Genomic DNA, 57671 nt, shown 5'->3' on the forward strand with positions numbered 1-57671 from the left:
TCTTAATCAAATCCGTCCACACGGCCTAGTTTCTCCAACGCAGCCATGAAAAATGGGGGACGAAGTGCTAGTGCCTTGAGCTACCTTCCAATATTCGGTCAGCGATCTTGCTCTGATTGATTTGCAAGTTTCTGCGTATGACGACCCAAGAGGCGGTATCCTGGCCTTTCAGGGAGGGTATCAGTGCTCAGCGGAAACAGCACCGAAAATTCAAAATGACAGCGGTTTGTGCCAGTCGCATGGAGCCAATCCCGCAAAGTAGCTTTAATCGTTGTATCCACCGTCGGTCTAGTGAAAAGTCAACTTGTCTGCAGTAAGCGATGTCCGGCCTTAAAGTAACTCCATTAGGTCAATAGCCTTTGCCACAACACGGGTAAAGAAACACTTCATTGTGGATATCTGGTGTGACGCAGGTTCAACCTGTCGGATCCTCATTTATAGGCTCGATGATAATTGTGTTTGGCCTTCCACTTATCAATGGGTTTTTAGAGAGTATGGCTTTATGCAGGCTCTATTTAAACCACATCATAGATGGTTTTAGTTCCCACTAAATGTTCATCCTTGGGATAGCCCGTGCCACTGTAAATACAAAACTGGCGTTGTTTCGCCTGGAAAAAAAGCGAGTTTATGGCTAGATTGTATCTTACGCGTTGCAACCGGATAGCGGGGCGACTGGCCCCGCTCAATGTTTGGGAACGACGAGGCCTGTCATAGTCGTATCATTTGCCTGCGGCCTGCTGCGCAAACACATAACTGTCGTAGGTATATTCAGCGACACGGAACCACTCAAAACCTTCGTCACGGAATTTCTTCCAGCTTGGATAAATCTTAGCCCATGACGGATTTTTCTCGTTGTATTCCGCATAAAGATCAAACGTAACTTTGTATGCAGCGTCGAGCACATCACGTGGTAGCGGCTGAAGTTTCACTCCCTTTGATACCAATGAACGGATCGCTGTCGTATTCTTTACGTCATAGAGCGAGATCATGTTCTGAGTTGCTGCTTCAGCAGCTGTATTGAGCGCAACCTTGTAAGGTTCCGGCAGGCTTTCATATTGCTCCTTGTTGATGAAAAAGTGGACCGAGGCACCACCCTCCCAGAATGCGGGATAATAATAATAAGGCGCAATTTGATAGAAACCTAGTTTCTCGTCGTCATAAGGGCCGACCCATTCTGCAGCATCAATGGTTCCGCGCTCGAGCGATGGGTAGATGTCGCCGCCAGGAAGCTGCTGCGGTACCACACCCAGACGTGACATGACTTCACCGGCAACACCAGCGATGCGCATCTTCAGCCCTTTGAGATCTGCTAGGCTTTTGATCTCCTTTCTATACCACCCCCCCATCTGCGCGGCTGTGTTGCCACCGACAATCCCCACGACGCCATAATCCGATAGAAACTCGTTATAGAGTTCGTTGCCTCCACCGTGATAGAGCCATGCATTCTGTAGGCGTGTATTCATGCCGAATGGTATCGCGGTACCAATGGCAAAAGCCGGATTTTTGCCGGTAAAATAATAGCCGCACGTATGTGCCATTTCGACCGTATTCGCTTGCACAGCGTCGATCGCCTGTGGGCCAGGTACGATTTCGCCTGCCTGGAACACTTGGATCTGAAATTTGCCTTCCGTCATCTTCGAAACGGCGTTGGCCATATAGACAGCGCCGCCATAGATAGTATCAAGATTGTTGGGGAACCCTGAAGTCAAACGCCATCGTAGTGTAGGTAGTTCCTGAGCGATGGCAGGTGTGGCAAGCGCCGTCCCGCTCGCTGCAGCGGCTGCGCCAATGGCGGCGCCCTTTGTTAAAAATGTTCGACGGTTTAAATCCTGTTTCATGTCTTTCCTCCTCGAAGACTTTTAATTGTCTGTAATGACCGGAGCGCTTTCAGTTCAGTCGCGATCGTTGGAACCGCCATAACTGCATCTTTATAAGTTTTTGTTTCACGCAAAATCGTTCCATACTTTTGGTTCCAAGTTTAGTTTAGCGTCATTGTCCCGGCCTTTCCGATTGGCGGGTACCTTGTCCGAATGAAGGCGGGGAGGGTGTGCCAAATGATGGTGCAGGCAATGGTTCATTAGAAGGGGAAAACGCGGGTGCACCAAAAGGTGCTGGTGCATTACCGAACGGGTTTCCTCCATCCGCATCTGGCATAGGCACATTGATCTGGATGGTGGAGGGATCCAGCTGTTCATGGTTGCCCTTGTAGTGAGTGACTATACCGGGAAAACCTATGATAATCCCGACCATAACGAGCTGAATTATCAGAAACGGTATGGACCCAACATAAATCTGTCCGGATGTAACAGGTTGGATTGTCGCCCCCGTCACCTTGTCCCTGTATGGTCGGGACGGCGCGACGGAACGCAAATAGAACAATGAAAATCCGAATGGTGGATGCATGAAAGATGTTTGCATGTTAACCGCCAGCATCACGCCGAACCAGACAAGGTCAATGCCCAGACTGTCCGCGACAGGTGCCAAAAGTGGAATTATGATGAAGGCCAGCTCGAAATAATCGAGAAAGAATGCCAGTAGAAACACCAGGAGATTGGCAACGATAAGGAAGCCAACCTCGCCGCCAGGGATTGACATCATCAAGTGTTCAACCCAGACATGGCCGTTGACACCATAGAATGTGAGCGAGAACACGCGTGCACCCAACAAGATGAAAATGACGAACGACGACAGTTTTGCGGTCGCGTATAGAGCTGAAGTCAGCATTGTCAGATTGAGACGGCGATTGATGATAGCTAGAAGTAGCGCTCCCACGGCTCCCATGGCACCACCTTCTGTAGGCGTTGCCAGGCCGATAAAGATGGTTCCAAGGACAAGAAAGATCAATACAAGCGGCGGTACTAATGAGAACACCACACGCTGAACGAGCTTCCAGCCCTTCAACGTACGCGCGTGAACCGGTAACGCGGGAACAGTCGCGGGTCGCAAGATCGACATACCTATGATAAAGGCGCAGTAAAAGCCGACAAGCATCAATCCGGGTACAAGTGCACCCTTATACATATCGCCAACTGAGCGCCCAAGCTGATCAGCGAGCACAATGAGGACAAGGCTGGGAGGAATGATCTGTGCCAGGGTACCGGAGGCGGCAATTGTTCCGGCCGCGACCTTACGGTCATAACCATAGCGGAGCATGATGGGCAGGGAAATAAGTCCCATGGAAATGACAGAGGCTGCAACCACGCCAGTCGTTGCAGCCAGCAACGCCCCAACGATTATCACTGCAAATGCCAGCCCCCCACGTACCGGTCCGAAAAGCTGCCCGATCGTATCGAGTAGATCTTCCGCCATGCCGCTTCGTTCCAGAATTAGCCCCATAAAAGTGAAAAATGGAATGGCAAGCAATGTCTCGTTCGACATCTGCCCAAAAATGCGATCAGGAATTGCACCGAACAGGTTGACGGGCAACAGGCTCAATTCGATGCCAATAAAGCCGAAAACGAAGCCGACAAAGGCTAGGGCGAATGCGACCGGATAGCCCAGCAGTAGTACGACCACAAGCGAAAGAAACATGAGGGGAGCGAGATTTTCTGCGAAAAAAGCGATCATATCCATTCCTCTCAAAGCGCCTGCGCTTCGGCATCTTCAACGGCGACCTTATCGGGGATCTGCCCTTGAAGAATGGCGATACGTTTGATGAGCTCAGATATGCCCTGAAGTGCCAGCAAACCGAAACCGACAGGAATTAGCAACCAAACCGGCCACAGTATCAATCCGCCCGTATTATTGGAGGTTTCGCCGCTGGTGAGCTTTACTTCAACGATCGGCCATGAGAGGAAAATCGTGACGAGGCAGAATGGCAGAAGGAAGAAAATGGTGCCGAATATCTCAACCAGTAACTGGGTTCGCCGTGAGTAGCGACTATAGAGTAGATCGACCTTGACGTGCTCGTTGTTAAGCAATGTGTAGCCCGCGGCAAGTAGAAACACAGCGGAGAACAGATACCATTGTGCTTCAAGCCAAGCATTGGAGCTGACGTTGAAAAGTTTGCGGGAAATAGCATTAATGGCACTGATAAGAACCGCCACAAGTATCAGCCAGGATACCGACTTTCCGATGAAATTATTGGCCGCGTCGATAGCGCGCGAAAACGCCAGCAAGACTGACATCGCTCCTCCCCTTCTTTCCCGCCTCCTCAAGCGGTTTTGGAAGATACTATGAGCGACGATTCGTTGCGGCAAGACGACGATAGACTAAAGCAACAAAGCTCTACCCATTAGTGGGTAACAACGGTGATCGTCGGGGAAATTAATGCGATGGAAGGTTCAGTCCGTTTTCGATGACATAACGTGTGAGACCCGCAGTACTGGCTATGCCGAGCTTCTTCTTGATGTTCTTGCGATGTGTTTCAACCGTTGCTTCTGAAATACTCAGTCTGATAGCAATCTCACGGTTGCTGCCACCTTCAGCAACCAATACCAGTACATCAGTTTCGCGTGCAGACAGCCCTTCGGATTTCTTTCCTCCTCGTTCCAAAAGCGCTTCAGAACCGCCTGAGGAGAAATAGGTGCCGCCAGACGCAACAGCATGAATCGCCGTTACGATTTCCGTGGTTGAAACATCCTTCAAGACATAACCTGATGCACCACGCATGATCGAAGTGGAGATGTATTCGCGGCTGTCATGCATGGATAACATGAGGATACGGATGCCGGGTAGCTGCTTCTTGAAAAGTTCGATCGCTTCTATACCGTTGAGAAGTGGCATATTAATATCCATCAATACAACTTCGGGACCTACCACCGATGCGAGCTCAAGGGCGGTGCGAGCATTTGCGGCAGCGCCCACTATTTGAATATCTTCATAGGTTTCAAGAACGGCACGCAACCCGTCCAGTACCAGCGGATGATTGTCGACCAGCAATACGCGAATTTTACACTCGTTCGTCATGCTACTCCTGCTTCTGGCTTTTTCTCCGTGGTCGATTTCGGCAACCGGGCAGTGAGTTGCGTACCATTTACGCTCGTTTCAACCAAGAGTATACCGCCAAAATGTGCCATGCGTTCTTGCATGTTGCGTAACCCCAATCCCGACAACTCATCTTCCAGGTTGCGAGCAGTAAAACCGTTGCCGTTATCAGCAACGGTCATTGTTATTTTACCCTTCAGGCCACGAAGCCGGATATCAACCCGGCTGGCACCTGAATGCCGCTCTATATTGGTAAGGGCTTCCTGCACCACCCGGTACAAAGCTGTACTCGGTTCGGGTTTTATCGTTTCGTTCAAGCCGTTCGCTTCAAAAAGTGTATCAATACCCGTACGTTCTGAAAAATGCTCGCAAAGAGCCTTTAAAGCGACTGTCAAACCCAGATCATCCAGGATGCGCGGACGCAAATCATGTGATAGGCGCCGCACTTCTTTGATCGCTCCATTAAGGGCGTCTGATGCCTTTTCGATTGCCATTGGCGCGCCGCTGCTTGCTGTTCCTACCTGGCGGCTTGCTAGATCAATGGCATAACGAACCCCGACGAGATTCTGCGATATACTGTCATGAAGCTCGCGGGCCAGTCGTGCTCGTTCTTCTTCCTGTGTATCGATGATGCGCTGTGCAAGTTCCTTGAGTTTGGTGTCGGCCATTCGGCGTTCCCGCAAGTTGAGGAGCATGCAGGTAGCGAAGACGAGCATCACTGCTGGAACGGCAATCAAACTAACGATGAGGAATGTTGTGCGGATATTGGCTCGGAAATCCGCATTTGCTGCAGCGGTTTGTGCGTAGACATCATCAAGATAGACGCCCGTTCCGAGCATCCATTTCCATTTGTCCAACCCCACTGCGAAGGATAACTTATCGGCCATTTCCGCACTGGAGGGTTTTTCCCATTTGTATTGATGCAAACCACCTCCTTCCTTTGCTTTCCCAATCAGATTGGCAATGACACGATCTCCATCAGGATCAACAAGATTAAGCCAATTGTGCCCCGGCCTAAACAACTGGCGTGGATGAACGATGTTGTTGCCGTCATAATCATAGACGAAGAAATAGCCATCACGGCCATAATCGAGCGACGTCAGAATCGCTCGCACTTTCTCCATAGCTTTTGCATCGCTGGGTCCGGCTTCTTCATAAATTTTCTGAATGGATGACAGTGCGAGATTGGTGAGGTTCAACAGCTCCGTTTCCTTGGCCTTCAGCATATTTTGCTCAAAAGTGGCAATACTGCTTTGCACAAGGTTTGCCGACTGCCATGTGATGAAGGCGGTCACTGTGAGAATGGCCACGATAAGCGGCACGATTGCCAATGCGACGATCTGATAACGTAGCGTCAAGTCCGAGCCTCCGAATTCATCGCAGATGACTTTAACTCTAGATTGTAGTCACTTTGAGGAAGAGGTCTAGCTGTGAAAAAACAGGATCGGATTACATTGAGGAATTCTCAACGGGAAGTCCTGACGTGTTGGGGAATGAGACAACTCCGCCCTCTAACCGCGAACTTAGCACTGTTGTTGGTAAAGCTGACAAATTATGCCAGATAATGTTGAGGCTTGAACAGGTGGACCGGAATGACTGGTAGGTGCAGTCCTGTTCAACGATGGCCACGCGGCCTTTTCGATGGCCCGGTGGGTTCACATTGATGTTTCTTTCGATGCATGTATTCGTTTCAGATCGGATAAACATGTTAGCAGTCTGTATTACGTAGCCAATCGGCGAGCGAGCGACGGCTACCGGAACGGCCGCGCATGGCTTTAGCGGCGCACATCGAGTTGAGCACAGCCTCCTGTGTGGCTTCAGCCGCAGCCCGGAAAAGAATATCGATGCGGTTTTCATTAAGTGCTGCGAAACTGACGATATCACCCGACTCATCATGGTCGAATGATACAGCAGTTGAAAACCCGATAGCTATGTCCCCACTACCATGTCCCCAGAAAGCCCCAAGTCGGGCCAAGCCCGCACCGCAGCGGCGCGTGACGCGTTTTAATTGGCGATGTTCCATTGGAACATCGGTCGCAAGAACGAGAATGACAGAGCCTTTTTCAGTTTGAGAAGGGACTCTGGGGGAGGGCATGCGTCCGTCGGGCAATACCAGATCACCTGCGCGCCCGAAATTTGTAAGCGCCAAAATGCCCAAATGATACTTTTGGCTGTCAAGTTCGAACTGACGTGAAGATGTACCAATGCCTCCCTTGAAACCAAAACAGGTCATACCTGTTCCCGCACCAACATTGCCCTGTGCAACGTCGGAACTTGCATTTCGCAAGGCCAGACGCGCATGCTCTTCTGTAACCGCCATTGCCTGAATGTCACTGAGCGGCCCATCATTGCATTCAAGTACAACCGGATTGACGGTTGCTGTTGTGCGGCCAATATCAGGATTTTTGGCAACCGCGTAACGGATCAATGCGTTGGTACAGGTCCCCACACCAAATGTATTTGTAAGAAGAATTGGAGTTTCAAGCGTTCCCAATTCCTCGATCTGCAACAGACCGGTGCTCTTGCCAAAGCCATTGATAATATCGCATGCAGCAAGTACCTTGCGACGATACGTGTTCCCATCATGCGGAATGATAGCAGTTACACCCGTATTGATGTCACCGTTGCGTAGCGTATGATGACCGACACGTACACCTGGCACATCGGTAATGGTATTATTTGCACCCGTCGGCATAATGCCACAGACGATGCCCAGATCGCGCGCCGTATCGGTCATTTTTATCCCCGGTCCTTGTTTTTTTAAAGGCGTCCAGCTTCTATAATGCGTTTGAGGAATGCCTGCGTCCGTTCACCCTGCGGATTGCCGAAAATCTGCGAAGGTGGACCTTCCTCATAGACTTTACCGTTTTGCAGGAAGCAGACCTTGTCTGCAACCTCACGGGCAAAGCCCATCTCATGGGTGGCAAGCACCATTGTCATGCCTTTTTTGGCCAGATCGCGCACGATATCAAGCACTTCTGAGACAAGCTCGGGATCAAGTGCCGACGTAATCTCGTCTAAAAGCAGAAGTGTTGGGTCCATCAGAAGGGCACGCACAATGGCCACACGCTGCTGCTGGCCGCCCGAGAGACGGTCAGGATATTCCTTCGCTTTGTGATCGAGTCCAATGCGGGCGAGCAGCGCCATTCCCTTTTCTTCGGCTTCTTTGAGAGGCATACCCAGAACTTTGGTCGGAGCTAGCGTCACATTTTCCATTACGCTCATGTGAGGGAACAAGTTATATCCCTGAAAAACAATCCCAATCTCGCGACGTAACAAGTCAAGATCAACGCCTGGGCCCGTGACCCGGTCGCCATGGAGACGAATTTCACCCTCATCGATCGCTTCCAATCTATTGATGCACCGCAACAGTGTAGACTTTCCGCACCCAGAAGGACCAATCAGGCAAACGACCTGATGTTCCTCAATGTTGAGAGAAATACCGGAAAGCACTTCCAATGCGCCATAACGTTTATAGGCCTTATCGATTTCAATCAGTGCCATGTGTTTGGTCCTTCCTCACAAGCTCGAGCGTGTTTTTCGGCGATCGCGTTCGATCAAACGATCTACGAAACGCGCCTGCGGGATGGTGATCAAGATGAAAAGAATGGCCACCGTGGTGACAGCTGAGAGATTGAAATAATTGCTGGCGATGATCTTGGACTGATTAAAGGCGTCAATAGTGCCAATGATGGCCACCAATGCGGTATCTTTTTGCAAGCTGATGCAGTTGTTCATAAGCGGAGGGATAATTCCGCGTACGGCCAGTGGAATAATGACATAGCGCATCGTGCGCGTATAAGAGAGACCAAGCGAGCGCGCTGCTGCAATTTGGCTTGGGTGCACGCTTTCAATGCCTGCCCGGTAGACTTCTGACGTATAGGCACCGTAAGTCAGAGTCAGTGCGATTATCGCATAGGAGATAGACGAGAGGTCCTTGAGAATCGGCAAGCCTGTAAGGGGAAGGCCGAACCCAATGAGATAGATGGTTATGATAGCTGGCAAGCCCCGAAACAGATCGCAGTAGAAGGTTGCAAGCACACGGATAGGTCTGCCTGCCTTCCCTGGCAGTGTTCGTGCAATCGCTATGACCAATGCCCAAACAAGAATCAAAAAGGCTGCAACCAGGAAGATTATTATATTGGTGACAAATGCCTTAAGCACCGTGCCAGCGGATTTCACGATAAGACTGATATCGAAGAACGTGCGACTGACGGCTGCATTATTGACGATCAGAAACCACGCGCCCGCGCTGATGATTAGAAGTGCGACAGCATAGGAAATAGCCTGCCACGATATATCCGATGCCTGTGCGCCGGACTCACGTCCCTGATAAATATCGGTATTGTTTCCGGCCCTGCTCGATAGCTGTACTGCGCGCCAAGCAAACCAAAGAACGCCCAGCGGAGCAATAAGGACGGCTATGCTAATCGTAGTGACCGGTGTTGAAGGCCAACCTTGACTGATTGTGTAACTGGCAACGCTATAGGCGGTCTGTGCCATTGCCAGAAAGGTGAGAAGCGAAAAAGCGAGCGCAAACAGGGATCGCCCATTATGGGTGCGGACTTTGTTGCGGTCGCGCCATTGCTGGGCGCGCTGCGCGCTGGCATCTGGTGCGAGATGGGACATGACTTTACTCTCGATGGAACAGGCCAGAACCTCGCTTTGTCCACCACCCGACATACATCCCGAAAATAAAATCGGTGTTCCGAAAAGATGTATCTCTAACAAACAGTCGGAGCAGGATCTCTTTCTTTAAGATAATCGTGCTCTGGACGCGGTGTACGCTGCAAAAGCCTTCACATGGCCAGGGTCTTAGTGGAATATTGGCTGGGTTGCGTTAACGGCGCCTGATCGCAGCCCAGAACGCCTTTGGATTACGGCTTCCAAAGTGGAATGTTATCGGGAGACGTGCCCCATGACGGCAGCAAATAGGCCTCTTCAAGCTTCTTAAGCGTACCATCCTTGTGCATGTCTTCGATCAATTGATCGATGATCTTTCCATTTGGTGAACCTTTTGGATAAATGCCTGCTGTCTCGCCACTGGATCTATATTTACCCACCACTGCGAGTCTGCCATTGGAATTATGCGCCTGACCGAGTGTGATCGATAGATCAGTCATAACGGCATCGACCTTGCCTGCGGCAAGTGCTGTAAACATCGATGCGGTATCATCAAAAACGTCCAGACTTGCGACCTTGAGGGTATCTTGGGCGAAAGGAACGAGTGTCGTTCCTGCCTGAGTACCGACTCTGACTGTTTTGATTTCGGCTTCATTGACAGGTTTGTCAGCACGTGCGGCAACGCCATAGCCCGAATTCATATAAGGCGCAGAAAAGTCGACAACTTTCTTGCGTGGTTCAGTAACGGAGATCAGCGCCAGCGCGATGTCATAATCCTTGTTTTGCCCTGCCACGATTGAGTCAAAGGAAGCATTGACGAGCTTTACCTTTTCGAGGCCCAGGCGATGGGCAAGATTAACCGCCATGCAAAACTCATAGCCATCCTTGATCGTGTCCGGCGTGTCGCCATTGAACTGACCAACCGCAGGCAAATTGATGATTACAGTGAACTGGTCTTCTGCTGCAGGATCGATCTTGGCTGTACCCTTTTCGCCGATCAACGGACAGTCGCCATAACCCTCAGTGGCTGCCGATGCTGTGTGGGCATGAGACATGACGGCGGCACTTGCAAAAAGTGCTCCGTAAGCGGCTTGTTTGAAGATTGTCTTTATTATCATGTTCCCCTCTTTTTCCTTTTAAGTTGATGGTTTAAGGCTAAAAAACTGGCTCGCTCCCCGCGCGTGCGAGATCCAGGTAGACTTCCTGCAGGCGACGTGTGACTGTCCCTGGTTTTCCGTCTCCGATCGTATGATCTTCGATACCGATAATCGGCGTTACGAAACTCGAAGCGCTTGTCAGAAATGCTTCTTTTGCACCCTTTGCTTCATCGACAGTGAAAAGACGCTCATCGATGATGAGGTTCTGCTCTTTGGCGATCTGCAAAACTGCTCGGCGGGTGCATCCCGGCAAAATTGCGGGCGAATTTGGACGAGTAACCAGGACATTATCCTTGGTGATAATGAAGGCTGTCGATGAGCCTCCTTCGGTAATGAAGCCATCCTCGACGAGCCAGACCTCATGGTAGCCCTTGGCTTTGGCCTGTTTCTTGGCCAACACCTGAGCCAAAAGCATTACTGTTTTGATATCGCGGCGTGCCCAGCGGGTATCAGTGGCAACGCCAACACGAACGCCATTGAGCACCGATGGAGAGTTGGCGAGGTTTTTGGCTTGAGTGAGCATAACGAAATTAGGCTTCATGTCGTCAGCGTAAATGAAGTCACGCTCGGCTTCGCCGCGTGTGACCTGCATATAAACGACACCTTCGAGCAAAGCATTACGGCGGATTAGCTCTTCCTGAGCTTTGCGAATACCGCTGAGCGATACAGGAAGCGGGATGCCGATTTCCTTCAAGGACCGTTCAAGACGTGCGAGGTGCAGATCATTATCCACCAGACGTCCATCGAGTACGGCGCTTACTTCATAAATGCCGTCACCAAACAGAAAGCCGCGATCAAAAACCGAAACTTTCGCTTCGCCCTCCTCTACGAAGACCCCATTCAAATAAATTACCCTAGCCAAAACACGCCCTCGGACATTTCATCTTTGTTGAGGAGGACCGTAGGTAAAAAGAATTTGTCGGGCCAATGCTATGTTTTGCAATCACTATGCAAAAATTGCATAACAGGCTTAAAATACTTGGAGCAAAAGTGGGAACCGCTTTTGCGTATGGAAATGCGCACAAATAAGCTGTTAATGCAGTTCCAACCACTCAAACTAACTGGAACCGTTCTCGCAGTGGCTTAACGCTGTGAGGCTTTTCCGTCGAATTGCCGTAAAGCAGAAATTAAATTTGCCGGATGGGTCGCAAATGGAACTAAAGTGGCTTGAAGACTTTATTGCGCTGGCAAATACGTCAAGCTTTTCGCGCGCCGCTGATACACGTCATGTGACGCAATCCGCATTTTCACGGCGTATTAAGCAACTCGAACTCTGGCTGGGGGTGACGCTTGTTAATCGGGCAGTTTTTCCCGCAGAGCTTACAAAAGAAGGCGCGACCTTTCTACCTGTTGCACAGGACACGGTGCGGCAGTTTTATAAAACTCGCAAGGCACTCCAGCCAAATCGTGAAGTCAAAAATCCGTTTATCACTTTTTCAGCTCTACACACATTAACGGTTACTTTTTTTCCGCAATGGCTCAGGCAGGTGAATGGAGAAGTTGGTGCCATACGCTCGCGGCTTAGTCCGGATAGAGGAGGGTTTGAAGATAACATCGCAACGCTCACGGAAGGTGAGGTCGACTTCTTCCTTACCTACGCGCATTCGTCTGTGCCGATACTCATAGATCCTCATCAATTCCCCTCTATTGTGTTGGGTACAGACAGATTGATACCTGTTTCATGTCCTTCTGAGACCGGTCCGGTGCTGGATCATGCGATCGCGAGCGGTGAGGTGTTGCCTTATTTGAGTTACGGTGATTTTTCTTTCTTCGGCGCGGCACTCTCGCAAAAATTCTTCTCCGGACCCGATTTTAAAAGACGGGTAATGCACGAGAACACAATCTCCATTGGGCTGAAGGCAATGGCGTTGGCGGGGTGGGGCATGGCGTGGCTGCCTGAAAGCCTGATTCATGACGAGATGCAACGTGGGGAACTTGTGCGCGCTTCCACTGATAACTACTGGGATCTCACAGTAGAAATCCGCATCTATCGTCACGACACGCCCCTTCAAAATCACGTTGAACTGTTCTGGGAATATCTATGCACAAAACCTGCGCGTATCTCGAAGTAGGGATTTTGATAAGCGTTACCCAGATACTAAGCCAAAGCGGTCAAGGACTTGGGCGGCTACCGAAGATAAAGCCGAAGCGTTGCAGAATTATGGTCCAAACCAGCTTTACTCCCGGATCCAAGCTGAATTCGGCAATGATATCATTGCCTCGAACACCTACGCATTGACCTTTTATAGCGTTGTCATCTAAGCAACGCTGCGTTCCTCCGGGGATGGCTGGTGCTGGAGCGCAAACTGATCATACTTGCCCGAAAGCGCGTATGAAGAAACCACAAGGAGAGCCGCGTGAAGGGGAATAACGTTTTTGCTATGCGACATATCTGGTTGCATGCATTTGTGCTGCTAATCATTTCTATTTCAGAACTGATAGGTATCCAAAAATTATCCATCGGTATTGGTGCTGTCATCTTTTTGCCTATGCTTTACGCATTTGCTTTAGGTGTCGTATTTAATCCCAACATTCTTAAGGTAACTGGCAAAGTCCTCAAGTCAGATTCAGTTAAGCTTTCCGGGACCATGATCACTATTGCCATTATGCCGTTTATTGCCAAGTTTGGTACGACGGTTGGCCCGCAGATTGAGAATATCATTGCTGCCGGTCCCGCTCTGGTTCTACAGGAAATTGGCAACTTAGGCACCATTGCAGTGGCCTTCCCGATTGCAGTTTTTGTCCTGCGTATGGGACGCGAAACTGTGGGTGCGACCTATTCCATCGACCGTGAGCCGAATCTGGCTTTGATCGCCGATAAATACGGCCTTGACAGTCCTGAAGGCGCCGGTGTGATGGGCGTGTATGCGACCGGTACTTTAATTGGCACATTCGTTTTCGCGCTGCTGCCACCAATCGTTCACAGCTTCGGGCTGTTTGATTTTCGCGCGCTTGCCATGTCATGCGGAGTCGGCTCAGGCAGCATGCTCGCCGCCTGTACAGGCGGGTTGGTCAACGTTATTCCCGAACAGAAGGATCTGATCCTGGCTTTGGCTGCAGCCAGCAATATTCTCACTTATGCGACGGGCCTTTATGTCGGTTTGTTTGTGGCGCTGCCCTTGACGGAATGGCTCTATAAGAAGTGCCGTCCTGAAGAATATCGCGATGCTGCGTAAGGGGATGATGAGATGACTTCCAATTCAATGAAGAATAAAATCGACACTCTTACCCTGTCTGTCGAGACGACTGATGAGCGTAAGATCGATATAGTCGAAAATGCATTGCTGCTTATAATCGCCTGTTTTCTCGGGTTGGTTGCCAACTGGATCGGCAGCGGCATTACGCCGGTGCAAGCTCTGCCTGGCATGGCAATCCTTTATGCAGCTTCCATATTTGGTTTGATACTGGCCCGCTTCATGCCGTTTTATTTGCCAAGCGTTGCCTGGGTTTCGCTCATCGCCATCATCATAACGATTCCGGGCGTACCGGGAGCTGATTACGTTGTGGCCAAAGTCGCAGACCTGAACTTTCTGGCACTGGCGACGCCGGCACTTGCCTATGGTGGTTTGGCACTGACTCGTAATGAGTTTCAGATTGCTCGGCGCTCAGGCTGGAAGATCGTTATCGTCGCTATTTGCGTGATGATCGGAACTTATCTCGGTTCGGTTATTGTCGCTGATCTGACATTGCGTATAACAGGTTAAATGGTTTCCGGGGCAGGTGAACAAACCTGCCCCGGTGCATTGCCTCACATAGGGAATATTCATATGGTTGGTTTTCTGACAGAAGCCGATATCGTGGAAGCGCTTACATGGCGGCATGATTTGCACCGCCATCCTGAACTGAGCTTCGAGGAAAACCGAACAGCCAGATTCATTGCCGATAAGCTCTTGCTGTGGGGCTTTGCTGTCAGGACGGGCTATGCACGAACAGGCGTTATTGGTAGCTTGACGCGCGGAACATCCAAGCGCGCCATTGGTATCCGTGCTGATATGGATGCATTGCCAATTGTTGAGAAAAGTGGCGTGGCTCACTCCTCGCAGACGACAGGAAAGATGCACGCCTGTGGACATGATGGGCATGTAACGATGGCTCTCGCCGCAGCCAAGGCAATCAGTGGGCTCGAATTTGACGGCACAGTGCATTTCATCTTTCAGCCAGCAGAAGAAAACGAAGGCGGTGGCCGCGAGATGGTTCGCGAGGGGCTGTTCACAGATTTTCCCGTTGACGCCATTTATGGTTTGCATAACTGGCCAGCGCTTGATGTCGGTACATGTGTAGCGCGTGACGATGCCATGATGGCGGCGTTTGGTACGTTTGAGATCGAAGTCATTGGCAAGGGTGCGCACGGAGCAATGCCGCATGAAGGTGCTGACCCAGTGGTTGCGTCAGCTCAGATCGTCACTGCGTTGCAAACCATTGCCAGTCGTAACGTATCACCGCTTGAATCTGCTGTGGTTTCGGTGACGCAGATACATGGTGGTGATGCGTGGAACGTCATCCCCGAGAGCATGATCATCCGTGGAACTACACGCTGGTTTTCCTCTGAAGTTGGGGGCACGATTTCTCGTCGTATGCAAACACTGGCAGCGTCGATTGCAGAGGGTTTCGGATGTATGGCGCGTCTCACATATGAAGAACGCTATCCATCAACAATCAATACGGCTGAGAATGCTCACAAGATACGTGAACTGGCCGCTTCGCGTGATCTCGGACTTAAGGTGCTGGATGTGGCGCCAAGTATGGCTGCAGAAGATTTCGCGTTCATGCTTCAGGAAAGGCCGGGTTGTTATTTCTGGCTTGGCAGCCGCCGCGATGGAGATAATCCGGGCCTGCATTCGCCATATTACGATTTCAACGATGCGCTTTTGCCGATAGGGGCTAATTTCTGGATCAAGCTGGTCGCAACTGAACTGTCTCCGGAGTAATGATCGTGTTGACCAACGGTGGCTGCTGAGCAACATACCGGTATGCAAACGCTCGACGCTAAAGAATTACGTATGTTCATAGCGGTGGTTCGGATCGGTTCGATCCGGGGTGCTGCCGAACACATGAACGTCGCGCCTTCGGTGGTGAGCCGCCAGATTGCGGATACAGAACGCAATATCGGCTTGCCGTTGTTTGAACGCAACGCGCGTGGCATGGCTTTGACCGAAGCGGGTGAACTGGTTCTTGAGCATAGCAGGCGGGTTCTTGAAGAAAGCAGTCTTTTGACGGAGCAATTAGGCCTCCTCAAAGGTGTGCAACAGCGGCGTGTCCGCATCCTGTGCGGAGAGGGGTTTCTGGCCGATGTACTTGAGTATGGACTTGGCTCTTTTGTAAAAGTTTACCCCGACGTTCAGTATGATCTGCAACTTGGAAGTACCGAAAGCGTTCTCGACGGTATCGCCAATAGCGATGCTGATATTGGGATTGCTTATAATCCGCTGATGGATACGCGGGTTCGTTCGCTGGCTATTTCACGGCAGCCGCTGTGTGTGGTGACACCGCCTGAGCACCCATTGCTGAAAAAAGACCGATTGCATCTTGCTGACTGTGCAGGCTTGCCCAATGCGCTTTTGCGTCCGGGACACGGCATCACCCAATTGGTAACGCGGGTTGCTGCTGATAGTGGTTTTGCTGTTGCTCCAATGGTGGAAACAACATCAATCGATGTCCTTCGACGGTTTGTCATTGCCGGCCTTGGCATATCTTTTCTGCCTCGCTTCGCAGTTTCTACTGAACTTGCGCGCGGAGCGGTTGGGGTACGCGAATTGTCGGACCCCCCATTGGCTGAGGCGAGTGCGCATTTGATGGTGCGCGCGCGTCGTCGCCTGCCGCTTTCGGTTGAACGTCTTAGCGGTTTCCTCGCTGGCAGCATGGCCGCATTTAGGTAAATAGTTTTTCCACTGTTGCTTGCCGCGGGACGCTGCGTTGTCCGCAATCCGTCTATGCGCTGTCCCGCATAGGTGCGAGCCTTCTTCCATCGAATTTTGACTGGCTCCGGCTGGTTTGGTGAAAGATGGAGGTACGGAATGTCGCTACAAGAAAAATCGGTGATTGGCGTTGTGGGCCTCGGCAGTATGGGGCTGGGCATGGCGCAGACGCTAGCGGCGAAAGGGTTTGCGACGCTGGGTTTTGATTTGTCTGCCGAACGTAAGGCACTGGCGGAAAAGGCGGGTGTAACGCCGTCTGACACGCTGGGCCTCCTGTTTGAGAAGTCGAACTTTCTTGTTTTCTCCCTACCGACGGCACGCGATGTTGAAAACGTCGTCAATGCGCATAGCCATTTGTTGCGCGGTGCTGATCGCGGTCGGGTGATCATCATAGACACTTCCACATCCGAACCCGATGTAAGCCGCGCGCTTGCGGCCAAGCTTGATGCCATGGAACATGGGTTCCTTGATGCGCCCGTCAGCGGTGGACCGGCTGGTGCGGCCTCAGGTAAATTGACCATGATGATTGGTGGCAGCGATGCCAATCTGGCGCTCGCTCAGCCCGTGATCGAAACCATGGCTGCCAAAGCACTGCATGTCGGCCCAAGCGGTGCAGGTAATGTCGCAAAGCTCGTCAATAATCTGTTGGCGGCCGCGCATATGGTGACCACCAGCGAGGGGCTGAAACTGGCGCTTGCTGCCGGGATAAGTCCGGAATCCGCATTGCGCGTGCTGAATGCTGCATCAGGGAAGTCTATGATAAGCGAGGTTCATTTCCCGACCTGGGTAATGAACGAAAGGTTCGACAGCGGCTTTTCGATGGGGCTGATGCGTAAGGATGTTCGTCTTGCACAGGAAATGGCTGCGCGAACTGGTGCGGGAAACCCGCTGACTTCAGTGGTGGCCAAGCTTTGGGCCGATGCTGATCACCTAAAAGACAGTGACGACTTCACCCGCATGGGTTCGTTTCAGCCTGAAACCTCCAAATAAAGAGCAGCATAATGACCCATCCAATTGATCCACAGGCACAGGCCGCACGCATCTCAGAGATTTTCAGAAGCTTCTTTCCGGCAGGGGAAATCGGCAGTTTTGTAAATGGCGAGATCGTCAAAGGCACTGGTGCTGAGCAGAATTTAACCGATCCCGCGACCGGTAAGATTTTTGCTTCGTTTAATGATGCAGACCAATCAACCATCAATGCCGCGATGGACGGTGCTGCCCGCGCTCAGAAAGAGTGGATGTCGCTGACGGCGTCAGCACGAGGTCGTGTGATGAATGAAATCGCCCGACGTATTCGTGAACATGCCCCTTTGATTGCGGAATTAGAAAGCCGTTCGGCTGGTCGTCCAATCCGCGACATCCGTGGCGAGGCTGTGCGCGTTGCTGAAATGTTTGAATATTATGCCGGTTGGTGCGACAAGCTTTACGGCGATGTCATTCCTGTACCGAGCAGCCATCTCAATTATACGCGTCACGAGCCAATCGGTATTGTTACGCAGATTACTCCATGGAACGCACCACTCTTCACCGGCGGTTGGCAGATCGCGCCCGCCATTTGTGCCGGCAACGGCGTCGTAATCAAACCTTCTGAACTAACACCTCTTTCGACGCTCATTCTTGGTTTAATGTGCGAGGAGGGCGGAACGCCGCGCGGACTAGTCAACGTTATTGCTGGTGGGGGACCAACCGCGGGGCAGGCTGCAGTTTCGCATCCGCGCACAGGCCTCGTGGTTTTTGTTGGTTCGGCACAGGCAGGTTCTGCCATTGCAGCAACGGCAGCCAAAAATGTGGTCCCTTGCATTCTCGAACTCGGTGGAAAATCGGGCAATATTGTATTTCCGGATGCGAATATCGAGCGCGCAATTATTGGCGCTCAGTCAGCAATCTTTAGTGGGGCTGGGCAGAGCTGCGTTTCGGGCTCTCGTTTGCTGGTGCATCGCTCCATCCATGAGCAGTTTGTGGAACGCTATGCTGATGCCGCTAACCGCATTGTTGTCGGAGATCCCTATGACGACAACTCGCATATAGGCCCGATCAACAACGAACGCCAATGGACTAAGATTGATCAGATGGTGCGTGAGGGCGTAGCAGACGGCGCTGTTCTTGCGTCCGGTGGCAAAAAACCCGAACAGCTGGAGGAAACAGGCGGTTATTATTACGCCCCGACGATCCTCGATCAGGTACATCCAGCAATGGCGATCGCGCGAGAAGAAGTGTTCGGTCCAGTAGTTGCCGTGATGCCTTTCGATGACGAAGCAGAAGCGATTGCTCTTGCCAATGACAACCCATATGGACTGGCTGGTGCTGTGTGGACAGAAAATGTAGCTCGGGCGCATCGTGTCGCAGCAAATGTGCGGGCAGGCACCTTCTGGATCAATGGCTATAAAACCATTTCGGTCATGTCCCCGTTTGGCGGCTTCGGCCGCAGTGGTTACGGGCGCTCAAGTGGAAAGGATGCGCTCATGGCCTACACACAAGCCAAAAGCATCTGGGTTGAAACGGCAGAATACCCTGCCGTGACTTTTGGATATTCGCCGGAAACTTAAACGCACGCACCAATATTCATCTATCGGTAAAGGTAATGATAAAGCGTATCTGGCCAACACAGAACGCTTTATCATCATCCCGAATTTTGATTTGGATCGTGTTATAAACTCCCTATTTTGCGCCAGTTGAGTAAATCTTGCAAACAACCGGTCGCATAATCAGGTCATTTACTTTCCACTGAATACGACGACATGTTGGATTGGGATGGAACGGGTTGCCATCAGATCAGGTGCGTGTTCAGCTCGTGGCAATTGATGTGCAAGCTGCGAGGGCAGCTTTTTACCGGCTTGTGATTAATTCAGCTGCTTTCTCTGCAATCATGATCACTGGTGAATTGGTGTTGCCGGACACGATTTTTGGCATGATCGATGCATCGACAATACGCAATCCATCTATTCCGCGGACCCGGAGTTCATTATCCACAACTGAACGCTCATCGTTTCCCATCTTACAGGTTCCCACCAGATGGAAAATTGTGGTCGCTATGTCTCCAGCACGTTGAACCAACTCGTCATCACTTTGATACTGATTACCTGGAAGCACTTCGAACGGCTGATATTTGGCAAGCGTTTTTGTTACCATCAGATTGCGCGCGTGACGAATGGATCGAGCTGCGATCAGTTGATCTCCAATGGTAGAGAGATAATTGGGTTTGATATCAGGGGAAAGTTCCATGTCCGGCCCTGCAATATGAACTGAGCCTCGGCTTTCAGGGCGCAAATTGCAAACAGAGACCGTCACAGCCGGGTAACGATGCAATGGCTCACCCAGACGGTCTGTGCTTAGTGGCTGAATGTGATATTCAAGATCCGGAGTTTGAAGCGAGGCATCACTTTTTGCAAAAATCCCGAGCTGGCTTGGTACCATTGAAAGCGGACCAGAACGGTGAAAAGCATATTGCAGCCCCATACCTGCCCGCTTGAAAAGATTATGATAAAGCTGGTTCAGTGTTTTCGCACCTTCGATACGAAATACAGTACGGATTTGGAGATGATCCTACAAATTCTCACCAACACCGAATAGGGCATGTTTGGGCCGAATGCCCAGTTTGTTAAGAATTTCGGGGTTGCCTATGCCTGATAGCTCAAGGATTTTGGGTGAGTTAATTGCTCCGGCAGACAGAATAATTTCCCTTTTCGTCGTCGCAACACATGAATTTCCATTTTTGCGGAAGCGAATACCCGTCGCGCGTTTGTCTTTGAGTTCAAGCTGCTCAACTTCGGCTTCGGTAATCACCCGTAGATTAGATCTTTTCATTGCAGGGCGAAGAAAGGCTTTCGTCGTATTCCAGCGGACGCCCCCCCTTTTGATTGACTTCAAAATAGCCCGAGCCTTCATTGTCGCCACTATTGAAATCATCAGTTTTTGGAAGTCCTATTTCTTCTGCGGCATCGCGAAATGCATCCAAAATAGGCCACGAAACTCGTTGCTTCTCTACGCGCCATTCACCACCAGCACGATGCAAGGGCGTATTCCCGCGATAATTGTCTTCTGATTTGAGAAAATATGGCAATACATCGTCCCAGCCCCATCCCTTATTACCAGCCTGTTTCCAGCCATCATAATCGGCAGCCTGTCCGCGCATATAAATCATGCCGTTGATCGATGAGCAGCCTCCGAGCACTTTGCCACGCGGGTATGCAAGTGAGCGACCATTGAGGCCAGCCTCGACTTGTGTTCTCATCATCCAATCTGTGCGAGGATTACCCATACAGTAAAGATACCCTATCGGGACATGTACCCAATGATAGCGATCATTTTTGCCTGCCTCGAGCAATAGGACACGATTCTGGGGGGTAGCCGATAATCGATTGGCCAGAACACAGCCCGCAGTCCCCGCACCAACAATGATGAAATCGTAAGTGCCTTCATCTTTCAGAGATTGATCGACACTGCTTTTCACGCCGCTTCCTCCGTCGCCATTGGATCTATTGCGGCCATGCGCTTCCATATTGGCGCCATTGCATCAGCAATATCGCAGTAAAATTGATAGCGGCGGGCATAATGTGCCGTGCGCAACTCATCGGGCTGATAGTTGCGCTCGCTACGAACCATTGCATTGGCACCGGCTTCAAAATCTGCAAAGATTCCAACCGATGTCCCGGCAGCGATGGCCACACCTAGTGCTCCCGTTTGGTGAGAATGAGCTACCGTGACAGGCACGCCCAACACGTCGGCAAATATTTGTGGCCAGAGCAAGCTGCGCGAACCGCCACCGGAAATCACGGCTTCACTAAAATCCACACCAGCAAGACGCAATGTTTCAATATGCTGACGATGACCAAAAGCCACACCTTCTAAGATCGCTCGGATCAGATGACCTTTTGTATGCCATCCGGCAACGCCGTAAAATCCAGCCCGCGCATTTCCGTTTTGCTGCGCACCATATAGAAACGGATGGTAGATCGGATCACTGGCAGCAGGCTCAATGGCCCCAGCCAGCTCGCAACAGATATCAAACGGGGAGCGATGATCAGAGTGCTCGTCGTGAAAAAACTCGCGAACCAGCCATTCCAGATTAGCTGCCGATGTCGCACTGGACTCAATTGCCATAAATCGCTCGCGGTCAAAAGTCGATGACATGAAGACCGGGTTTTTGAGAACTGGTTTGTCAGTAACGACCTGATTAATGCTCCACGTGCCGACAATGATAGATGCCGCATTGGTTCGGGTTACGCCTGAACCAATGGCTGAAGCAACGACATCAAAAAGTCCGCCAATAACCGGCGTACCAACTGCAAGGCCGGTTTGCTCTGCGGCGCTTTCGGAGATCGTTCCGGCGATATCCGCACTTTCAATCAGAGGTGGCAGCAAGTCCAGGCAATCACCAAGACCGTACGCACACATTAAGTCGTGATCATATTGTCGTTTGGCAACGTTGAGTAAGCCGCTGCCGGCCATATCGGACATCTCGCTAACCCGCTGTCCGGTCAGCCTATTGACGATGAAATCCTTGCAGAAAAAAACTGTCCCGATTTTAGCAAAGAGTTCCGGGCGATTATGCTTGATCCATGCAAGCAGTGTTGGGGTCTGCGAAGCCCAAGGGCGCTGGAGCGAAATCGGATAGGTGCGATCACCCACGTTTGCGGATTGCCATTCATCAACAAGATCTGCGGCGCGCGTATCCAGCGATTGGATGGCCAGCAACGGCTCGCCTTCACGATCGAGTGTATAAAGTCCGTTTCCATGTCCGGCACATCCTATAGCGGAAATTTGCGTTGGGCATATGCCAGCATCAATGACTGCCTGTTTAATCACCGCACGGGCATTCGCCCATAGCTCTGTCAGCCCGCGCTCCACATGGCCCGGATGCGGCATACGGCTATGACCTTCCTGCGCAACGGATGCAATTTCATTGCCCTTTAAGTCGAAGATTACAGCCTTGATGACGGTGTTACCGGCATCTAGTCCTAAAAGATACTCTCCCAAACTGAACCCCTCCCAAGGTCGTGTTCTAATTTTGACCTTGCTGGTAAAGAGCGTAAGCATCTTCACCATTTGCATCGTCGTGGATGATTGCCATCAGCCCGCGCACTACAGCGGCAGGATTGGCATGCTGGTAAATGTTGCGTCCATAAACCATACCGACTGCACCCTGCTGCATCAGAGCTGCGGACTTTTCAAACACCGCACGCAAATCTTCCTTGCCACCGCCACGTACCAGAACGGGACAACGTGCGGCTTCTACTACTCGGTGAAAATCTTCCGCATTGGTTGTCGGATCGGCTTTGATGATATCTGCACCCATTTCGCGGGCAAGTCTTGTCAGCGTGACGATTTTATCGGCATCACCGTCAACCATATATCCGCCGCGCTCCGTCACGGGTTGCATCACCAATGGTTCAATCATCAACGGCATACCATATTTATCGCAATCAGCGCGTACACGCGCAATATTTTGCACGCATTGACGGAAAAGGTCGGGCTCATCGGGCACCATAAACAAATTGACCACCACGCACGCGGCATCCATTTTGATGGCACCGATCAGTGGTTCAGCATCATTCTGCAATACTGCCCACATGGCGCGGTGGCGGATATGATTATATGGGTTACCCATATCTATCCGCATTACCAAGGCCGGTTTATCCTTTCCCTGCACATCTTGCAGTAGATCAGCCTGACCGTAGTTCATCTGAATGGCATCCGGTGCTGCTCTGATCAGAGCTTTCACGATCGCTTCCATATTTTCAAGCCCATCTAAAAAAGATGGCTCGTTGCAAACACCGTGGTCGATGGCCACATCGAGGCAGCGCCCGCCGTCAAAAAGGCGGTTCATTCGTACTTTAGAATTACTAGGCATGATCTAATTCCTGTTTGTTTCTGTCGATAAGGATGTCGAGGCCAACATTATGACGCTCGTTGAGAAGAGTGAAAAACCGGCTGCGCTCAGCAGCGTTCTGTGTCGGCGACCAGTGCTTATCTTGTGCCAGCAGACCAAGCGTGGCATCTGCCATGTTAAGGGATAGTTGCCCGCTGATCGCCAATGTGGTGCGGCGCAATAAAAGATCATCAAGATGTTCAACTGCTTCATGTCTGATCAGATAGCGCAATTCGCGGACGGAATATTCCCGACATGGAAGTGGCTGATCTGGCTCCTGCGCTATGAACTCCGCTATTATACAAGCGTCGGTCCCATAGCGTTGGAAAAGCTCTTCTATTCGCGCTTGCGGCAAACCCGTTTTTGAGGCCAATTCTATAGCCCACGCTTCTGGCTTTGTTGGATAATGCCGCCCACCGCCAATAGCGCGATCGGTTGTTTCCACACGGCGCGGCTTTTTGAGGCGCTGCAAAATTAAATCGGCTGCTAATTCTCCAAAAGAACGAAATGTTGTCCATTTTCCACCGATCATGCATAGGACAGGTGGGTTACCCTCTGTGGATTCAATAAACGTGCAGTAATGCTCGCGTGGTACGCGGCCCGTGAAATTGTCTTTACTGGCGGGCAGAGGTCTCACACCGGAAAACTGAAACACAATGTCATGCGGCTTGATTTTGATATCGGGCAGCACAAACGCTAGTGATTGAAGGATATAATCTCTCTCATCAGGAGCGCATATAGCTTCTTCTGGATTATCGATACGGATATCAGTCGAGCCGACAAGCACCTTGCCCAGATATGGAAACAGGATGCAAATGCGCCCGTCTTCATTCTCATAGTAAAGCATGTGATTGCCAAGTGCTTGTAGCAGTTTGGCATTGTCAATAATCAGATGGGATCCTTTTGTGCCACCCATCAGCGGAGAGACATGTGACGTTTCAGGTAAAAGGCTTTTATTGGCTATGTCGATCCAGCCACCTGTAGCGTTGATAATCACGGTTGGCTCTATGGTTATCAATCCCGCGTTGATGTGATCCCGAATGACAAAACCGCTGGTGCCATTGTTCTGCAATTCAGCGTAATTGAGCGCCCGGGCATGTGAGCCCGCCGACAAGCCGTCCTTCAAAAGTTCGAGACCAATACGTTCAGGCTGTTTGACCCAAGCATCATAATAGGTGGCAGAGCTTTTGGTGGAAGGATTTAGTGCTGGCCATTTATCAAGCGTCGCTCGTCTGCCGCGAAAACTGTGCTTGGGCATAAGCGCTCGTTTACGCGTCAGAAAATCGTAAATACTCAAACCCGCTTTAACGACAATCGCCCCTCTTCGGCTTGGTTTGCGGCTCAAACCAAGAAAACGCACAATACTATTTGCCAACCCCGAAAAGATACCAAACACAGGTACAGTTGTTGGAAGTGGATGAACCAGATGTGGCGCGTTGCGCAACAGCCGATCACGCTCGGCGAGGGACTCTTTTACGAGACCAAACTCGCCATTTTCGAGATATCGCAGGCCGCCATGCACCATGCGTGAGAGAGCCGCACTGGCACCTGAGCAGTAATCGTGCTTCTCAACAAGCACCACGGATAGGCCTTGAAGCGCCAGCTCGCGGAACACACTGATCCCATTAATGCCACCACCAACAACGCACACGTCTACCTTCGGACTTTCATGAAGTCCGTTCATTATTTCTTCACGGGTCATGATCGTTCCGTTATTGGTCCAGTTTAATCAGCTTTGCTGCAATAGCGGTGTCGATGGTATCAAGATCGTGCCGATCGAGCCTGATTGTGCCTGCCTTTGCATTCTCCAGTGCTTGCACAGGATTGCGCGCTCCGCATAGGGCAAATGTCACTCCCGGCTGTGCCAGTGTCCAGGCGATCACGATCTGTGCAATACTCGCATGATGCTTATTAGCAACCACATGGATGTCTTCTGCAAATGTTCGGATTTTCAAACGGTTGTCTTTGGAAAACCGTGGGTTATCTTTGCGCTGATCATCCCCTGAGAAAATTCGCTCAGCATGCATGGTTCCTGCAAGCAGACCAAGTGCCAAAGAGGAATAGCTCAAGATTGAAACATTATTTGCCTTCGTCAATGGCAAAAGCTCCGCTTCAATATCCCTGTCTATCATACTGAACTTCTCTTGAACTGCATCAAGATATCCGGTTGTAATATAGGCGCTCAACTCATCTGCATTGACATTACTGGCACCAATTGCGCGAATTTTTCCGGAAGTACGCAAATCTTCAAGCGCACGCACGGTTTCATCGATAGGCGTGGTGGGGTCTTGCCAATGGGTAATATAGAGGTCAATATAGTCTGTACCGAGCCGTCGCAGGCTGTCCTCGACCTCCTGCATAATTGCATCTCGTCCGAGATAGCGATGTACAGGCTGAGAGCCTTGATCAAAAAAATACTGACCTTTTTGTGTATGCCAGACGAGACCACATTTGGTGGCGATTACCGCTTTATCACGCCGCCCTTTGAGAGCTTTGCCAACAATCTCTTCAGAGCGGCCAAGCCCATAGGCTGGGGCTGTATCAATCAGCGTCACTCCAGCATCAAGCGAGGCCTGAATGGCAGCAACGGACTCCCGCTCATCGGTGCCGCCCCACATCCAGCCGCCAATGGCCCATGTTCCAAGCCCGACAGCAGAGGCCTCAACACCTGATTTTCCGATTGCGCGTGTTAATTGTGTATGGCTCATCCCCGTGCCCCCTCTGCGCCTGCTATGTCCAAAATACGTTGTCCGGTGGCCTCATCCGTAATCAGCACATCCAGATGATTGCCGCGTAAAATGCTTAAAATCGGCCATGCTTTATTGGGTCCGCTTGCCAATCCGATTTTTGTTGGTATCGATTTGAACTCGTCGAGTTTGAGCGATACCAATGAACCATTCAGGCTATAGCTGCATACACGGCCATGATCGTCTAGCAGATGTGCAAGCAGTTCACTGCGGGCGCCGGAGCGTTCAATTGCATCTCGATCCATACTGGAAGACGGATGCAGATCGTAATAGCTGGAATCGTCAGTCAAAATGGAACCAATGCCGACAACGGCAATGTTTGCCTCTTTGGCGCGGTTAAACACATCAGCCACGGAACGCATATTCATCAGCATCGCACATTCAACCGGACTGTCTGCAAACAGCGGCGCGTGAATTTGGTATGCGCGACCACCAAGTTTATCGGCCATAAGGGTCGCGACATGGTTTACATCGGTATAGTGCTTGCCTTGTACGCATCCGGTCAATGGGATTACGTCAACATCAAAGCTACGGGGTGTCTGTAAGCCGGCAACGACTGCACTCACCCCTTTGCCGCCCGTAATGCAAATCGTATCGCCATCGGTGATTACTTCGACCAACAGACGTGCGGCTGCTTCCCCTACAGCCTGAAGTGCCGTTTGCGGATTGTCAGAAACAGTCGGCACAACAATAGCCCGCCGAATTCCACCTAATGCCAACAAGCGCTCTTCCATATCGACCAGTGGCTCAATGGGCGAAGTGATCTTAATCTCCACTAAACCCAATTGGCGTCCGCGTTTGATCAATCGATTGACTGTTGGTTGCGAAATGCCTAGTCGTTCTGCGATCTGTCCTTGTGTCAATCCTTCTATAAAATGCAGGACTAGAGCCTGATGCATCTGGCGTGCAATTACAATTTCTTCGCGCGGGGCGGTGACAGTTTTGGGCTTCATCCGGACAACACTCATAATCAAGCCGCCTTTCGCTTATGGAGAAAATGGTCGATTGAAACGGCAGCGAGAAGAATGCAGCCTTTTATCATGTCCTGCCAATAGACAGACACATCCAGCAATACCAGCGAGCTTGTAACTAAAGAAAGCAATGCAATACCTAGGATCGCTCCAAGAATGGTTCCTGAACCACCATTCAAAGATGCGCCACCAATCACTGCCGCAGCGATAATATTCAGTTCCATGCCAACACCAAATGTAGGGGTGGCAGCGCCGAAACGCGACATGTAGATAACACCGGCGACACCGGCAAGCGTTGAGCAAAGCACAGTGACCCAGAATTTAACCTGATTGGTTTTAATGCCGGAATACAACGCGGCTTTCTCATTGCTGCCCGTGTAAAACACTTTGCGAAAAGCAGTTGCACGGCGCAGCAGAAAATCAAACAACATCACGATCATCACAAAAATGACGATGACATAAGGTACCCCATAAAAGTTGCCCTGTCCGATCATTTTGAAGCTTGGGGGCAATGTGAATAGTGAAAGCGGTGTGCCTTTGGTAATAATCAAGCACAGGCCACGCACAATCACCATTGCGGCGAGTGATGTGATGAAATGATTGAGCCCCACAACGGTCACAAAAAATCCCATTACACAGCCGATCAACCCGCTGGCAAAAATACCTATGAGAGATGCGGTCCATGGGTCCAAACCCGCAAGAAACAATGAGCCTGATAGCACCATTGCGAAGCAGACGACCGATCCGACCGAAAGATCAATGCCGCCAACAATCAGCAGAATTGTCATGCCTACAACGACAATGCCTTCGACTGAGAAACTCATCAGCATGGCGCGAAAATTGCCAAAGGTGAGGAAATGAGGAGATACGAAACTCATGGCAATACATAGAACGAGAATGATCGCTATCAAGCCCGCCTCGCGCATTGTGGCAAGGCGTTTCCACGGTAATCTGCGATGATTGTTTGCCGGCATCGTATCTACAGTCATTTGAGTGTTCCCTATTGTCTCTTTATGCAGCATGTTCTTTTGCATGCAGTGGTTGCTCAACTCGCAGACCCGATGCGAGCCGAATAATGGCTTCTTCCGTCATTTCATCTGCACTCAGTTCGCCAGCCACTGTTCCCTCGCGAATAACCAGGACGCGATCACAAAGACCCAACAGCTCTGGGAGTTCAGATGAAATGACAATAATTCCGATGCCAGAGTTCGCCAGTTCACGAAGCAACAAATGGATTTCCGACTTTGCGCCGACATCAATGCCTCGCGTGGGCTCATCCATCAAAATTATTTTGGGACGAACTGCGAGTTGCTTTGCTATCGCAACTTTTTGTTGGTTGCCGCCGCTTAAAGCAGAGACAGGCATATCCACGTTGCTCATTCTCACATTAAGGCGTTTTGAGAAATCACTCGCCAGCTGTTTTTCACTCTTTGCATCAATCAGACCAAACCGAGTGCTCAATGCCGCAAGGTTTAAAACTGAGATATTCTGCGCAATTGAGAGATCAAGAAAGATGCCGGAACCTTTCCGGTCTTCGGATAAATATACAATTCCAGCTTTCACTGCATCGGCATATTGTCTTATTGTCTGCTGTTGATCATTCAGGCGGATTTCCCCTTGGGTAATGGCTCGCAACCCACAAATACCTTCAGCGATTTCCGTTCTTCCCGAGCCGATCAAACCACCAATACCGAGGATTTCTCCGGGCATGAGGTCAAAGCTTACATTGGTAAATCGCTCGTCATCTCTAATATTCCGTATTGTTAACAATGGCTTGGTTGATCGCTCATCAGGATTTTGCTTTGATGGGTAAAGCTGAGTAATTTCACGCCCCACCATAAGTCGCACAATATCATCGGCAGTGACGTCCGCTATGTCTTCGGTTGAAACAAAGCAACCGTCGCGCAGAACTGTTACCCGATCACAGAGGCTAAAGATTTCAGCCATACGATGGCTGATATAGATGATGGAAATTCCTTGTGCTTTCAACTCGCGGATAATGTCGAATAGGATCTGCGTCTCTGCTTCAGTTAATGCCGCTGTAGGCTCATCAAAGATCAGAACTCGGCAATCCAGTGTTAGCGCCTTAGCGATTTCTACCAGTTGCTGACTAGAAATCGTGAGACTGCTAACTTTCTGTTGAACATCAATCGGGGCAAGCTGGTTCATGATCTTTTGTGCTTCTTGCTCCAATCTGCGATAGTTCATTAATACCGAACGACGGCGATTTGTCGTTGCCATGAAAATGTTTTCGGCAACGCTTGCATCAGGGCACAGCGCGATTTCCTGATGCACGAGGCCAATGCCAAGCGACTGCGCCACAGTTGGTGAGGGGATTTTAACTGGCACTCCGTCGATCAGAATTTCGCCGTCGTCGGGCTTCAAAATACCAGCAATGATATTCATCAGAGTTGATTTTCCAGCACCATTCTCGCCGCATACTGCATGAATTTCGCCTTTTTCCAAGGCAAAGTTCATGTTCGTCAGCGCCTTTACGGGACCAAACCGTTTGGTGACAGAACGGATTTTTAAGACTGACTTCAGCGTCAAGGTGCATCACTCCACGGATAGGTTTTTGGTTCTGGGGCACGATTTAGAGTGATTTTTCTATCCACTCTAAATCATTGTCCCTTACATTCGCAGAACACTAAACGCGTGTGACTTACTCTTCGATGCCTTTTGTACCGCGGCGTTTGAGATACTTATCCCAATAAAAATCATCTGCATTCGTAGCTGTAACGATGGACAATCCATTATCCACGAATGGAATACTCATCGGATTGGAACCAGCGCGTTTTGCATCATTCATGGGGTCGATCAGCTCAGGGTGCTTCGCAAACCAGAGCATCAGAAAGCCCATATAACCCTGCAAGCCCTGATTAGGATTGATCGAACCAAAAACTTCACCAGCCTTGATCATATCCAGAATATTGGCATTCACATCGGCACACATTACAAGAACTTTGCCACCGCTTTCCTTATTGGCTTGCGCAGCACCAATGGCCGAATTTGCTTCTGGCATAAATACGGCATTAAGATTGGGATTAGCCTGGATAATACTCATCAGCGCCTGATAAGCTTTGGTTGGGTCTTGATTGGATGCGGCCCTACCAACCAGTTTCATGTTCGGCCATTTTTCCTTCATCCGTGCGGTAAATGCTGCCACGCGCTTATCATGATTATCCTGACCGGGATTCTCAAGCACCGCATATTCGCCTTTGCCGCCCAATTTTTCAGCAATAGCATCAGCGGCATAAGTGCCTTCGCGCGTATTGTCTGATGTGATGAAGGAAACCCGCTTGGAAAGTGGTGAATCTGCTGCAAAAGTAACCACTGCTGTTCCCTGATCAACCGCACGATTGATAGGTTCAATGAATGGATCTGAATTCATTGGGTGAACAAGGATGCCTGCTGGATTTTGGGCCAAGGCTTGGTCAAAACTAGCAATTTGCTTGTTAACATCATATTCCGGGGTGCCCGTGTAGGCAGTTTCGCAGCCAAACTGCTGACCGGCCTGTTTGAACATTTCATAGACTGGGAACCAATATTCAACCCCGGAAACCATTACGTTCATGACGTATTTTTCGCCCGGTTTGCAACGAAACGGATTCTCCGTTTCCGCATTTGCAGCGAATGTAAAAAGTGTAGATGCAAGAAATGTTAGTGCAGTCGTGCTTAGAAATTTGCGCAAAATTCCCCCTTTAGGGCCTTAAGCCCCTCCGTTGATGCGCGCCTTATATGGCGCCGCTATTCTTTATGAAGACCAGCACTCCTCCTCGAATGCTGATAGGGATAACTAAGCGCAAGATCCAAACGCTGTCAATATAATTCATATATTGAATAATAATTCATGGATTCAAGGTTATCACAAGGCATGGGGCATTCGCAGCGGCCAGCTACGCATCACCATATGGTTTGTATAAAAGCCTGGTAGTTGGGAAGAGTTCCCACTCAAACCGATTTCAACGAAACACGCTTTTCGAGTTTGGCCGCTTCTTCCTTGCGCTCGCTATAACGGTCTGTGAGATGATCCGAGATGCCACGCGTCAGAAGTGTAAACTTCATCAGTTCTTCCATTACGTCCACTACGCGATCATAGAAGGATGAGGATTTCATCCGTCCAGCGTCGTCAAATTCCTGCCATGCCTTTGCGACGGATGACTGGTTTGGAATGGTGATCATTCGCATCCAACGCCCAAGAATGCGCATCTGATTGACAGCGTTGAAGCTCTGCGATCCGCCTGATACTTGCATTAATGCAAGCGTTCTGCCCTGCGTCGGACGAATTGCTCCACCCGGCAATGGAATCCAGTCGATCTGCGATTTCATGACAGCGCTCATGGCTCCATGACGTTCTGGACTGGTCCAGACTTGCCCTTCTGACCAAAGCATTGCCTCACGCAATTCTTGAACCTTTGGATGCTCTGCTGAACCGTCGTCTGGCAAAGGAAGGCCATTGGCATGAAAGATACGCGTTTCAGCGCCCATCGCATCGAGAAGACGCTGCGCTTCCAGCGTCAGAAGCCGACTATAGGAACGATCACGAAGTGAGCCATAGAGCAAAAGGATACGAGGCTTATGCTTTGGAAAGTCGGCGCGTAGTGCACCCACGTTGGGCAATGCGAAGGAATTCTGATCGAGGTTCGGCAGGTCCATGTCAGGGGGACTTTCTTTCATAGGTGATGACTTCTCCGTCCTCTTTGGTGAATGACGACACCGGGTTTTCCAGAATGTCGAGAACCAGTTCTGACGGACGGCACAGTTTGGTGCCAATTGGCGTTTCCACGATTGGACGATTGATCATGATAGGATGCGCCATCATGAAGTTGACCAGTTCATCATCGGTCAAGTTGAGATCGGACAATCCCAACTCGGCATATGGTGTGCCTTTCTCGCGAAGGAGTTGGCGAGGCGTCATCTGCATTGCTTGAAGCAATTCGACCAGTCGTTCTCGCGAAGGCGGATTTTGCACATATTCGATGACGACAGGCTCTTCGCCGCTGGCACGGATCAAGGCCAATGTGTTGCGAGACGTGCCACAGTTCGGATTGTGATAGATCGTAACTGACATCAGAGTTTTCCTGTTTCGGTGACTGGCTTTTGATTGGCACCGCGTTCGTACCAGCCCTTGGAGCGGTTCACGATCCAGACGACCGAGAGCATGACGGGCACTTCAACAAGAACGCCAACCACTGTTGCGAGCGCCGCACCAGATGAGAAGCCGAAAAGGCTGATAGCGGCTGCTACTGCCAGTTCGAAGAAGTTTGAAGCACCAATCAAAGCCGAGGGACCGGCGACGCAATGTTGCTCGCCTGAAATTCGATTCAACAGATAAGCGAGGCTAGAGTTGAAATAGACCTGGATAAGGATCGGGACAGCCAGCATCACAATGATCATGGGCTGTGCGATGATCTGCTCTCCTTGAAATCCGAATAGCAGAACAAGTGTCGCCAAAAGCGCAATCAGGGACAGCGGCTGTAGCATTCTGAGCATTGCTTCGAAAGCTCGTTCTCCACCGCTGGCGAGAATGCTTCTGCGCAGGATTTGCGCGATAATCACCGGAATGACGATATAGAGGACAACCGACAAAACGAGCGTATCCCACGGGACAGTAATTGCCGACAATCCGAGCAGTAGCCCGACGATAGGAGCAAATGCCACAACCATGATCGCATCGTTCAGTGCGACCTGCGACAGCGTGAAATGCGGCTCGCCCTTGGTCAGGTTGGACCAGACGAACACCATTGCCGTGCAAGGGGCGGCCGCCAGAATAATCAGCCCAGCAATGTAGGAGTCGATCTGGTCTGCAGGCAGATAAGGGCGAAATAACCAGCCAATGAACAACCAGCCAAGAAGTGCCATAGAGAATGGTTTGACGGCCCAATTGATAAAGAGCGTGACGCCGATGCCACGCCAGTGCTCAGTGACCTGTTTCAATGCGCTGAAATCGATCTTCAGCAACATGGGGATGATCATGAGCCAGATAAGAATGGCGACTGGAATGTTGACCCTGGCGACTTCAGCAGATCCGATTGCATGGAATACTGTCGGAAAGAAATGACCAAGAGCTACGCCAGAGACAATGCAAAGAGCCACCCAGACAGTCAGATAACGTTCGAATGTGGACATCAGTTATTCTCCACATTTGTCTGTGTGCTACCTTCCATGGTGCCTATTTCTTTCAGATGATTTTGAAGCGCCATGCGGTCTATCGTGGCGTGGGGAAGGCTCAGAAATGCTGATATCCGGTTCTTCAGAAAACGGGCCGCCTGCGCAAAGGCGCGCTGTTTTTCTGCGTCATTTCCTTCGGCAGCGGCAGGGTCCTCAACGCCCCAATGGGCTGTCATGGGATGGCCAATCCAGACAGGGCAGGCTTCTCCGGCAGCGTTATCACAGACCGTAAAAATGAAATCCATCTGAGGGGCGTCGGTACCTGAAAACACGTCCCAGCTCTTTGAGCTCAGGTTCTCGGTAGAATAGCCGAGAGCGTCCAGTTCCTTGATTGCGAGAGGATGAATGTCGCCTTTTGGCTGACTTCCAGCCGAATAGGCGTGAAATCGTCCTTCGCCATCCTTGTTCAGAATTGCCTCGCCCAAAATTGAGCGCGCGGAATTGCCCGTGCACAAGAAGAGCACGTTATAAACATGATCAGTCATTTGATTAGTCCGTTAGATGAGGGCCAAAATCATCGAGAATAGCTCATTGTGTTGCTGCTTTTGGTTCGCAGCAGGGTGTCAGGCTTTCAATTAAAGGCGCACAAAGTTTCGCATTGCCACCACAACAGTCGTTGATCATGAACAGGGTGAGGTCGCGGAACCGGTTGAGGTCCGCGCGATAGATGATCGATCGACTTTGTCGCTCACCCTTTACGAGACCAGAACGGGATAATGTCGCCAGATGTGCAGACATCGTGTTCTGCGGAACATCCAGAATGCGTGCAAGTTCACCTGCCGCAACGCCGTCAGGTTCATGCTTCACCAGCAGGCGGAATGTGTCGAGCCGTGTTGACTGAGCGAGGGCAGCCAGCGCTGCAATTGCATCTTCGTTTTCCATATATCCAGAATAGAGGATACATGGATTTAGTCAATCCATCTTGATGATCCTTTTTTGTAAATCTAGAATCTGGTCTGCCGCCTGAAAAGTGATCCTTTTCGAAGTATCGCATATGAGCCGAAGAAGGACATTGAAATGGCAGAGATTGAAGCTGTATAAGTAATTGATCCAGTGAAACGATTACCCAGCGGAACACACAAGGCGGAAGAGATCGTCACGAAGCTTCGTCAGGTTGACGTGCTGAATGCGCAGGGAAAATCGATGGCTGAGGCGATCCGATCGATAGGCGTAACGGAAGTCACATATTACCGCTGGCGCGCTGAATACGGTGGACTGAAGGGCGACCAGGTGAAGCGCCTGAAGGAATTGGAGACCGAGAACGCTCGCCTTCGCCGGGCAGTTTCCGATATGACGTTGGACAAGATGATCCTGACGGAGGCTGCTAGGGGCAACTTCTAAGTCCCGCCCGCCGCCGTGCTTGTGTTGATCATGTCATCGCAGAGCTGGGCGTGTACGAACGGCGGGCCTGCCTGGTTCTCGGCCAGCATCGTTCTACGCAACGTAAGGTCGCAAAGACACGAGATGACGAAGCGGCGTTGGTCGCCGAGATCACAACGCTCTCCCTCCAATATGGCCGATATGGATATCGCCGCATCAGGCGGGCTGGATCGTGAACGTCAAACGGGTCGAGCGGATATGGCGACGGGAAGGGCTGAAGGTTCCCTACAAGCAACCAAAGCGCGGTTGGCTCTGGCTGAACGGCAGCTCTTGCATTAGGCTTCGGCCGAAACGCCCCAACCATGTCTGGTCCTACCATTTTGTCGAGGACCGGACCATAATGGCTGGAAAATCCGCATGTTAAACGTGATTGACGAATTCACGCGAGAATGTATCGCCATCAGGGTCGAGAGAAGGCTGAAGGCTGTCAACGTTATCGATGTGCTCTCCGATCTCTTCATCCTGCGCGGCGTTCCTGCGCATATTCGTTCCGACAATGGCCTGGAATTTATCGCCAAGACTTTGAGGGAATGGATTACGCTTGTCGGTGCCAAGACGGCTTACATTATGCCGGGGAGCCCATAGGAAAACGGGTATTGCGAAAGCTTCAACTCCAAGCTCAGGGATGAACTGCTTAATGGAGAAATCTTTTACACGCTCAAGGAGGCGAAGATCATAATCGAGGGCGGGCGGAAACACTACAACACCGTGCGACCGCACTCATCCTTGGGCTACAAGCCGCCGGCGCCAGAAGCCTCTGTCTGGCCACCTCAAAACGGACCTGTATCAACGCCGACGCTAGCGATTAGTCCCAGCACGCACTAACATTAAACCCGCATCACCCGATGGGGGCAGACCAGTTCGGAGATGTACATAAGTCGAAAAGTCGTGTGGATATACATCTGCAATAGAATATCTCTATGATGCATTTATTCATGAGGTGTATTTATGCTTTAAAATTATTATTTATAATTTAACTTTTGTATATTCTTGAATGACATCAATTAAAACACTAACATTTTTAATTTAGAAAATGTTTATGCTGAAAAATGGTTCATCTTCTTTTAATAAGGTGTTTGGGGGTAATGTTAAACTGGCGTCTAAATGCCGTCGCGAAGTTTTCAGGAGTGGAGTATCCTGCCAGGCTACTGGCGCTTGAAACTCCGACTTCTCCCGACGCGAGAGCCTCATACGCGTTTTCGAGCCTCGCTTTGCGGATATATTCGAATACACTCGACCCTTCATGTAGCCGAAACAGATGCTGAAGTCCGCTGACATTGATCCCAGCAGCACGCGCGATTGTGGGCACGTTGAGCGACGCAGCCAAATTGGTCGCGATAAATTCCTTTGCTCTTGTAAGGCGTACCCCATCTTGCCGGGTCGAGAGACGACTGGATGAGTTGCTTGATGGTGACTGCGTAATCGCGGAAAGAGCCTCAGCAATGATCTCAACCGCCCGGCTTTCCAGAAAAAGTTTGCGTAAGCACGGAGCCAAATTGGTAGGTGCTACAATTTGATGGAGAAGCTCTATCGCGCGGGGCGTTACCGTCCAACGTTGACTGGCGAGGTGATTGCTAAACAGTTTTGTACCCGCTTCACTGTCCTCCAAACCGTCCATATCCAGCCACTCTGGTGAGGCCGTGACCACGAGATGCCGCAGCCTTTGGCCACCGAAGGAGCTACGTTGAAAACTCTCGGGGCGGGCATTCATAATCGCTGTTCCCTCGACTGCGCCCATCCGCGCACCGTCAAAATGGAATGGCCTGTCGCCCATTCTCATGTCAACCGCCCCATCTAGAAAAAAGATGCACGATAAGCCGGCAGATAATTGGGACGTGGCTGTGAATGGACGTCTTTCTAGAGCGTCGCTGACATGCAGGAAAAGACCGTTGCGCAGTTCTTGATGAATGAACCGTCCTTCAATCAGTGTATCTTCGGGGGAAAGTTTATCGTCAGGGCTTTCGAGTTGCACACCTTCGCGTTGCAAAAAATCGCGAACGCGCAGTTTGGTAGTTTCGGGCTTTGAACGAGAATGTCGCTCTCTCTTAGAGGGGCTCATGCCAAATAACTTTCAGAAGTCGCTGAGGTTCAAGGCTTTAAGCCGTGAGACAAGTTCATATGCCTTCATATTGCATCCCTGTACATTCCGCGCAGCTTCCAGAGATCTTTGTGCTTCCAACAAAGGTTTTTCTTTCTCTGTCAAAGCTTCCCCACTTGCAGAAAGGCTCACCCATTTTGTAATTCTACATTAATATGAATTTATAGGTCAAGTTTAATTCGATCATCGATGAAAGCGCCCTGAATTCAAAAATTTGTTATTGCATCATATGGATGGGAATTTCGTGAAATATGTTATCGTCGGTCAGTGGAACGCCTGCAAAGGACCAAGAGGATTATACGCACGGCTGGCGACGCTTCTTGTCGCTTCCACTGCGATTGGCATCTGTTGTATTGAAACGGCATTCTCTGAGGAACAGACAGTAAGTACGACGATACTGGGTACAATCACAATTGGCGGTGACAGTGAAAGCCTGACTGGACCTGATGATTCAATCATCGCTAAGCGAAGCAAGGCGGCTTCTAAAACTAACACGTCGCTTCTGGAAACGCCCCAGGCAGTCAGTGTCGTAACGCGTCAGCAAATGGATGCCCAAAGCGCCGACACGGTTCCGCAAGCGTTGCGTTATACGCCCGGTGTTCTTTCTGAAGCAAATGGTTACGACATACGATACGACTGGCTTCATATCAGGGGCTACAACACCTATGGCACAATTTGGATGGATGGCCTGGCACTTCCGGGAGATCCGAGCAGTTATGCAACACCAAGCGTGAATCCTTATGCCCTCGAAAGAATCGAGGTAATCAAAGGACCTGCTTCGGTGCTTTATGGTCGAACAATGCCAGGTGGTCTCGTAAATTACGTGAGCAAGTCTCCGCAGGCCACGCCGCATAATGAAGTTGTCATCGGCACCTCAGCTTTTGGTGGCATCCAGACTTCGGTGGATTCAACAGGGCCAGTTACGAAAAACGGCGATTGGCAGTACCGGTTTGTCGGTCAATGGCGCAATATGCATACGCAGATTGATCAGGAGCGCGATCGTGCTCTGATGTTTTCGCCGAGCCTGACCTGGAGCCCTTCCACGGAAACTTCGCTGACGCTATCTGGTTACTATCAGCGGGACCGTGCAATCTTCAATCCTCGATTTTACCCTGCGGTGGGAACATTGCTGCCCAATCCCCACGGCCAGATACCGCGTGATCTTTATCTGGGTGATCCAGAAGCAAATGAATTCAATCGGGATTTTTACACGCTAGGCTACGAATTTTCCCATGACTTCAACGAAACCTGGAGCGTGAGACAGAACCTGCGATATAGCCGGTCCTCACAGGATATGTTCCTCGTGCTCGTTAATCCGGCATTTGCGTATCAGCCGGATGGACATACGCTTAACCGCGCGTCAGGTGCTTCCGACGATAGACTGACATCGTTTACCGTCGATACTCAAGCTGAAGCACGTTTCAATACCGGAGAAATTGATCACACGGTGCTTCTCGGTCTCGAATACTTGCGCGCCACTTCAGACCGCAATTTCGGTAACACGACCGCAGGCGTTCCTCCAATAGACTATCTCAATCCCGTCTATGGTGGGGTATCCATTCCCTATCCTGCTTATTCGACTTCAGCATTGCAAAAACAGCAGCAACTGGGGGTATATGTGCAAGATCAGGTACGTTACGATCGCTGGGTGGGAACGCTGGGTCTACGTTATGATCAATCAGAAATATCGACCTTCAATCGCCGTGCAACACCAGATAAGGCATATGTTGAGAACAGCGAAGGCCAGATTTCTGGGCGCGCAGGTCTAACTTATTTGTTTGACAACGGCCTAGCCCCTTATGTGAGTTATTCAACCACATTCACGCCTTTACTCGGCGTTGATGCGTTTGATGAGCCCTACAAAGCCCAGCGCGCCGGTCAAATCGAGGTTGGTGTGAAATATGAGCCCTTGGGGAGTAACGGTATGATCGCCGTTTCGTTCTACAATCTTGATATTAAAAACGCGCTGACCCCTTATCTGACTACTGGGGTACAGACTGGCTACGTGCAGTCAGGAAAACAACGGGTTCGTGGAGTCGAGGTTGAAGGCAAGTTTGAGCTTACACGCGAGATTGAACTTCTTGGATCCTACGCGTACTCGGACTCAGAAATACTGGAATCCAATCTGGCTGTCGAACGGGGTCGCGAAATCCTCCGTTTGCCTGAACATCAGGCAAGCGTCTGGGCTAAATACAGCCCTATCTGGGCTTCTGGTCTTTCGGTGAGTGCGGGCGTGCGCGGCTGGTCATCCTATCAGACCGACAGCAAGTATCTAGAGAAATTACGTATCCCGGGGCAAATGCTTGTTGATCTCGGTGTCGAAATGGACTTCGGTAAAGTGAGAAAAGAGCTTGATGGCATGACACTGCGCGTCAACGCGACCAACCTGTTTGACCGTAAATATGTCTCTCACTGTCTAAATGACACCGGCGGCAGCTGTAACTATGGAGCAGGACGTGCTGTCAACGCCAGCCTGAAATACCGTTGGTAGAGCAGTTGGGCACCCATGTTCGCGCAATTCTCACACGATTATTGCTTATCATCGGGATTCTGCCGATTTTTCTTTTGGCTGATCTTATGGGGCCAGTTCGAGAGGCGACAGCGCAGATCGTGCTTGAGGATGCTGCGGGGCGGGAGGTTCGGCTGAACGCTCCCGCAAAACGAATTGTTTTTAACGAGAGCCTGCTTCTTCTTTCATTAGCTTTGATCGAAAACGATCCTGTTTCGAGGATCGCAGGGTGGGCAAATCCGCAGCGGATCGATAAGGGGGTGTATGCTTCTTTCCACAAGCTATTTCCGGAGATCGATAACATCGCAACAGTAGGTGCGCTACAGCCAACCGATACTTCGGTCGAGAGTATCCTCAGCGCGTCGCCAGATCTGTTTGTGATCAACCAGTGGCAAGCGGGTTGGGAAGATACAGTTGAACTGCTCAATGCGGCCGGAGTCCCCGTGATATTTCTGGACGGGCCAGTCAATGACAAGCGAAACCCCTTGGAATCTACGGCGTTCTCCGTTGAACTACTCGGAAAGGCGATCGGGCGTGTAAAACAAGCCGGGGAATATACGGCGTTCGTGCGCCAGCGGTATAGATCGATTACCGAGCGTCTAAAAAATGTTTCAGAGCACCCAAAAGTGCTGGTTGACGGTTTTGCTAATGCCACGTGCTGTTCCACGCCTGGGCAAAACAATCGAATGACCCAAAACATTGTCTTGGCCGGAGCAGTGAGTATCGGTGCAGACGTGGTTTCTGCCTATGAAGGCAGACTCAGTCCAGAATACGTGCTTGAAACTGACCCACAGATTTACATTGCGACAGGCGCACCAAACTTATCGCCAGACACGAGTTTGATTGTAGGGGGCGGTGTTTCCAAGGAAACCGCGCTCGCATCACTTCGCAATGTCGTTTTCAACAGTATTCGTCGCAATCTTACAGCGGTGAGTGAACGACGCGCTTTCGGTATATCGCATCAGGTGTCTATTTCGGCACTGAATGTTTTGATATTCGAGTGCTTTGCGAAATGGGCGCATCCAGAAATATTTGCAGACATTGATCCCAATGCGACGCTTGCCGAAATAAATCGGCGCTTTCTCGCGGTGCCGATAGAGGGAACATTTTGGGTGGGCCTTGACGACGAAATGACAAAAATCGAGCCCGTAGCTCAATGACGGAATTATAAAACAAACAATTTGCAGCTTCTGCCATTGTTGAGTTGCCCCCACCCTGGCCTTGTCGTCAACAAGCTGTGTGATCATATGCTCGAACATGACGGGGAAGCTGAGCGCGAAGGTGCTGGAACGCTTTTGCGCATGAGATCCGCCAGCACACGGTTTGTTACAAAGGCGCGCAAGCGCGTATCGATTTATGAGCGTCAAATCTGGAAGACATTTATTTCATTCGTACGGCAGTTGTTTCCCATGTAATGGAATTTGCAAGTGAGACAGCGCCAGTTATCATCTGGCGTGACGATGGTGACGACCTTGAACGTTCACCAAATTTCCGTAAACTCGAGGTGCAGTCGATATGCGATATTACTCCGCATATGCGACGCATTACCTTTCATTGCGACGATGCAGTAAGGTATGCCATCAACGGCCTCATACTGTGGGCAAATCCTGAGCTAAGGCCAGATATGCTTAAGTACACACTGCGCTCGGTCGACGTTGATACCGGACTTATCGATATTGACTTTATATTGCATAACAATGCTGGACCTGGTTCAAACTATGCAGCTCAAACGCGCGTGGGTGATGAGCTCAGTGTGATTGGCCCGGGTGGCGGCGGTCTGATAGATGCTCAGTGGTATCTGTTTGCCGGAGATGAAACAGCTCTGCGCGTAATTGCGCGCATGCTGGAGTATCTACCTGCATCTGCCAGCGGCTATGCCTTTATAGAAGTCACAGATGAAAGTGAAGTCCAGTCACTATTCTTTAAAGCCGCAATAAAGGCGAATTGGCTTTGCCGCGGTCGTGCTGCAGCGCGAACCAGAAGTTTGCTTCAGGGTGCGATATGAAGTGTGAGAATGCCGGATCTCCAAATACGCCGATATGTTTGGGCGGGCTGTGAGTACGATGCTTTCTGCTCCATCCGCATCTACCTTCCTGGTGAACAAAAATTGGATAAGGCAGAACATCTCGTCGTTCCCTACTGGCGCAGGGGTGTCGACGACCATAGTTGATCGACGGCATCTTCAATGTTTACGATAAAGAGACTTATAAACCGAACGACAATTAATTCTCTCTTATGGAAGGAGATGTCGCTTGAGTAGAGCCTCAAGCCAGTCAGCGAAGACCTGTAACCGTCGTGAGAGATGTTGGCGATGGGGATAGAGCAGTGTCATGGGCATAGGTTGGGCGCGGTGTCGTGGCATTACTTCGATCAGATCACCTGCTTCTAAATGATTGTGCACATCATATGCTGGGATTTGGATCAAGCCGAGACCAGCTAAACAACAAGCGATGTACGCTTCCGCACTATTTACTGTAATACGCCCAGGCAGATGCACCGCGTGAAGCACATCATCTTCTAGCCATTCCCAAGGTTCAACCCGACCGCTTGATGGGGATGAATAGTTAATTGCCAAATGGCTTGCGAGTTCGTCCGGTGTGTGAGGTCTGCCATAGCGCTTTAAGTAAGCTGGGCTGGCAACATTGATTAGAGGCAGCTTGCCAATTGAACGCCCGATAAGGCCGGAGTCGCTTAGTGGGCCGACACGCAAAACGCAGTCAACACTGTCCTCTATCAGGTTCACTGCACGATCCGTTACCCCGAAATCAATGTCGATCTGCGGATAAAGATTAAGAAAATCTGGCAACGCAGGCGCTATTATCAGACGACCGATACGTCCCGGAACATCAACGCGGAGCTTTCCGGATGGCTGTGCTGCTGCTTGTCGAAAGAGACTTTCGGCATCTTCGACATCGGCTATGACCCGCTGGCAGCGTTCGTAAAATGCCTCACCATCGTGTGTCGGAGAGACTTTACGGGTCGTGCGGTGAAGCAGTCGTGTGCCGATACGCCCTTCCAACTCCTGAATTGCCGCCGAGACTGAAGACCGCGGAATGGAAAGCGTATTGGCGGCACGTGTGAAACTTGAACACTCGACAACACGAGTAAAAATTCGAAATAGGTCTATCCGGTCCAATCGCCCTAATTCCTCAATTGTATCGGTTTTCTGACAAGTGATGTCAGGATGCACATCTTTATCTTGAATGTATAGACGATACATTCCTCCAACGAAAGTGACCGAGGTCGCCATTGGGCATAGGAGGCTATTCATGACTGATCACAGCATCAAAGGTAAAACCGTCTTTATCGCTGGCGGTGGCAAAAACCTTGGCGGCTTGCTTGCACGCGATTTTGCCGCTCACGGTGCCAAAGCAATCGCTATTCACTACAATAGCGTTGCGAGCAAGGCAGATGCAGAAGCTACCGTAGCCGCTGTAAAAGCCGTTGGCGCTGAAGCAATCGCCTTTCAGGCCGATCTGACAACGGCCGATGCTGTCGAAAAGTTGTTTACAGACGCTGTAGCGTCAATCGGTCGTCCAGACATCGCGATTAATACGGTCGGCAAAGTGCTTAAAAAGCCGATTTTAGATATTTCGGAGGCTGAGTACGATGAAATGAGTGCAGTTAACGCTAAGGCCGCATTTTTCTTTATTAAAGAAGCAGGCAACCATCTCAATGATAATGGTAAGCTTTTGACGCTGGTCACCTCGCTATTGGGTGCCTTCACGCCATTTTATGCGAGTTATGCAGGTACCAAGGCCCCCATTGAGCATTTCACGAGGGCAGCCTCAAAGGAGTTTGGCGGTCGCGGCATCTCGGTCACAGCAATCGGACCTGGCCCGATGGATACGCCGTTTTTCTATCCGGCTGAAGGAGACGATGCGGTTGCTTATCACAAGACCGCTGCGGCACTGTCAAATTTCTCCAAAACAGGTCTCACCGATATTGAGGATATTGTTCCTTACATCCGCTTCATGGTTTCAGATGGCTGGTGGATGACCGGTCAGACTATTCTGGTCAATGGAGGGTATACGACGAAGTAAAAAATAGGGGGCGGTTTATCGAATTGGTCAGACCGCCCATTCGCTTTGGTTTATCAAGACCATATTGAAAACGAAGAATTGCAATGGATTATTTGCGAAAAGATCTGGGTATTTAGTTGGAAAACCCACAGAAAAGCTTTCGGAAACTATTTGAATTGCGGCATGAATCGGTCCCGCAAGTCAGGCTTGGTAGAACAGATCCGTCCACAATGTAGAGATTGTCTGATTCTCGCAGATGCAATTGAGCGTCCACTACGGACAACTCATTCTTGCCCATGCGACAGGTGTCTGAAGGATGGTGATGGGCAATTCGCCGCGACTGGTCGGATGTTTAACACCAAACAGCAATGAATAAGCGCTGGCCGTTACGGGAGCAGTGAAGCATTCCGACGAGATCGCGCGACGCCGTAACCAACAACGATTTCGGGTTGGCCATCCGCGGAAAAGTCGCCCGCGCATATAGGCCGTGCTCTTCGCATATTTACGAAGTGTAAGGCGTTCCAGTGGTCGGGCGGAGAAGATCACATGACGCGTTGGTCGGATTTGATCTCAAAGGTGGACGCGAGGCAGGCCGCAGCATTTCTAACACGTCCCCGATACTAGCGACGCACGTTCTCTAGCGTTCCATCCATTAACGGCACCACATTCGCAACTGGCTGCCGATGACCAGCTCGGGACCTGCTCAAACGGACGGCTTTCGATCGGTATCGAACATCCGGGCTACATTGTTGCCGATCTCAGCGAGGCCATTTAAGTGGCCGGATAAGGCGAAAAGACTAAAACCTGCTATGGTTTCCTATGCGCGCGCATTTAGTGGGCGTTGCTTCTCAACCTTCGCTCAGCATAAACGAAGGCCGCATTGATAAGGATCGCAAGTGCTGCGACGATAAAGCCCCCCTGTAAAACGAAAGCCGTATTTCCCGATAACAGTCCTGCAACAATAACTTCACCCAGTGTACTTGCAGCGACGGTCGAGCCGATGGTTGCAGTGGAGAGCGAGATGATCGCGGCTAGACGAACGCCCGACAGGATGACCGGCAGAGCTAATGGCAGTTCGACATTAAACAGCAATTGTCGGCCGGTCATGCCCATGCCACGTCCTGCATCAACCACGGATGGTTCAAGCTCGGTGAGACCTGTCAGCGTGTTTTCAAAGATCGGCAGCAAGCCATAAAGCAGAAGCGCGATGAAGGCAGGAATCGAGCCGAAGCCAAAGATCGGCACAGCGATGGCGAGAACTGCGACCGGCGGAAAAGTTTGGCCGATATTGGCCACTGCGCGCGAGATCGGCAGGAATTCACGTCCGCTAGGTCGCGTCGTTAAAATACCGAGCGTCACGGCGATGATGGTTGCAGTCAGTGTTGCGATGCCGACCAGCGCCAGATGGTTCATGGTCAGTGCCAGCAGGGAGTTCTGCGTATAGATGGCCGGTGCATTATTGCGGGTGAAAGGTGCCAACCAGCTTTGAAACCATTCCGGCTTCAGAATGAAAGTACAAAGCAGGACCAGCAGTGCGATCTTCAGGACTGTGCCCAGTCTCATGCGACCCTCCGGGCGTGCTTTTCAATTGCAGCGCGGGTGATGCGGCCGATGATCTGACCATCACGGCTGACAGGGAGTGCGGTGCGACCTGACCATAGGCTTGCGCCCAGTGCTTCACGCAGCGACATGTCACTGTTGATCGCATCACCACTCGCGCCGCCGGTCTCGACGAGACCGTCAACGGTTTCAAGCGACAACAGACGGAATACGCGGTCACTGCCACCGCCGAGCAGGGCATGGACAAAGTCCGTTGCTGGTTTGGTGATGATTTCTTCCGGCGTTGCATATTGCAGCAACTTGCCCTTATCCATCACTGCAATACGCGAGCCAAGGCGGATCGCTTCTTCCATATCATGGGTAACAAGCACGATGGTGGTGCCATAATGTTTCTGGATCGCCAGCAGATCTTCCTGAGCTTTGTCGCGGATGATCGGGTCAAGCGCACCGAATGGCTCATCCATCAGGAGGATTGCTGGATTGGATGCCAAAGCACGGGCAACGCCAATACGCTGTTGCTGACCGCCTGAAAGTTCATGCGGCATACGGTTGCGATAGATCGCAGGATCGAGGTGAAACAGTGATAGCAATTCATCCACACGCGTGGAGATTTTAGCCTTGTCCCAGCCGAGCAGCGTGGGGACTGTGCCGATATTTTCCGCAATGGTGCGGTGTGGAAACAGTCCATGGCCCTGAATGGCATAGCCGATGCCGCGTCGCAGAATATGAGGTGGTAGTTCTCGGTTGTCTTTGCCGTCGATCTTGATCACGCCATGGCTTGGTTCGACAAGGCGGTTAATCATGCGCATCAGCGTTGTCTTGCCGGAGCCAGACGTGCCAACGATGACGGCCAAATCACCCGCGTCGATTGTCAGCGAAACATTGTCGACGGCCGTTTGCGCGCCATAAATACGGGTGATGTTTGAAATCTCGATCATAGGACGGGCTCCTAATTCTGGTGGCCGCGGCTGATTTCTATCAGCGCGTCAAGCAAGATGGCGGCGACGAAGGCCATGGCAACGGTCGGCAAAGCACCGAGCAACACCAGATCGGTGGCTGTCTGGGCGATGCCCTGAAAGACGAACATGCCAAGACCTCCGCCGCCCACAAGGCCGGCAATAACCGCAAGGCCGATATTCTGCACCAACACCACGCGGATGCCGGTGAGGATTACGGGGAACGCCAACGGCAATTCCACTGAGAACAAGCGCTGGCGGCGGGTCATGCCCACACCGCGAGCGGCGTCCACAACGGAAGGCGAGACATTATCAAGGCCGGTAACGGTTGCTGAAACGATGGGCAGAAGTGCATAGGCGACGAGAGCGATGAAGGCTGGTGCTGGACCGATACCAGCGATGCCAAGTACTCTCGCACCGGGCAGATTGGCGCCAACCCATGCCAGCGGCGCAATCAGCACGCCGAACAGGGCCATGGATGGGATAGTCTGGATGACATTGAAGAAGGACAGAACAGCATCGCGCAGGCGCTTGACGCGGTGGATAAGTATGCCGATTGGCGTGGCGATGATGAAGGCTGCAATGAGGGAGCCGATCGCGAGAAAAGCGTGAGTGCTCAGTGCGCTCATGAACGCACCGCGACGAGAGGCATACTCCTTGAGAATGGAAATGTCGTTCCAGACGCCGCTATAGAGAAACACGCCAAGAAGGACCACGAAGATACCTAGCGCTGCCAGCCGTGAAAGCGGCTTGAGACGCATGCGGACAAGCGTGTCACCAATGGCGAGTGCCAGCGCAAAGAGTATTAGCCACAGGCTGCCGCCGGGCGAAACACGGGCATAATTATTGCCTGCCGGTGTAAGGTAGGTCGCGCTCCAGCCAATAGCGATGGCGAGCGTAACAAGGGTGATTACCAGAAGGCCAAGACGCAATGTCAGCTGCGTGCGCAGCGCCATGACGAGGGCAGTGACCAACGACAGGACAATCAGTGCAAACGCCTGTAACGATGGTAAGGCATTCCAAATAAAGACTGGTGCAGTCGCCGCGACGCGATTGGGACGCACGAGGGCAAAAGGCTGGATGAACATCGCAGCAATGATGATGAGGGAAATTACCAGCCCCAGTCGGTCAAAGGCAAAACGTGGGTGAGAGGCGGCGGTACGGTCTGCGGCTAATTGCATGGTGAGTCCTGTTCGCCGGGAATTCTACTGGCTTTAGCGACGATTGCGCTTAGCATCGCTCGAGAACCAGCCTTAAGGATTGAGTCCCTGCCGAAGCAATTTATTCCGGCAGGGAAAAGGGTTACTTGATGAAGCCTTTGGAGGTTAAGTATTCGCGTGCAACATCAGCTGCAGGTTCGCCACCGACCTGGACGCGGCCATTGAGTTCCTGAAGATTTTCGAGGGAAAAGGATTCAAACACTGGCTTTAGCAGTTCGGCTATTTGCGGATTTTCGTTCAGAACTGCTTCGCGAATAATGGGGGTGGGTAAATAAACCGGCTGCACACCCTTGTCATCTTGCAATACGACGAGATCCGCAGGCGCAATACCGCCATCAGTACCGTAGACCATGGCCGCATTGGCGCCCGAAGTTTGCTGTGCAGCAGCAGCGATCGTAGCCGCAGTGTCACCCCCTGAAAGCGTAATCAGTTGATCAGGCTTGAAGGTAAAGCTGTATGCCGTCTGGAAAGCCGGTAAAGCTGTGGCCGAGCTTACAAATTCTGACGACGCCGCAAGTTTGATCTGCCCACCACCACTCACATATTTTCCGAAATCAGTCAGAGACTTGAGTTTGTTTTTTTCCGCGACATCGCGGCGCACAGCAATTGCCCAGGTATTGTTGGCATTAGCCGGCGTCAACCAAACAATCTTGTTGGCTTCATAATCCAGTTTCTTGGCTTCTTCATATCCCTCGCGCGCCTTGTTCCATAGAGGAAGATCGCCCTTATTGAAGAAGAAGGCAGCATTCCCGGTATATTCCGGGTAAATATCGATTTGACCTTGGGTAATTGCTTCACGCACGATTGGGGTTGCACCAAGCTGGATCTTGTCGACAACAGCAATATTGTTTGCCTTAAGAACCTGCGAAATGATGTTGCCCAGCACCCCGCCCTCGGTATCGATCTTGGAACCCACCACAACATCTGCTGCGAAAGCAAAGCTGGTAGCAGTTACCAGGCTGGCCACTACGCCAGCAATAATCAATGATGTTTTCATAGTTGTGTTCTCCCTCACAGTCATCTGCTGTTTGATTTGCAGGCTAGTTTAAAACACCGGAAAGGGATATATCCCAGATTCCGAACGAAGGATGCCTCAGCAAAATTCTGTCATCCCGGTGGTGTTTTATAAGCGTCATAAACTAGTCGTCGCGAGAAATAAAATTCTACTAATTGTCCTCTGTCAGTAGTGACACCATCTCATTTAACATCGTTGGTGTGAAAGTGTTCCGTCGCCATACAAATGAAAGTATCTGGCGGTGTTCTTGACCAAGCAGGTATTGCGTAATCGGGAAGGGAAGACGGGCAACAACTGGTTCGGGCAATATCGAAAGATAACCGTGTCGCGTGACCAGATTAATGATGACCGGAATTGAATCCATCTCGATTAAACGAAGTTTTGATGGACTTACCGGACCAAGCACGCTTTCCAAATAGAGCATCGCATGTTGTCGGATACCGCTCTTCGCACTGGGAAGTGCCAGGCGATGCTTTTGCAAGAACGTTGCCATGTCGCCATTGAGTTCCGCCATGACACGATGATCACCAATCAGGGCGAGCGGGGCATCTGATACGACGCGGCCATCAAAATCCCGGGAGAAGTCGTCGTGGTCGATGAGGATCGCATCATAGCGGCGGCTTTTGAGCCCAGAGATCAGTTCTTCTGCGGTGTTGGCCGAAATCGATAGCGGTTGGCGCGGATAGAGCTTTTCCCATCCGGCTGTCAGATTGGCAAGGATCTGCGCAATATTGCTTTCATGGCCAAGCGGCATAACAGACCCGACCCGACAGGTCGCGAGCTTGTATCGGAAGCGATCAGACGATGCATGAGACAGCTCCTCCCAATTGCTTATAATTGTTTCCACAAGAGTGAGCATTTGCTTACCGGCTTCGGTGCAACTGACACCAGATCGTGTCCGCTCAAATAAGCGGCAATCAAGGTTACGCTCCAGTTCCGATAGCTGACGAGTCAGCTGTGGCTGCCCCATGCCGAGGCTTTTGGCTGCGGCACGGATACTGCCCGCCTGGGCTGCAACAGAAAAGCGAATGAGAGCGGTGAGAGAGATGGCTGCACGATTATTGTTGGTGCCGCCGATAGATTGAAGCTCGCGACTGAGCTGCGCTGTTTCATTAAATACTCTGCGGCGCTTTTGTGCCTCGAGTGTAAGGCTTAGAACTGCTCCCTCTCGCCGCATGAGTGGTACCGCGAGCGCCGTTTCCATTCGATCCAGGGCCGCGCTGACCGTGGACGGAGCGCGACCTTCCAGACGTGCGGTTTCGCGGATGGAGCAAGTTGCAATCAGCGAATTGATGATCAGAATAGTGGCAATGTCCATTAATATACCCCGATCTACACTACATTCGCGCCGCATGTGATGTGCTTGCAGAATAATAAGCCTCAAGTTGTCGATGGCCTATCGCATAGATTCATATTGCTTGCATCATGACTTATGCAGGTCTTTATAATTCTCGAAGGCCAATTCAGCGAGATCGGCAATGTTGCTCTAAGTCGCGACCTGAAACATATCATCCAGTATTCACGGCGCATACTCCTCCAAAATTCCCACATCGCGCGTTCGCAATATGGGATATCCCTTGTGATCTCTCTGTCAGGTAAACTCATCCCGACAGCCTAATCTTGAAGGTATCGAACACAGTGCAGATCGTTTTGAACGGGCAGCCGCTTGGCTTTGCCGATATGATGAAAATCGGGAATGGGGAAGTGGAAGTTGCTGCTTCTGCGGAGGGCATGGAGCGGGTCAAAGCCTCGCGCGAAGTGCTGGAAGAGGCAATCCGCAACGGTGTGCCCGTGTATGGCAGCACGACCGGTGTCGGTGCGATGAAAGATGTGAGCTGGTCTGATGATGAGCTCGAAGAGTTCAATATGGGGCTGGTGCGCGCGCATCATTTCGGTACCGGTGCTGCTTTCCCGCCGTCAATCGTGCGTAAAGCTATTGCAATCCGCATCAATACAATCCTGACCGGTCAGGTTGGTTGCACTACGGGTCTGGTTGATGCCTATCTCGATCTGATGCGTGCCGATGTTATTCCTGTCGTGCGTCGCACTGGCTCGATTGGTTGCGCCGACATTGGCCTGATGGGGCAGATTGGCGCTGTGCTAACCGGTGTTGGCGAGGCGATGTATCAAGGCAAGCGCATGCCTGCCAGTGAAGCGCTGAAACAGGCAGGGCTAAAGCCGCACCGTATGGCACCGCGAGATGCACTGGCTTCGCTTTCGGCCAATGCCGTGAGCTTTGCTGCCGCTGCCCGCGCCCTGCGTGATGCCGCTTCAGTCATCCGCGTTATGCTTGCAACAAGCCTCACGGCTTCTGGTGCGCTTGGCGCATCACCTGATCCGTGGCTTGCGGCATGTCATGTGGGCACGCCGCGCGAAGCACTGGTTGGAAAATGGTACTGTGATGCGGCAGCGTCATGGCAATGGCCGGTATCGACCCATGTGCAGGACCCGCTGAGCCTTCGCATGGTAGCGCAGGTTTTTGGTACGATTATAGAGAGCCTGCTTGGTGCCGGTTACAAGATTTTGCAAGCAACCGGACGCTCTGATGACAATCCGGTTGTGGTTGAAGGCCGTGTCGTGACTTCGGGCGGATCATTACCACTTGATGTGACAGTGTTGCTTGAATCCGTCTCCGTCTGTATGGCGCATGCAGCGCGTAATGCATTCAATCGCTGCGTGCTGTTGGGTAATGGGCATCGCCGTGGTCTACCACTCAATCTCGTGCCGGACGGTAAGATCGCAACCGGATTTGGCCCGATCATAAAGCTCGCAGGTGAAATTTTCTCCCGCGTGCTTTCGCTCAGTAGTCCAGTGTCTGCGCAGTCGCTGGTTGTTGCTGGTGGGATGGAAGATGAAGCCGCGTTCCTGCCATTGGTGATTGAACGTTTTGAACGTCAGGTGGAGGCGCTGAAGCGTCTCGCCGCTTTGGAAGCGCTGCTGGCATCGCAGGCCATAGATATTGTGGGTGATGAGCCGCAGGGTGTGGCGGGCCTGATCTATGAACAGGTGCGCAAATGCTCGCCATTCTATGAGAAAGATCGACCGCTTTCTGCTGAGGTGGAATGCATCGAAGAGTTGATATGTTCGGATGCGATTGTGGCACAGATCATCGACCGCGCGCCGATCAACAGTTTCGATAGTTTCTTCGCTTTGGGTACAGCCCCCGAAGGCACGCCGGAAGCAACACGCGCGAAAGTCGTGGTTGCCGCCCCCGCTTTTAAAGAAAACTGACTTAAAACACGCTGAGTCAAAAAAGTTGATTGGGCAGGAGAATTGATATGGCCGATTTCGATCTGGTTTTACAGGGAGCCGTTGTGCTGCCTGATCGCGTGGTGGAGCGCGGTTATGTGGCCGTGCGTGATGGCAAAATCATCCAGCTAGGCACCGGAACGCCGCCTGAAGCCAAAGAGCGTCATCTGTTGGGCGAGGCGCTGATCATGCCGGGTGCAATTGACGCGCAGGTACATTCGCTCTCGCAGAAAAATCAGGAAGATTTCATCTGGTCAACTCGTACCGCGGCTGCCGGTGGTGTCACGACGATTGTTGATATGCCTTATGATGAGGGCGATCTAATCTGTTCGGCAGCGGCCGTGGAACGCAAAATCGCCCATGCCGGAAAACAGGCTTTTGTCGATTTCGCGCTCTATGGCACGATTGACCCGCTTGAAGGTGCCAAACGTATTGCCGAACAGGCGGAAGCCGGTGTGGCAGCGTTTAAATTCTCGACCTTTGGCACTGATCCCAAGCGCTTTCCGCGTATCAATCCGCCGCTTTTGGCAGAGTGCTTTGCGGAAGTGGCCAAAACCGGTCTGACCGCCGGCGTGCACAATGAGAATGACGAATATGTGCAGTCGGCGATGAAGAAGGTGAAAGAAGCGGGCATTACCGATTATCGTGCGCATGGCATGTCGCGTCCACCGCTGACCGAACTTCTCGCCATGACCGAGATTTATGAGATAGGTGCTGCAATCGGCTGTCCGGCGCATGTCGTGCATTGCTCGCTTGGTCGCGGTTATGAAATCGCCGCATCTTACCGTGCGCAGGGGTATCAGGCGACGGTCGAATGCCTAATCCACTATCTGATGCTGGATGATGAAAATGACGCCAAGCGTCTTGGCGGTCGTTCCAAGTGCAACCCGCCGCTGCGCCCGCGTGCGGAAGTCGAAAAGCTCTGGCGTGAACTGGCCAATGGCAATGTAACGCTGCTCTCGACCGACCATGTGAGCTGGTCGCTTGATCGCAAAACCAATCCGGACATGTTGGCCAATGCATCAGGCCTGCCGGGCTTGGAAACGCTCATCCCGCTATTCGTGAAGGGTGCGATGGAACGCGGCGTGTCGCTGTCATGGGGTGCCAAACTGATGGCAGAGAACCCTGCCAGGCATTTCCGCCTTGATCATATCAAGGGCGCTCTGACGCCGGATCGCGATGCTGATATCACGATCCTGACACCTGAAACATATATCTACGATGCGGCCTCAACGGGAAATAATGTTGCTGGATGGTCACCTTTCGACGGGATAGAGCTGCCCTATAAAGTGGCGGCAACCTATGTGCGCGGGCAAAAGGTCTATGACGGCAAGAACGTGATAGCGGAGGCTGGCTTTGGCCATTTCGTTCGCCCGCCACTGCGCCATATCATTGCAGGACATGCATAATGAGCACCAATCTGCCGGTTCGGGCGATACGCATCGCGGAAGATCTCGACGCGTTGGCCGCCATTACCGAGCCGGGTCGCCCGTGGACACGGCGCGTGTTCTCGCCGCTTTATCTCGAAGGCCGTGCTTACTTGCAAAAGCGCATGCAGGCGGCGGGTCTTGAAACCCGTATTGATGCTGCCGGAAATCTGATCGGCTTTCGCAAAGGTAAAAGTGTCGGCAAAGGCGTGATCATGCTCGGATCGCATTCCGATACGGTGCCGGAAGGCGGGCGTTTTGACGGCATCGCTGGTGTTGTCACCGCGCTGGAAGTGACGCGTGCGCTAAGCGATCATAGCATTGAACTTGATCATGATCTTGAAGTGGTTGATTTTCTGGCAGAGGAAGTAAGCCCGTTTGGGGTTTCCTGCATTGGCAGTCGCGGCATGACAGGCCAGTTGCCAAAGGAATGGCTGGATCGGGTCAGCGATGGGCGCACGCTTTATACAGCTTTTGGTGAGGTTGGTGGCGATGCAGGCACTGTTCTAAGCCAGAGCCGTCCTGATCTTGCAGCCTTTATGGAGCTGCATATCGAGCAGGGGCCGGTGCTGGAAGCCGAGCATAAAGATATCGGCATTGTCACTGCCATTGCCGGTATCAGCCGGTTTGAAATCATCATCGAAGGCCGTGCAGATCATGCAGGCACCACACCGATGGGACAGCGTGCCGATGCGCTTGTCGCGGCTTCAAAACTGGTGCTGGAGATTAACGAAAAGGCCTTTGAACTTTCGGCTACGCCGGGGCATTTCACGGCAACAGTCGGTGAGTTCCGCATCGAGCCAAATGCTGCCAATGTGGTGCCTTCACTGGTGCGGCTGCTGATCGATGCACGCGCGGAATATCGCGATGATATGCTCAATTTTGCTGCATGGCTCGATGGTGCGTGCATCAAATGTGCTGAGACCGATGGTGTGGCAATTGCTGGCGTTAATCGCGTTTCGGATAACAATCCGGCGCCAAGCGATGCAACTGTGCTGACACATCTGGAGCAGGCATGTGAGAAGGTTGGTGCCACGCATCGGCGTTTGGCATCCGGTGCGGGGCACGATGCGGCATGGCTCTCGAAAGTCACGCCGACGGCGATGATTTTTGTGCCGAGCAAAGGCGGGCGCAGCCATACGCCCGAAGAATGGACCGAAAACAGCGAAATCACCTTAGGCGCAGCCGTGCTTTATGAAGCGGTGCTGACGCTCGACAAGACATTATAGAATTAGAGCGCATCCCGAAAAGTGTGAAGCGGTTTTCGGATAAGATGCGTAAAACTAAAAAAACTAGAACGCAGATCTGATGCAATCAGATCGAAACGCGCTCTAGAACGAACAGGCAGGAGAAGCTGAATGGGACGCATACTCGTTGAGAAAGACGTCGAAGCCGCGGTCAAGGGCGGCTCCGTTTACGCGGCTGGCGGTGGTGGCTGGGCAGATCATGGCCGCATGTTGGGTTACGCGGCGGTGAGTATCGGCAAGCCGGAACTGGTTTCGATTGATGAACTTGATGACAATGACTGGATTGCTACGGCTGCGGCCATTGGTGCACCGGCTTCGACCACACCGTGGGAAATGCAGGGCGTTGATTACGTCAAGGCTGTCGATTTGCTGCAAAAAGAACTGGGCGAGCCGCTGAAAGGTTTGATCATCGGGCAGAACGGTAAGTCCTCGACACTCAACGGGTGGTTGCCTTCGGCCGTTCTCGGTACCAAAGTTGTCGATGCCGTGGGCGATATCCGCGCTCATCCGACTGGTGATATGGGTTCCATCGGTATGGCCGGTTCGCCTGAACAGATGATCCAGACCGCTGTTGGCGGTAATCGCTCTGAAAACCGCTATATCGAGTTGGTGGTGAAAGGTGCAACGGCGAAAGTCTCGCCAATTCTGCGTGCGGCTTCTGATCAGTCGGGCGGCTTTATCGCTTCTTGCCGTAATCCGCTGCGCGCATCTTATGTGCGAACTCATGCGGCTCTTGGCGGCGTCTCGATGGCTCTGAGCCTTGGCGACGCGATTATCGCTGCTGAAGCCAAGAGCGGTCATGCGGTGATTGATGCTATCTGCAAGAACACCGGCGGTCATATTCTGGCGGAAGGTGTAATCACGGAAAAGAACGTCGTCTACACCAAAGAAGCATTCGATATTGGCACCGTGAAGGTTGGTAGCGGCGATAAGGCCGTGACGCTTCATGTGATGAACGAATATATGGCGGTGGATGACAAGGACGGCCAGCGTGTCGCAACTTTCCCATCGGTCATCACTACGCTTTCCGAGGACGGTCATGCGCTCAGCGTTGGTGAACTGCGCCAGGGCATGAAGATTTTCATTCTGCATGTGCCGATGAACATCATCCCGCTTTCAGCCAGTGTATTGGATGCGGCGGTCTACCCTTCGGTTGAGAAAGCCATGGGCATTGAAATTGCGAAATATGTGCAGGGAGTGAAGTAATCATGCCAAAGGCAAATCCACGTCACCCGAATTTTCCCATACCGGGCGGTTCGGAACTTCGTGCCAAGGGCTGGCGGCAGGAAGCACTGCTGCGCCTGCTCGAAAACGTGCTTTCGGTCGGTGAAGACCCTGAAAACCTGATTGTCTATGCAGCACTTGGCAAGGCTGCGCGCAGCTGGCCTGCGCATGGTGCCATCGTCAAGACGCTCTTGGAAATGGATGAGAACCAGACATTGCTCATCCAGTCGGGCAAGCCGGTTGGTCTGATGAAAACCCACGCCAAGGCGCCGCTCGTCATCATGGCGAATTGCAATATTGTCGGGCAGTGGGCGAAGGCTGAGTATTTCTATGATTTGCAGCGCAAGGGGCTGATCTGCTGGGGCGGTCTGACCGCTGGTGCATGGCAATATATCGGCAGTCAGGGCGTTATTCAGGGCACTTATGAAATCTTCATGCGCATTGCTCAGAAACGTTTCGACGGTGATCTGGCCGGACGTTTTATCCTTACCGCCGGCCTTGGCGGCATGGGTGGCGCACAGCCGCTGGCTGGTCGTATGGCTGGTGCGGCGATCCTCTGCGTTGATATCGATCCTGAACGCGCCCGCATGCGCAAGGAAATAGGCTATTTGCAGGAAATAGCCCCTGATCTTGATACGGCACTCGCCATGATCGATCAGGCGGTGAAGGAAAAACGGGCTCTGTCCGTTGGTCTTGTTGGCAATGCCGCAGAAATCTATCCGGAAATCGCCCGTCGCGGTATCGTGCCGGATATTGTCACCGATCAGACCTCGGCGCATGATCTCGTCTATGGTTATGTGCCTAAGGGCATGAGCCTTGGTCAGGTTAAGGGCTTGCGCGAAGACGGCCAAGGCCAGTTGATGGCGGCCAGCCGCGCGTCAATCGTCGAGCACGTGACGGCGATGTTGGATTTCCAGAAAAAGGGTTCAGAAGTGTTTGACAACGGCAACCTGATCCGCACGCAGGCGCGGGAAGGCGGCGTCGAAAATGCGTTCGATATTCCGATCTTCACGGAAGCATACTTACGTCCGCTGTTTGCCCGCGCGATTGGCCCATTCCGTTGGATGGCAACGTCCGGTGAAGAAAGCGACATTGCCAAGATTGATGATGTGTTGCTGGAAATGTTTGCCGACAATCACATTGTCACCAACTGGATTAAGCTTGCGCGTGAGTATGTGCCATTTGAGGGCCTGCCAGCACGCATTGCATGGCTTGGTCATGGTGAACGCACGGCGCTGGCGCTTCGCGTCAATGAAATGGTGGCATCTGGCGAACTCAAAGGCCCTGTTGCCTTCTCGCGCGACCATCTTGATGCAGGAGCCATGGCGCATCCCAACATCATGACCGAAGGCATGAAGGATGGTTCTGACGCCATTGCTGATTGGCCGCTGATCGACGCGATGATGCTCTGCGCATCGATGGCCGATCTCGTCGTCGTGCATTCCGGCGGCGGCGGTTATGCCGGTTACATGACCAGTGCTGGTGTAACAGTGGTAGCTGATGGTACGCCGGAAGGCGCGGAGCGTCTTGAGCACTCGCTGACCAATGATACGGCGCTTGGTGTCATTCGTTATGCCGATGCAGGCTACGAAGAGTCTTTTGACGAAATCGCCAAGAAGAACGTGCCTTATATTCCGCTTGTCTAAGCTATCGGTTCGTGCGGAAACGGGGAAAAATCTCCATTGAGAGATAGTCTTCATCGAAACTGGAGATATGAACCAGAGCGGCACGGTTGAGAAATTCAACCGTGTTGTTTCGAAATGTCAGTAAATCGTCACTTCGCAATTCGCGTAACATCCGATTGATATGTATCGGCGTAAGTCCGAGTGCATCGCCAAGTTCTGATTGAGTAAGGGGACAGAAGAAACGGTCCTCATTTCCTGTTCCGTTCAATCGTGCGCGATGACCAAGCTCTAACAATAGATGGGCCACGCGTACGAGGGCGCTGCGCCGTCCGATGCTGATAATATGTTCCACAAGGATTGCGCGTTGTCTCGCCATCAATTCCATGAAGGTCATGGCAAGGCGGGGGGATTTTGACAGACATTCTGTGAGATGATCCAGAGAAAGCTCGAAGACCGAAAGTTCAGTGACCGAGATCAGAGTATAATAATTAAATCCGATTCCGGTTCTGAAGCCGAGAAAGTCACCCTTCATCGGAAAGTCGAGGATCTGCCGGTCGCCGTCAGCGAGATCGCGGTAGATGCAGCCCCACCCCCCTTTAATGATATGGAGAGAATTAGCCCAATCACCTTGACTGCTGACAACAGTATGAGGCGCGTAAGTTTTGACGGACACTGGAAGTGAACTGATGATGCCGAAATCGCTCTCTTCAAAGACCGCACCGATTGGGGGGCTTTCGAGGAAATGGCGAAATGTTTTTGCG

General features: G+C 51.5%; 47 protein-coding genes and 3 pseudogenes (1 of these 50 running past the window's edge). 17 read left to right on the plus strand and 33 right to left on the minus strand.

Annotation, left to right across the window (positions count from 1 at the left end; translation table 11 throughout):
• Positions 1-719: 719 nt before the first annotated feature.
• The 10 genes from CES85_RS22085 to CES85_RS22130 form a co-directional block, all read right to left on the minus strand.
• Positions 720-1838 (minus strand): TRAP transporter substrate-binding protein, encoded by a 1119-nt coding sequence (locus tag CES85_RS22085; RefSeq protein ID WP_095448017.1) that lies wholly within the window; start codon positions 1836-1838, stop codon positions 720-722.
• Positions 1839-1989: 151 nt separating this feature from the next.
• Positions 1990-3567: a TRAP transporter large permease gene (locus CES85_RS22090; protein WP_095448808.1), complete on the minus strand. Its 1578-nt coding sequence runs from the start codon at positions 3565-3567 to the stop codon at positions 1990-1992.
• An 11-nt stretch (positions 3568-3578) separates the two neighbouring features.
• Positions 3579-4127 carry a TRAP transporter small permease subunit gene (locus tag CES85_RS22095; RefSeq protein WP_095448018.1) on the minus strand — a complete coding sequence of 183 codons (549 nt, stop codon included), beginning with the start codon at positions 4125-4127 and terminating at the stop codon, positions 3579-3581.
• 139 nt (positions 4128-4266) lie between these two features.
• Positions 4267-4908, minus strand: a complete 642-nt coding sequence (mctR, locus tag CES85_RS22100) for a two-component system response regulator MctR (RefSeq protein ID WP_095448019.1) — start codon at positions 4906-4908, stop codon at positions 4267-4269.
• Positions 4905-6284, minus strand: a complete 1380-nt coding sequence (gene mctS / locus CES85_RS22105; protein WP_095448020.1) for a two-component system sensor histidine kinase MctS — start codon at positions 6282-6284, stop codon at positions 4905-4907. The genes mctR and mctS overlap by 4 nt, the downstream gene beginning before the upstream one ends.
• Positions 6285-6634: 350 nt before the next feature.
• Positions 6635-7663 (minus strand): DmpA family aminopeptidase, encoded by a 1029-nt coding sequence (locus CES85_RS22110; protein ID WP_095448021.1) that lies wholly within the window; start codon positions 7661-7663, stop codon positions 6635-6637.
• A 23-nt stretch (positions 7664-7686) separates the two neighbouring features.
• Positions 7687-8430 (minus strand): amino acid ABC transporter ATP-binding protein, encoded by a 744-nt coding sequence (locus tag CES85_RS22115; RefSeq protein WP_095448022.1) that lies wholly within the window; start codon positions 8428-8430, stop codon positions 7687-7689.
• Positions 8431-8445: 15 nt separating this feature from the next.
• The gene (locus tag CES85_RS22120) at positions 8446-9555 is read right to left on the minus strand and encodes an amino acid ABC transporter permease (protein WP_095448809.1); all 1110 of its coding nucleotides are present in this window, start codon (positions 9553-9555) and stop codon (positions 8446-8448) included.
• 248 nt (positions 9556-9803) lie between these two features.
• On the minus strand, positions 9804-10667 hold the full coding sequence (locus CES85_RS22125; protein WP_095448023.1) for an ABC transporter substrate-binding protein: 864 nt from the start codon (positions 10665-10667) through the stop codon (positions 9804-9806).
• 37 nt (positions 10668-10704) lie between these two features.
• Positions 10705-11568: a D-amino-acid transaminase gene (locus CES85_RS22130; RefSeq protein WP_095448024.1), complete on the minus strand. Its 864-nt coding sequence runs from the start codon at positions 11566-11568 to the stop codon at positions 10705-10707.
• A gap of 289 nt (positions 11569-11857) precedes the next feature.
• On the opposite strand from CES85_RS22130, the gene CES85_RS22135 reads away from it, so the two are divergent.
• The 7 genes from CES85_RS22135 to CES85_RS22165 all read left to right on the plus strand — a co-directional run bounded on the left by CES85_RS22135 (position 11858) and on the right by CES85_RS22165 (position 19167).
• Positions 11858-12778 carry a LysR family transcriptional regulator gene (locus CES85_RS22135; protein ID WP_095448025.1) on the plus strand — a complete coding sequence of 307 codons (921 nt, stop codon included), beginning with the start codon at positions 11858-11860 and terminating at the stop codon, positions 12776-12778.
• 309 nt (positions 12779-13087) lie between these two features.
• Positions 13088-13882 (plus strand): DUF3100 domain-containing protein, encoded by a 795-nt coding sequence (locus CES85_RS22140; RefSeq protein ID WP_095448026.1) that lies wholly within the window; start codon positions 13088-13090, stop codon positions 13880-13882.
• Positions 13883-13894: 12 nt separating this feature from the next.
• The gene (locus CES85_RS22145; RefSeq protein ID WP_095448027.1) at positions 13895-14410 is read left to right on the plus strand and encodes a hypothetical protein; all 516 of its coding nucleotides are present in this window, start codon (positions 13895-13897) and stop codon (positions 14408-14410) included.
• Positions 14411-14473: 63 nt separating this feature from the next.
• Entirely contained in the window at positions 14474-15634 is a 1161-nt protein-coding gene (locus tag CES85_RS22150) for a M20 aminoacylase family protein (RefSeq protein WP_095448028.1), read from the plus strand.
• Between the two features lie 72 nt (positions 15635-15706).
• Entirely contained in the window at positions 15707-16582 is an 876-nt protein-coding gene (locus tag CES85_RS22155) for a LysR family transcriptional regulator (protein WP_244923354.1), read from the plus strand.
• Between the two features lie 96 nt (positions 16583-16678).
• On the plus strand, positions 16679-17611 hold the full coding sequence (locus CES85_RS22160; protein WP_434063366.1) for an NAD(P)-dependent oxidoreductase: 933 nt from the start codon (positions 16679-16681) through the stop codon (positions 17609-17611).
• Positions 17612-17622: 11 nt separating this feature from the next.
• Positions 17623-19167 carry an aldehyde dehydrogenase family protein gene (locus tag CES85_RS22165; protein ID WP_095448031.1) on the plus strand — a complete coding sequence of 515 codons (1545 nt, stop codon included), beginning with the start codon at positions 17623-17625 and terminating at the stop codon, positions 19165-19167.
• Positions 19168-19447: 280 nt separating this feature from the next.
• Here the strand turns inward: CES85_RS22165 and CES85_RS22170 are convergent.
• From CES85_RS22170 to CES85_RS22235, 14 genes and pseudogenes are all read right to left on the minus strand, one after another.
• Positions 19448-21071, minus strand: a pseudogene (locus tag CES85_RS22170) (GMC family oxidoreductase).
• Complete coding sequence (locus CES85_RS22175) at positions 21068-22597, minus strand: FGGY-family carbohydrate kinase (RefSeq protein WP_095448032.1); 1530 nt, start codon at positions 22595-22597, stop codon at positions 21068-21070. The pseudogene CES85_RS22170 and the gene CES85_RS22175 overlap by 4 nt, the downstream one beginning before the upstream one ends.
• Positions 22598-22622: 25 nt before the next feature.
• Positions 22623-23471: a class I fructose-bisphosphate aldolase gene (locus CES85_RS22180; RefSeq protein WP_095448033.1), complete on the minus strand. Its 849-nt coding sequence runs from the start codon at positions 23469-23471 to the stop codon at positions 22623-22625.
• Positions 23464-25191 (minus strand): glycerol-3-phosphate dehydrogenase/oxidase, encoded by a 1728-nt coding sequence (locus tag CES85_RS22185; protein WP_095448034.1) that lies wholly within the window; start codon positions 25189-25191, stop codon positions 23464-23466. The genes CES85_RS22180 and CES85_RS22185 overlap by 8 nt, the downstream gene beginning before the upstream one ends.
• Before the next feature lie 10 nt (positions 25192-25201).
• The gene (locus CES85_RS22190) at positions 25202-26197 is read right to left on the minus strand and encodes an aldo/keto reductase (protein WP_095448035.1); all 996 of its coding nucleotides are present in this window, start codon (positions 26195-26197) and stop codon (positions 25202-25204) included.
• Entirely contained in the window at positions 26194-27189 is a 996-nt protein-coding gene (locus CES85_RS22195; RefSeq protein WP_434063367.1) for a sugar-binding transcriptional regulator, read from the minus strand. The genes CES85_RS22190 and CES85_RS22195 overlap by 4 nt, the downstream gene beginning before the upstream one ends.
• A 17-nt stretch (positions 27190-27206) precedes the next feature.
• Positions 27207-28196 carry an ABC transporter permease gene (locus CES85_RS22200; protein WP_095448037.1) on the minus strand — a complete coding sequence of 330 codons (990 nt, stop codon included), beginning with the start codon at positions 28194-28196 and terminating at the stop codon, positions 27207-27209.
• Positions 28197-28218: 22 nt separating this feature from the next.
• Positions 28219-29757, minus strand: a complete 1539-nt coding sequence (locus CES85_RS22205; protein WP_244923355.1) for a sugar ABC transporter ATP-binding protein — start codon at positions 29755-29757, stop codon at positions 28219-28221.
• A gap of 112 nt (positions 29758-29869) precedes the next feature.
• On the minus strand, positions 29870-30898 hold the full coding sequence (locus tag CES85_RS22210) for a substrate-binding domain-containing protein (protein WP_095448038.1): 1029 nt from the start codon (positions 30896-30898) through the stop codon (positions 29870-29872).
• 260 nt (positions 30899-31158) lie between these two features.
• Positions 31159-31884: an arsenical resistance protein ArsH gene (gene arsH, locus CES85_RS22215; protein ID WP_095448039.1), complete on the minus strand. Its 726-nt coding sequence runs from the start codon at positions 31882-31884 to the stop codon at positions 31159-31161.
• Positions 31865-32278: an arsenate reductase (glutaredoxin) gene (gene arsC, locus CES85_RS22220; RefSeq protein ID WP_095448040.1), complete on the minus strand. Its 414-nt coding sequence runs from the start codon at positions 32276-32278 to the stop codon at positions 31865-31867. The genes arsH and arsC overlap by 20 nt, the downstream gene beginning before the upstream one ends.
• Positions 32278-33336, minus strand: a complete 1059-nt coding sequence (arsB, locus tag CES85_RS22225; protein ID WP_095448041.1) for an ACR3 family arsenite efflux transporter — start codon at positions 33334-33336, stop codon at positions 32278-32280. The genes arsC and arsB overlap by 1 nt, the downstream gene beginning before the upstream one ends.
• A complete protein-coding gene (locus CES85_RS22230) occupies positions 33336-33863 on the minus strand; it encodes an arsenate reductase ArsC (protein WP_095448042.1) in 528 nt (175 codons plus the stop codon). The genes arsB and CES85_RS22230 overlap by 1 nt, the downstream gene beginning before the upstream one ends.
• 43 nt (positions 33864-33906) lie before the next feature.
• Positions 33907-34260 carry an ArsR/SmtB family transcription factor gene (locus CES85_RS22235; RefSeq protein WP_095448043.1) on the minus strand — a complete coding sequence of 118 codons (354 nt, stop codon included), beginning with the start codon at positions 34258-34260 and terminating at the stop codon, positions 33907-33909.
• Between the two features lie 171 nt (positions 34261-34431).
• On the opposite strand from CES85_RS22235, the pseudogene CES85_RS22240 reads away from it, so the two are divergent.
• A pseudogene (locus CES85_RS22240) lies at positions 34432-35583 on the plus strand (IS3 family transposase).
• Positions 35584-35812: 229 nt separating this feature from the next.
• Here the strand turns inward: CES85_RS22240 and CES85_RS22245 are convergent.
• Positions 35813-36817, minus strand: coding sequence for a helix-turn-helix domain-containing protein (locus CES85_RS22245; RefSeq protein ID WP_095448044.1), 1005 nt, complete (start codon positions 36815-36817; stop codon positions 35813-35815).
• Between the two features lie 283 nt (positions 36818-37100).
• On the opposite strand from CES85_RS22245, the gene CES85_RS22250 reads away from it, so the two are divergent.
• The 3 genes and pseudogenes from CES85_RS22250 to CES85_RS27860 all read left to right on the plus strand — a co-directional run bounded on the left by CES85_RS22250 (position 37101) and on the right by CES85_RS27860 (position 41535).
• Positions 37101-39347, plus strand: a complete 2247-nt coding sequence (locus CES85_RS22250; protein WP_244923356.1) for a TonB-dependent siderophore receptor — start codon at positions 37101-37103, stop codon at positions 39345-39347.
• Between the two features lie 5 nt (positions 39348-39352).
• Positions 39353-40525, plus strand: a complete 1173-nt coding sequence (locus CES85_RS22255) for an ABC transporter substrate-binding protein (RefSeq protein WP_244923357.1) — start codon at positions 39353-39355, stop codon at positions 40523-40525.
• 374 nt (positions 40526-40899) lie between these two features.
• A pseudogene (locus tag CES85_RS27860) lies at positions 40900-41535 on the plus strand (siderophore-interacting protein).
• Positions 41536-41598: 63 nt separating this feature from the next.
• Here the strand turns inward: CES85_RS27860 and CES85_RS22265 are convergent.
• Positions 41599-42501, minus strand: a complete 903-nt coding sequence (locus CES85_RS22265) for a LysR family transcriptional regulator (RefSeq protein WP_095448812.1) — start codon at positions 42499-42501, stop codon at positions 41599-41601.
• A gap of 133 nt (positions 42502-42634) precedes the next feature.
• Between CES85_RS22265 and CES85_RS22270 the strand changes: the two genes are divergently transcribed.
• Positions 42635-43408: an SDR family oxidoreductase gene (locus tag CES85_RS22270; RefSeq protein ID WP_095448047.1), complete on the plus strand. Its 774-nt coding sequence runs from the start codon at positions 42635-42637 to the stop codon at positions 43406-43408.
• Positions 43409-43520: 112 nt separating this feature from the next.
• On the opposite strand, the gene CES85_RS27865 is transcribed toward CES85_RS22270, so the two are convergent.
• The 6 genes from CES85_RS27865 to CES85_RS22300 all read right to left on the minus strand — a co-directional run bounded on the left by CES85_RS27865 (position 43521) and on the right by CES85_RS22300 (position 49456).
• Positions 43521-43685, minus strand: coding sequence for a GMC oxidoreductase (locus tag CES85_RS27865; RefSeq protein ID WP_095448048.1), 165 nt, complete (start codon positions 43683-43685; stop codon positions 43521-43523).
• A gap of 533 nt (positions 43686-44218) precedes the next feature.
• A complete protein-coding gene (locus CES85_RS22280; protein ID WP_095448049.1) occupies positions 44219-44950 on the minus strand; it encodes an ABC transporter permease in 732 nt (243 codons plus the stop codon).
• Positions 44947-45885: an ABC transporter ATP-binding protein gene (locus CES85_RS22285; RefSeq protein ID WP_095448050.1), complete on the minus strand. Its 939-nt coding sequence runs from the start codon at positions 45883-45885 to the stop codon at positions 44947-44949. Before CES85_RS22285 ends, CES85_RS22280 begins: the two co-directional genes overlap by 4 nt.
• A gap of 11 nt (positions 45886-45896) precedes the next feature.
• Positions 45897-47084, minus strand: a complete 1188-nt coding sequence (locus CES85_RS22290; RefSeq protein WP_095448051.1) for an ABC transporter permease — start codon at positions 47082-47084, stop codon at positions 45897-45899.
• Positions 47085-47205: 121 nt separating this feature from the next.
• Positions 47206-48120, minus strand: coding sequence for a glycine betaine ABC transporter substrate-binding protein OsmF (gene osmF, locus CES85_RS22295; protein WP_095448052.1), 915 nt, complete (start codon positions 48118-48120; stop codon positions 47206-47208).
• Between the two features lie 169 nt (positions 48121-48289).
• On the minus strand, positions 48290-49456 hold the full coding sequence (locus tag CES85_RS22300; RefSeq protein ID WP_167388319.1) for a LysR family transcriptional regulator: 1167 nt from the start codon (positions 49454-49456) through the stop codon (positions 48290-48292).
• 362 nt (positions 49457-49818) lie between these two features.
• On the opposite strand from CES85_RS22300, the gene CES85_RS22305 reads away from it, so the two are divergent.
• The 5 genes from CES85_RS22305 to ertB all read left to right on the plus strand — a co-directional run bounded on the left by CES85_RS22305 (position 49819) and on the right by ertB (position 56931).
• Positions 49819-51369 carry an aromatic amino acid lyase gene (locus CES85_RS22305; protein WP_095448813.1) on the plus strand — a complete coding sequence of 517 codons (1551 nt, stop codon included), beginning with the start codon at positions 49819-49821 and terminating at the stop codon, positions 51367-51369.
• 47 nt (positions 51370-51416) lie between these two features.
• The gene (gene ertD, locus CES85_RS22310) at positions 51417-52796 is read left to right on the plus strand and encodes a hydantoin-5-propionate amidohydrolase (protein WP_095448054.1); all 1380 of its coding nucleotides are present in this window, start codon (positions 51417-51419) and stop codon (positions 52794-52796) included.
• On the plus strand, positions 52796-54043 hold the full coding sequence (locus tag CES85_RS22315) for a Zn-dependent hydrolase (RefSeq protein ID WP_095448055.1): 1248 nt from the start codon (positions 52796-52798) through the stop codon (positions 54041-54043). The genes ertD and CES85_RS22315 overlap by 1 nt, the downstream gene beginning before the upstream one ends.
• Positions 54044-54172: 129 nt before the next feature.
• Positions 54173-55267 (plus strand): thiohydantoin desulfurase, encoded by a 1095-nt coding sequence (gene ertC / locus CES85_RS22320; protein WP_095448056.1) that lies wholly within the window; start codon positions 54173-54175, stop codon positions 55265-55267.
• Positions 55268-55269: 2 nt separating this feature from the next.
• A complete protein-coding gene (ertB, locus tag CES85_RS22325) occupies positions 55270-56931 on the plus strand; it encodes a thiourocanate hydratase (protein WP_095448057.1) in 1662 nt (553 codons plus the stop codon).
• 1 nt (position 56932) lies between these two features.
• Here the strand turns inward: ertB and CES85_RS22330 are convergent, their stop codons facing one another.
• Positions 56933-57671, minus strand: partial view of a Crp/Fnr family transcriptional regulator gene (locus tag CES85_RS22330; RefSeq protein ID WP_095448058.1) — the 3' portion only. Its footprint extends 20 nt past the window's final position; only the last 739 of its 759 coding nucleotides appear in the window; its start codon lies beyond the right edge, outside the window; it ends in the stop codon at positions 56933-56935.

The organism is Ochrobactrum quorumnocens (assembly GCF_002278035.1).
In the GTDB taxonomy this organism is placed as follows: Bacteria; Pseudomonadota; Alphaproteobacteria; order Rhizobiales; family Rhizobiaceae; genus Brucella; species Brucella quorumnocens.

What these genes read in the sequence shown, in the direction of transcription:
- arsB (WP_095448041.1), bottom strand. Translation starts at nt 33,336, where the DNA reads ATGTCCACATTCGAACGTTATCTGACTGTCTGGGTGGCTCTTTGCATT.
- CES85_RS22285 (WP_095448050.1), bottom strand. Translation starts at nt 45,885, where the DNA reads ATGATCGAGATTTCAAACATCACCCGTATTTATGGCGCGCAAACGGCC.
- CES85_RS22155 (WP_244923354.1), top strand. Translation starts at nt 15,707, where the DNA reads ATGTTCATAGCGGTGGTTCGGATCGGTTCGATCCGGGGTGCTGCCGAA.
- CES85_RS22190 (WP_095448035.1), bottom strand. Translation starts at nt 26,197, where the DNA reads ATGAGCCATACACAATTAACACGCGCAATCGGAAAATCAGGTGTTGAG.
- CES85_RS22115 (WP_095448022.1), bottom strand. Translation starts at nt 8,430, where the DNA reads ATGGCACTGATTGAAATCGATAAGGCCTATAAACGTTATGGCGCATTG.
- CES85_RS22185 (WP_095448034.1), bottom strand. Translation starts at nt 25,191, where the DNA reads ATGACCCGTGAAGAAATAATGAACGGACTTCATGAAAGTCCGAAGGTA.
- CES85_RS22315 (WP_095448055.1), top strand. Translation starts at nt 52,796, where the DNA reads ATGAGCACCAATCTGCCGGTTCGGGCGATACGCATCGCGGAAGATCTC.
- CES85_RS22290 (WP_095448051.1), bottom strand. Translation starts at nt 47,084, where the DNA reads ATGCAATTAGCCGCAGACCGTACCGCCGCCTCTCACCCACGTTTTGCC.
- ertB (WP_095448057.1), top strand. Translation starts at nt 55,270, where the DNA reads ATGCCAAAGGCAAATCCACGTCACCCGAATTTTCCCATACCGGGCGGT.
- arsH (WP_095448039.1), bottom strand. Translation starts at nt 31,884, where the DNA reads ATGAAAGAAAGTCCCCCTGACATGGACCTGCCGAACCTCGATCAGAAT.
- ertD (WP_095448054.1), top strand. Translation starts at nt 51,417, where the DNA reads ATGGCCGATTTCGATCTGGTTTTACAGGGAGCCGTTGTGCTGCCTGAT.
- CES85_RS22145 (WP_095448027.1), top strand. Translation starts at nt 13,895, where the DNA reads ATGACTTCCAATTCAATGAAGAATAAAATCGACACTCTTACCCTGTCT.
- CES85_RS22125 (WP_095448023.1), bottom strand. Translation starts at nt 10,667, where the DNA reads ATGATAATAAAGACAATCTTCAAACAAGCCGCTTACGGAGCACTTTTT.
- CES85_RS22245 (WP_095448044.1), bottom strand. Translation starts at nt 36,817, where the DNA reads ATGAGCCCCTCTAAGAGAGAGCGACATTCTCGTTCAAAGCCCGAAACT.
- CES85_RS22280 (WP_095448049.1), bottom strand. Translation starts at nt 44,950, where the DNA reads ATGAGACTGGGCACAGTCCTGAAGATCGCACTGCTGGTCCTGCTTTGT.
- CES85_RS22165 (WP_095448031.1), top strand. Translation starts at nt 17,623, where the DNA reads ATGACCCATCCAATTGATCCACAGGCACAGGCCGCACGCATCTCAGAG.
- CES85_RS22110 (WP_095448021.1), bottom strand. Translation starts at nt 7,663, where the DNA reads ATGACCGATACGGCGCGCGATCTGGGCATCGTCTGTGGCATTATGCCG.
- CES85_RS22140 (WP_095448026.1), top strand. Translation starts at nt 13,088, where the DNA reads ATGCGACATATCTGGTTGCATGCATTTGTGCTGCTAATCATTTCTATT.
- CES85_RS22120 (WP_095448809.1), bottom strand. Translation starts at nt 9,555, where the DNA reads ATGTCCCATCTCGCACCAGATGCCAGCGCGCAGCGCGCCCAGCAATGG.
- CES85_RS22090 (WP_095448808.1), bottom strand. Translation starts at nt 3,567, where the DNA reads ATGATCGCTTTTTTCGCAGAAAATCTCGCTCCCCTCATGTTTCTTTCG.
- arsC (WP_095448040.1), bottom strand. Translation starts at nt 32,278, where the DNA reads ATGTCAGTTACGATCTATCACAATCCGAACTGTGGCACGTCTCGCAAC.
- CES85_RS22135 (WP_095448025.1), top strand. Translation starts at nt 11,858, where the DNA reads ATGGAACTAAAGTGGCTTGAAGACTTTATTGCGCTGGCAAATACGTCA.
- CES85_RS22195 (WP_434063367.1), bottom strand. Translation starts at nt 27,189, where the DNA reads ATGAAGCCCAAAACTGTCACCGCCCCGCGCGAAGAAATTGTAATTGCA.
- CES85_RS22270 (WP_095448047.1), top strand. Translation starts at nt 42,635, where the DNA reads ATGACTGATCACAGCATCAAAGGTAAAACCGTCTTTATCGCTGGCGGT.
- CES85_RS22230 (WP_095448042.1), bottom strand. Translation starts at nt 33,863, where the DNA reads ATGACTGATCATGTTTATAACGTGCTCTTCTTGTGCACGGGCAATTCC.
- CES85_RS22235 (WP_095448043.1), bottom strand. Translation starts at nt 34,260, where the DNA reads ATGGAAAACGAAGATGCAATTGCAGCGCTGGCTGCCCTCGCTCAGTCA.
- osmF (WP_095448052.1), bottom strand. Translation starts at nt 48,120, where the DNA reads ATGAAAACATCATTGATTATTGCTGGCGTAGTGGCCAGCCTGGTAACT.
- CES85_RS22305 (WP_095448813.1), top strand. Translation starts at nt 49,819, where the DNA reads ATGATGAAAATCGGGAATGGGGAAGTGGAAGTTGCTGCTTCTGCGGAG.
- CES85_RS22180 (WP_095448033.1), bottom strand. Translation starts at nt 23,471, where the DNA reads ATGCCTAGTAATTCTAAAGTACGAATGAACCGCCTTTTTGACGGCGGG.
- CES85_RS22095 (WP_095448018.1), bottom strand. Translation starts at nt 4,127, where the DNA reads ATGTCAGTCTTGCTGGCGTTTTCGCGCGCTATCGACGCGGCCAATAAT.
- ertC (WP_095448056.1), top strand. Translation starts at nt 54,173, where the DNA reads ATGGGACGCATACTCGTTGAGAAAGACGTCGAAGCCGCGGTCAAGGGC.
- mctR (WP_095448019.1), bottom strand. Translation starts at nt 4,908, where the DNA reads ATGACGAACGAGTGTAAAATTCGCGTATTGCTGGTCGACAATCATCCG.
- CES85_RS22200 (WP_095448037.1), bottom strand. Translation starts at nt 28,196, where the DNA reads ATGACTGTAGATACGATGCCGGCAAACAATCATCGCAGATTACCGTGG.
- CES85_RS22085 (WP_095448017.1), bottom strand. Translation starts at nt 1,838, where the DNA reads ATGAAACAGGATTTAAACCGTCGAACATTTTTAACAAAGGGCGCCGCC.
- CES85_RS22300 (WP_167388319.1), bottom strand. Translation starts at nt 49,456, where the DNA reads ATGGACATTGCCACTATTCTGATCATCAATTCGCTGATTGCAACTTGC.
- CES85_RS22150 (WP_095448028.1), top strand. Translation starts at nt 14,474, where the DNA reads ATGGTTGGTTTTCTGACAGAAGCCGATATCGTGGAAGCGCTTACATGG.
- CES85_RS27865 (WP_095448048.1), bottom strand. Translation starts at nt 43,685, where the DNA reads ATGGGCAAGAATGAGTTGTCCGTAGTGGACGCTCAATTGCATCTGCGA.